Genomic DNA, 57,671 nt, shown 5'->3' with positions numbered 1-57,671 from the left:
CCAGGTCCGGCAGGGTACGGAGCCGGAGTTGGCAGCGGAAATGGCTCTGACCGTATTAAAAAATCCGACGCCCGATGAGATAACCGTCGAAGTTCGAGGTGCTGGCGGGAAACCGCTTTCCCTTCAGTTAACCAATCTGCAGGGTCAGTTGATCGAGTCAAGAACAATTCCGGAGCCTCTGACCACCGAACGCCAGCGGTTTGATGTCCGGCAATTGCCACCCGGTTTGCTGTTGCTTCGGGCGATTAGTGCCGATCAGACACAAACCGTCCGCATTGGTAAATCGGAGTGAAATCGTCTATGCATCGGGTAGAAAGCATCTTCGTGATCCTGTTCCGACGCTTATGCCGAACAGCCATTCAGGTTACCACGGCTTTTTATCATTGAATTTTAACCCAGATTAATAAAAACCGCTTCGGATGCGGGTTGCCTTAATGTCGTCTTAATCGGGTTTTAACCGGGTTCAGACAGCTTTGTGCATCCTTCCCAGCATTCCGAATGAAGCTCAAATTTACCCTCCTGCTACCTTCCGGCGATCTCGCCAGCTATGACCCCTTCGTAAAAGAATTGGGCATTGCCTTTGACCTGGTTGCTATGCTGCTGCGTTCGGGTGCCGAACTGCTGATCATTTATCTGGAGGAAGAAGATGGGCAAAAAACATACCTGCCCCCGAACGCCTTCGATGAAGAACCGATGCACGAAAGGCTGGCTGCGCTGGAAGATCAGTATCGCGCCATTCTGCTGCCAGCGTCTTCCGGGGGGCGTTAGGGAAGACCATCGCTTAACAAACACTGGTGTTCAGAAAATAGACTCGCTACCCTCCCGAATCGGAAGAATTTACTCGGCATTAATCCGGAAAACCGGGGTTTCGCCGGAGCGCGAAGCCACAATCAGTTCGGTGCTGTTCAAATGCGGCAGGAATAAATCCCGGACCAGAAACGGATTGTTGTTGTCTTTCGACAAATGCGACAACAGCAGATGACTCATGAAAGCCGGTTTATGCGTCCGGAACAGGGCGAGGGCCTGCTGGTTGGATAAATGCCCTTTGCCACCCCGGATGCGCTGCTTTAGAAAATACGGATACCGGCCGTGTTCCAGCAGATCTTCATCGTAGTTGGTTTCCAGAAAAGCCGCATGGCACTGACTGAAGTGATGAACCACGTCCGGACAGGCCGTTCCGATGTCGGTAAAGACGCCCACTTTCGTGTCCTGATGGGCAATCAGAAAGCTGTGCGGATCGGCGGCATCGTGGTGTTTCGGGAAGGCCGTGATGCGCAGGTTGCCAACGTCGATCGACTCGTTGCTGCCAAAGGCCTGAATCGGGAACGTATGCAGGGGGAGCCGTGAATTCTTCAACGTTTGGGCTGTAATAAAAACCGGAATCTGGTACTTCCCGGCCAGTTGCGACAAACCGCTGATGTGGTCAGTATGTTCGTGGGAAATAAAAATGGCCTTGACCGTCCGGATCGAAAGCCCCAGGCGCTGGAGCCGCGTCTCGGCCTGGCGGCAGGAAATGCCGACATCGACCAGAATCGCTTCCTGTTCATTGCCGACGTAATAACAGTTTCCGTTACTGCCCGAATTGAGGGAAGAGATAAACAGGGACATAGGCTGGTAAAGGTACAAAATTAATCCCGCACGGAAAGGGAACGCGGGAAAGAATGCTCCGTAAAAAGCCCGGAAAAACAAGTCCCGGCCAAGCTGGCCGGGATGTTCCACTTACCAATCTCTATTAAATGAAAGAAGACACGGGCGCGCCTTCTCTCTGTTTAAGATGGAAAGATAGCACATTTATCACCTTTATTTTCAAAATAATTTTTTGGATGAAAGTTAACTTGTTGATTTTTAGTGCTTAAGAATATGTAAAAAAGACATATTAGGTAGCCGATAATCGAATTAAATAGTAAAACTTCGGGTTCAGACCTAATCGAGTCCGGGGAATTTGGCCAATCGGTCGGTGATAAAATGTTAGTATTCGATCGGATTTCGTCTTAATTTGGAAAAGCTTTTTTCGGTATTCGAAAAATAGCATTTCTTAGTAAAATACAAAGCCCGCCTGCAAGTGCAACCGGGCTTTGTGATGTTATCTATCGTACTATGAAATTGAACTCAAGTCGAATAATACCGGAAAATTAAGAAAAGGACTACTCAATTTGGGCGCTGAATTCCCTTTTTTTTTGAATTGTGATTAAAAGGCTTGGAAACGACTCTAAAAATTTTGCTAAACAAAAGAAAGTTCAACGGATTAAGAGGGCATGCGTTATAATCTCTCCGAATTGATTGCGCAGGGGGAAGGAACCCGGCTTGAATTTAAGTCGACCATTCACACGGCTTACCGCATTGCCCGTACCCTGACGGCTTTGTCGAACACCTCCGGTGGTTTGTTGCTCATTGGGGTGTCGGACGATGGCCGTATTGCCGGAGTAGACTCGGAACTGCACGAGATGCAGAAGATTGAGAAGGCCACCGATTTTCTGATCGATCCGGCCATTTCGGTCAGCTATGAGGTGGTCGAGGAGAACGGGCGGCCGGTGATTGTGGTGGAGATTCCGGAAAGTGATGAAAAACCGCACTACGCCATCGACGAAAAGGGAAACCGGACGATCTATGTGCGGGCGAAAGACAAATCGATTCCGACCAACAAACTAATGTTGACCCATGCCGGATTGCCCGACAGCCAGTTGCTGCAATCGACCAACGTCCGAAATCTGATTCAGGTGCTGCGGAAAAATGACTTCATTACGGCCAAACAATACGCTCAACTGGTGAACATTTCTGAATACCGGGCCAGTAAACTGCTCCACCAACTCACCGAGCATGGCCTGTTACTGATGATCGACCGTCCCCGGCCCGTACGGTTTTCGCTGCGGGTGACGGAATAATCGTACCCACGGACTAAAGTCCGTGTGAGCTTCCATGATCGATTGGCTGTTACTACCTCAAAAAGTATACAAACTCACACGGACCAGCGGTCCGTGGTACTATTATTCCGTGAGTTTTCACCTGATTAGTTGAGTTCTCCGCATAAAAACACGGACTAAAGTCCGTGGGTACGTTATCTTTGCGGACCAAAACCGCCCTGATTCCGAATGGCTACCGACAGAGAAGAAATCACCCACTTTTTTACCGACTTACAGGACCGCATTTGCCAGGCGCTCGAAGACGCCGACGGATTGGGTCGTTTTCACGAAGACCACTGGGAGCGGGCCGAGGGCGGAGGAGGCCGCACGCGGATCATCCAGCACGGCGCGGTGATCGAAAAGGGGGGCGTTTTGTTTTCGGCCGTTCACGGACCGGCTTCAGAAGCGGTGTTGAACCAGATGAACACCCGCGAACCGGCCGATTTTTACGCCACCGGCGTTTCGATTGTGTTGCATCCGCTGAATCCGATGGTGCCGATCATTCACATGAATGTCCGGTATTTTGAACTCAGCACGGGCGTTTGCTGGTTCGGGGGCGGCATTGATCTGACTCCGCATTATGTCGATGCCGACGACGCCCGCTGGTTCCATCAGCAACTGAAAACCGCCTGCGACCGGCATGATCCGGCCTACTATCCGAAGTTTAAAACCTGGGCCGACGACTACTTTTTTATCCGTCACCGGGCCGAAACCCGCGGCATTGGTGGTATTTTCTTCGATTACCTCCGTCCGGAAAACGACGAACACAAAGCGGCCTTGTTTGCCTTTGTACAGGAAGTCGGCAATACGTTTGCGCCCACCTACACCCACTTCATGCGCAAAAACCGGTCGTTGCCGTTCGGCGAAGCCGAAAAAAACTGGCAGATGCTGCGCCGGGGCCGCTACGTGGAGTTCAACCTCGTCTGGGACCGGGGCACCAAGTTTGGCCTGGAAACCAACGGCCGGACCGAATCCATCCTGATGAGCATGCCGCCCCAGGCCAACTGGCTGTACGATCACCGGCCCGCACCCGGCAGCCGGGAAGAACAAACCCTGAACGCGCTGCGGAAAGGCCTTGACTGGGTGTAAAACCGTAACCGTCCGACGCCATGGATCCGGCTTATTCCGACCAGCTTTACCGCTACCTGACCCAAACCTTTGGGCCAAAACCGGATTTGTGGAAACCGTTCGTTCAGGCGTTTGACTACGCCGAATACCCCAAAAAGAGCTTTTTGATTCAGAACGGCGAACTGGAAAACTACCTCTATTTTATCGTAGAGGGCGGTACGTCCTCGTTCTTCGTCCATGATGGACGCGAAAAGTGTCTGGACCTCTGGTTCGCCGATCATTTTGTTTCTTCCTACGTTTCCTTTCTGACCCGCCAACCGTCTCAGATTTTCATTCAGGCGCTTTTTCCGACCAAAACGCTGCGCATTCATTACGATGTATTGCAGGAATTTTACCAGAACAGCGACGAAAGCAATAAAGTAGGGCGGTTGTTTGCCGAAGGCTTGTACATTGCCCGGACGCAACGCGAAATCCGGTTTTTAAGCCAAACCGCCGAGGAACGCTACCGGGACTTGCTCCAGCACCAATCGGAGCTGGTTCGGCAACTTCCGGTAAAAACCATTGCTTCGTACCTGGGCATTCATCCCGAAAGCCTGAGCCGCATCCGGAGGCAGGTCACGCTCTGATTTCCTAACCCAGATCATTTTTCGCCGGAAAAACCGCCCTTAGTTTTGCTGCAAATCATTTAGATACGACATGGCTTTCTTTGCATTGTTGGTCACCTTGTGGGCGGTTTTGTGGATCATTTCCCGGTTTGTGTTCCGGCAAGAACTGGCTTCACATGCCAAAAAAGGCCGGGTAGCCGCAGCCCTGGCTTTTACGTTTATTGGTCTTTCGCACCTGATGACACCTGGGAAAATGGAGTACATGATTGCGGGCTGGCTGCCTTACGCCCGCGAACTGGTGATAATCAGCGGGGTTGCCGAAATCGCCGGGGGGATTGGCCTGCTGATTCCCCGCGTTCAACGGATGGCAGCTCTGGGACTGATTGGGTTGCTGGTGGTAATGTTTCCGGCCAATATCAACGTGGCTATTAATCAATTACCACCACCGGGCGGTTTGCCGGCTGAGCCCTGGTATGTCTGGTCTAGACTGTTATTTCAGCCGTTGTATATGGCCTGGATTTGGTGGAGTAGTTTGCGGAAATAAAACCGGCAAATGCCTCGCCAGAGCTAAGGAAACTCGATCCGGTTTTGCACCCTGGTTTCAATTTTGACGCCCCGCCGAACTTCCGGCACCTCAAGTTTCCAGTTTTTGGAAGGGTCGGTTTTCAGAAAACCGTTGTCGATCACCAATGGACTTTCGAAGTTATTGTGGTAAAGCTGGCCCGTGCCGAGGCCCTGCGGCAGCGGGTTTTTAAACTGCGCGGTATATTGCGCAATGGCGTTCAGGCCGACGTTCGATTCCAGGGCCGACGTCATCCACCAGCCGATGCCGAGCACATTGGCCAGTTCAATCCACTGATCACAGTGCGCAAAACCGCCTAAAAGCGTGGGTTTCAGGATAATGTATTGGGGTTGAATGGCTTTCAGGAGCTTTCGTTTTTCGACGTATTCCATGCAACCGATCAATTCTTCGTCGAGCGCAATCGGGACCGGCGATTCCCGGCACAGTTGGTGCAGCAGGTCCGGCTGTCCTGGCCGGATGGGTTGTTCGATCGAATGCAGATCGTAAGTAGCCAGTTGCCGGAGTTTGGGCAGGGCGTCGTCCGGGGAAAAAGCACCATTGGCGTCGACGCGTATTGTGATCTGGTTGGCGTCAAACCGGGATCGAATGGAGTCGAGCAGATCGCATTCCTGCTGAAAATCAATGGCTCCGATTTTGAGTTTGATCGTGCTGTAACCGGCTTCCAGTTTTTCCTCGATTTGTCGTCGCATGAAATCCGGGTTTCCCATCCAGACCAGACCGTTGATCGGTATAGCACGATCCCCGGTCGCAAAATCATTGGAAAAAACCGTCCGTTTCCCGCCGTTGATGTAGTCGCGCATGGCGGTTTCGAAACCAAACAGGATGGAGGGCAGCCGGTCGCTAACGAGCTGTAAGAAAATTGGAATGTTCCAGTGAAAAAGCTGAAGATCGAGTTGGTTGAAGAGGTCGCAGGTCTGTCGAAGCTGGTCGGCAAAATCGGATCGATCGTCGATACTCAGCCCCCTAAGTGGAGCGCATTCGCCCCAGCCTACCACCGTCGGATCGTCTTCGTCGCAGATTCGAACAAAATAACTATCTTTTTCGGTTAATACCCCCCGTGACGTTCCGGCCTCGAACGTAAAATAAAGCGTGTATTTCAGGAAATCGGCCTTGAGACTCATCGGAACGGTGTAAGGGGACGGGCATTCACCATTAAAAGTAGTAATTTTGGGAGTTACTGAAGTGACTTGTTAATAAATTATTACGTAAAACTTAGTGTTCGAGCCCTTCCTAAAACCACTAAATTGGCTATACGGAGAAATTACCGATGTTCGTAATCTTCTGTATGACAGCCATATTATGGAAACGTTACGCCCGGCGACCTATACCATTGGTGTAGGAAACCTGACCGTGGGTGGAACCGGCAAAACACCGCACGTCGATTACCTGGTCAGGCTCCTGAAAGATCAGGGGCCAATGGCGACGCTTAGCCGGGGCTATGGTCGCCGGACGCGTGGATTTCGGATCGCGACGGCGTCTGACACGGCCGACACGATCGGCGATGAACCGCTGTTGCTGTACCGAAAACACGCGATCAGGTCCGGCCCAAGGCAAGCGGGTGTGCTGGTTAGCGTGGGGGAAAAACGGGCCGAAGCCATTCCGAAATTACTGGTCGCTGAACCCGATTTACAGACAATCATTCTGGATGATGCCTTTCAGCATCGCCCGGTACAGCCGCACCTGAATCTGTTGCTAACCGACTTTCATCGCCTTTTTTACCACGACGAACCGTTTCCGGGCGGGCGGCTGCGCGAACGGCGGCACGGTGCCCGCCGGGCCGATGCGGTTTTGGTGACCAAATGCCCCGACGACCTTGGTGAAGCGGAGCAGCAGGTTATCGAACAGCGCATCCGGGTCTACAGCAAACCCGACGCCCCGGTTTTTTTCACGGGTTTACAATACGGAAAACCGCTGCCGTTTGGGGAAGAGCAGCCACTTGCTGGCCTGGGAGGAATAGGCAAACCGGTGGTGTTGGTGTCCGGTATTGCCCGGCCCGAGCCGCTGGAGCAATATGCCCGGGCGCATTACACGCTGGTAGAACACCTGCGTTTCGCCGATCATTACCGGTATACCTCCACCGACCTGGCCCGACTCCGTCGGGTGGTGCCGCCCGATGGAGTCGTGTTGACAACCGAGAAAGACTTTGTCAAACTGGCTCCGTTGCTGGCTGAAACCGGCAGGACGGAAGCCGCGTTCTATTATCTCCCGATTGAAATCAGGTTTCTCAACCGGGAAACCGAGTTTCTGGCGATGGTCAGAGCCGGACTGGCAGCGTTGCGGGAGTCAAAGTCCATTGTTAAAAAATCCTAATTCAAAAAAAGAAACCGCTGCAAATCAATAAATTGGCGGTTTCGAGAGTTCAGACTGTATGAATCGTCTTTATTTGTTGAGTGTAAGTATGCTACTGTTCGGGTGGATTCAAACCGCCAAAGCTCAGTTTCCGAGCCGCCTGCCGAATTTTCCGCAGGGGGGCAACCGGGGCGGAGGAGCAACGGGTGGGCAGGGTGGCAGCGCGGGCGGGGCTATTCTCGACGATTCAACGAAACTTGTGTACGGCCCGACCACGACTCGGTATTTTCTGGAAAGCGATGTGCTGAACAACCGGAAAAAGCTGTTTCCCATTGACACGACGCTGGAAGGGGTGCAGCGGACCAATTACCTCAGTCGCTACGACTATTTATACACGGATCTGGGCAACCTGGGAACGGCCCTGCGGCCTTTGTACTATGAAACACCCGCCATCGGCTCGCAGACCGGCCTGAATGTGTACGGCCTCTACGGTTACCAGACACAGAATGTTCGGTATTTCGACACGCGGTCGCCCTATACGAACATGTACCTGGTGTTGGGCGGGCGCGGCCAGAACATCCTGAATTTCGATTTTTCGCGCAACATCAACCCGCGTTTCAACCTGGGCTTCAACCTCCAGCGAATGACTTCCGATGATCAATATTCGGGAACCAGCACAACCACCAGCACCTCCACTCAACGTTTGATTGAAAACTGGAACTTTGTCGCCCACGGAAACTATCGTTCCAAATCCAACAAATACACCTTACTGGCGCACTACAACAACCTGAATCACCGCTCGAAGGATCAGGGGGGCGTTGTCGAACCCGCCACTTTTACGACGGATGTCATCGAGTTGGCTCCGGTTTTATCCAGCGCCAATTCGCACGAAAAACGGAACGATCTGCATGTTTATCAGCAGTTTGTGCTCGATACAGCCTTTCAGGTTTACCACACGCTTGATTTTCGGGCGCAGAGTTACCGGTATACCGATACCAACATGGGCGAGGGGCTTCAGACGGATACTACGACTCCCGCGTTGCAACGCCCTTTTTATCCCAGTGTTTACTTTGACAGTACGGAAATCCGCCAGACAACGCTGTTCCGGGCGCTGGATAACCAGCTTGGTTTAAAAGGGCAGTTTGCGTTCCAGCAGTCGGCGTTCAACTACCGGGCCTGGCTGCGAAACCGACTGTACCGGCAAACGACCCTCTTCAATGTCGAGCGGCTGCGGCCCGATTCCAGTTACGTCAACAGCCGGTTTGAAACCTACCTGGGCGGCTGGCTGGGCTACTATTTCCCGGACAGCCTGACGCGGGTCACGGCCGAGGCCGAATATTTGTTAGGGCGCGATTTCCGGTTTCAGGGCCGACTCGAAAGCCGCTTTCTGACGGCGGGTTATGAAAGCATTTTTGCTTCGCCCACACTAATTCAAAACCGCTTTATCAGCAATGTGTACCAATGGGATCACATTGGTCGCCAGTCGACGGAGTTTGACCTGCGCGGTACCCAGCACATTTACGGGCAGTTGAACCTGCGGCTGGGCAAACTCACGATCAGTCCCGGTATAGATTACTACCTGCTCACCAACTATATTTATTTCGACACCGCGGGCGTACCCCGGCAGCTTTCGAGTGCGTTCAGCATTCTTCGCACGGGGCTTGGGCTGCAACTTCGCCTGGGTAAATTCCGGGCATTGGGGCAGGGCTATTCCACGCTGGTTTCCAATGACGATGTGCTGCGAATTCCGACGCTGATGGCCAATGCGCAGCTGGAGTATAATTTTCTGTTATTCAAAAAGTTGTATGTGTTGGCCGGGCTTCAGTTTCACTACAAATCCGCTTACTTCGCCGACCGGTACATGCCGCTCACCCAGCAATACCACCTGCAAAACGACACAAAGCTGGGCGACTACCTGCTGGCCGAACCATTCGTCAATTTTCGGATCAACCGCGTGCGGTTGTTCGTGAAACTGGCCCATGCGAATCAGGAACTGTTAGGACAGATCTACTACAGCGCCCCGTATTTTCGGACCATCAGCCGGTCGGTATCTTTTGGGGTGCATTGGCTTTTATTTGATTAACTTCGTAGTATGAAAACCCTGCACGTTCTCAACGGTGATTCCACCGCCTATAGTTTTGCGGACTCCAATCTGGCGGGAAACACCGATACGACCGAGGTGGTCGTCTGGCGGGAAGCACTCTCGGAAGGCCCCGTTCGTGCCGATGTTCCGCTGACTGACCTGTGGGACATCCGCCGGACCTGGCTGGATGTTTACGCGGATGATCCGTCAATGGATTACGGTCAACGCGTGGTTCAGGAGTTCGGAAAACTGATTCAGCCCGACGCGTACGACGAAATTATCCTCTGGTTCGAACATGACCTGTTCTGCCAGATCAACCTGGTTTTTCTGTTGGCGCAACTCGGCCAGCAACCTCGGAGCACCACCAAAATCAAACAGGTTTCGGTGGATACTTTTCCGGATATGCCGTTTTTCAAAGGCCTGGGCGAACTGAGCGGGGCGCAACTGGCGACGCTTCATTTACAGGCCGAAGAACTAACTTCCCACGAACTGGAAGTAGCCGGGCGGGTCTGGACGGCCTACGCAAGCATGGAGCCGCTGGCAATTCAGGCGTTGCTGGATGCAGATTTCGGCCGGTTGCGGTTTTTGAAAACCGCCTTGTTGCACCATTTGCAGCGGTTTCCGTTTACCGAAAACAACCTGAACCTGATTGAGCATTTACTGACCGCCATTTTGATGGAAGGTCCATTGCCCGAAGATCAGTTGGTTACCCGGTTTTTGAAGCAGGACCGGGTGTATGGGGTCGGGGACTTGAGTGTGCTGGAATACATCCGCCAACTGAACGGCAAACTCTGGGCCTACACCAACGAGGGCTTGAGCCTGACCGAAGCCGGGGCCGACGTGATTGCCGGACGCCGGGCGCTGAACCCGCCGGAACGCTGGCTGGGCGGTTTTTACCAGACGGGTGATTCGCCCTACCGCTGGAGTATCGAACAGGAGGAATTGATCGAATTGCCATGACGACCCTGGGGTTAGAACTTCCTTCCGATCCGCGCTGGGTCGATGTAGCCAAAATGAACCTGAGCGATATTCTGATCGACCATGCGTTTTGTGAACAGAAAGCCGCGTCGTCCTGCATCTCGCTGATCGTGCAATATCCCGAGCGGGAAAAACTGGTCGAGGTCCTGACGCCGGTGGTGGCTGAAGAATGGGGTCATTTTCAGCGGGTGTTGAAAGAACTCCGCAAGCGAAACATTCCGCTCGGTAAACCGCGTAAAGATGAGTATGTCAATCAGTTGCAGGCGGTTTTGCGCAAACCGAGCGACCGCAACGAGCAGTTGATGGAGAGACTGCTGCTCAACGCGCTCATCGAAGCCCGGAGCGCCGAACGCTTCAAACTGCTGTCGGAAAACCTGACGGATGAGCACCTGCAAAAGTTTTACCGGGAACTGATGATTTCGGAAGCCGGGCATTACCGCAACTTTATCGAACTGGCCGAAGAATACGTGCCGAAAGAGAAAGTATGGAAGCGCTGGAAGGACTTGCTGGAAAGCGAAGCGGAGATCATGAGAACCCTCGAAGTGCGCGCCGACCGGTTTCACTGAAGATGCGGGATGGATAGGGCGGATGCTGGATACTGGATTTAGCATCCAACCGTCGAACCGTCTTGCTTCAAGGGTCTCAAATACCTTTTTAATTTACCTGAATGTCGTTTTTAAGCCGGGTTGCCGATCATATTTTTGAACGCCATCAGACGCGGATGGAGAACGTATGGGTGGTGGTACCGACGCGCCGGGCGGTTTCTGTTTTCCAGCAACACCTGAGTCAGCATGCCGACCGGCCGTTTCTGTCTCCCCACGTGCTGGCCGTCGATGACTTCATCACCCAGAGTGCGAACGTGCTGCTGATCGACCCGGTGAGTCTGCTGTTTGAACTGTACGAAGTCTTTCGCGAAATCGACCCCGCACTGGAATTTGGGCGGTTTCTGAACTGGGCGAGCGTGCTGCTGACCGACTTCGACCGAATCGACCAGTACCTGATTTCGCCCTCGGAACTGTTCAGCTACATGACGGCCGCCAAGGCCCTCGAGCGGTGGCGGCTCGAATTGCCCGACGGCCACGTTCCCAAACTCGAAACCACTGGCACGCAGCGGTATTTTAAACTTTTCGAAAACCTGGAAACCGCCTACCACGCCCTGCATGAGCGGCTGCTGGCGAAAGGCTGGGCGTACCGGGGCATGGCGTATCGGTTGCTGGCGGAGCAGATTGAAGAAAGGATACGCGACAATCCGGCGTTTGAAAAACTGTATTTCGTTGGCTTCAATGCCCTGAGCAAGTCGGAAGAGCGCATTGTCAGGACGCTCGTGAAAGCGCAGAAAGCCGAGATGCTGTGGGACACCGACACGTACTACCTACAGTCGAAGCGGCAGGAAGCCGGGAAAATGCTGCGGACGTACAAAGACGAGGGCTGGAGCGGTTTCTGGACCTGGGAAGATAAACACCTGACCGATACGCCCAGGCATATTCAGATTATCGGCGTACCGAATGCCAGTATGCAGGCAAAGGTTGCCAGCGCGATTTACCAGCAGCAGGCCGGAAACGAAGCTGATCCGGGAAGCACGGCGCTGGTCTTGGGCGACGAAACGCTGCTGTTGCCGGTTCTGTACTCACTGGGCGGCACGGTTAAGGACCTGAACGTAACGATGGGGCTTTCGTTGCAGAACTCGCACCTGTATACGTTGATCGACGCCCTGTTTGAGATGCAGCGGACGGTGGCTTCGTTCCGGAAGAAGGACGGCAGCGGTACGGTTTTGATTCCGAAATACAACCACCGGAATGTCATTAAAGTCCTGAATCATCCGTTCGTGCGGCAGTATGAACAGATGGTTTTCAAAGCCTCCGATGGGCTGGCTCCGCGACAGGTTCAGAACGCCATCATGGCCATTACAACCGATAACCTGGTGTATCTGGATGAAAAGCAGTTGCTGACGATGGGCCAGGGAAGCCCGCTGTTTGAAGCCCTGTTCACCCGGTGGCCCGACGACAAACCGCTTCTCATCATCCGGCAGTTTTACGCCCTGATCGACTTGCTGAAGGAAGTATACGCCGAGAAACAGGACGCCATTGAAACTGAATACCTGTATCTGTTCGAAAATCTGCTTCGTCAGCTTGAAACCACCCTGGAACGTGAGGAACGAAACGAACTGGTGACGATCAAAAGCCTGAGACAGTTTTTGTACGAACTGATCCGGCAAACCAGCATTCCGTTCGAAAGCGAAGGCAGTAGCGCGCTCCAGGTCATGGGTATGCTCGAAACCCGGGCGCTGGACTTCGATCACCTGATCATTCTGTCGGTCAACGAAGGCGTGTTGCCACAGTCGCGCAAGCTGAACTCGCTGATCCCGTTCGATGCCTGCGTGGCGGTGGGCCTGCCGACGTACCAGGACCAGGAGTCGGTGATGTCGTACCACTTTTACCGGTTGCTGCAACGGGCCAAAACCGTCTCGTTGCTGTACGTCACCTCGGCCGATGCCTATGGTACGAGCAAGGGGGAAAAAAGCCGGTTTATCCGACAACTGGAACACGAACTGGTTCCGGCTTCGAACGGCCTGACGACGATCAGTTACCCAATTATCCGGTTTGGGCAGGCGGCTGAGAAAAAACCGTTGGCTTTGTCAGATGAGACGCTTGAAATTCCGAAGAGCGAAGCCATTCTGTCCCAGTTAAAAAAAGAACTGGCCGGACAGTTTAATCCGTACAAAAACCGGACCTACGGCGGGATGTATCCGACCGTCCTGAACAACTTCCTGAGCTGTTCGCTGAAGTACTATTTCAGCCGCGTGATCAGCATGCAGGAAGAGGAGGAAGTGAACGACGAGATGGATGCGGCCGAGTTCGGCGAGTGGATTCACAACACGCTCGAAGCACTCGATCAGGACCACCGGATGCGCGGGGAGGAGGTAACGGCCGAAACCGTGGTCGATAAACTGAAACGGAAGTACGAAGAACAATTTAATAACCGCGTCACCGAATCGGGGATGAATCGGTTGCTTTACCGGATCGGCGAAGACCTGATGGTGCGGTTCAACACCCTGCAAATTGAACGCTACGGGAATCGGCTGGAGGTGCTGCAAACCGAAGTCGAATGGGAAACGGATCTATCCATCGAAACCGCCATCGGCTCCGTCAGCGTCCGGATTGCCGGAAAGATCGACCGGGTAGAGCGGCTTCGGCAGCCCGACGGTTCGAGCCTGATCCGGGTGGCCGATTACAAAACCGGGAAAGTCGATGTGCGGGATGCCGACGTCAAAACCATCGAGTTACTGCTGAGCGATCCGAAAAAGGACAAAGCCCGGCAGTTGTGGCTGTATCAGTACCTGGTTTATAAAAAGATGTTGACCGACAACGGTTTACAGTTTGGTAGCGAGTGGATCGACGGAGCCAGCACGCGGGTCGTGGCCGGTTTTTACTCGTTCCGGAATCTGGACGCCGGTTTTATCGAAAACAACCTCCATTTGGGCCAACCGGACGAGTTTGTTGCCCAAACGGAGAGTCACCTTCGGCCGCTTCTGGCCGGTCTGTTCGATCCGGCTGAGCCTTTCCGGCGAACCAGCGATAAAAAGATTTGTGAGTGGTGCGAGTATCGAAAACTCTGCGGTCGGTAGGGGGGGCTGAATGGGCTGGATACTGGATGCTGGATATCCAGCCCATCCAGCATCACACCTGCTTCTTCGGAAAAGCACCCGGTTTTTCCTTCGACGTTTCGTTGAGTAAAATTGCTTCCTGCAACAATTGCCGAATCTGTTCTTCGTTAACCGAATCAGCCCGAACCACCAGCGAACGGACGGTCCGGCGCCCCCGGTTTTCGAGGATGTTTTGCTCGTCGGCCAACTCATACCCCCGCAGGAAGCACAGATCGACAGCGGCTTCCGCCGAGCGAAGCGGATTCAAGTAGCACAGGTGTCCTTTATGAAAATAAAACGGCACCCCCCAGGTAATTTTTTCCTGAATGCGGGGAGCTGACTCCAGGATTAATCGGCGTATTTGTGTCAATAGGCGATGGATTTCGGGTTTTTGTCGATTAATGTATTCGTCAACTGTCATGGTATGTTGTAATGGAGTAATTTCGATGCTAAGTTAGCTGAAAAATCAGATTTCGGGAGCAAACTGTCTTCCGGAACTAACTTTCTCTACGGGCGCAATGCCGCGTTCGCTTCAACGACTATTTCTGTGAAAAGGTGGATTGCAATTGGTTTGGTGTTGCTGGTTTTGGGCGGCATCATTTATTACAACAAATTCTATAAACAACAGCCGGGCGGACCGGGTGGCCGGGGCGGTGCTCAGGCGGGGGGTGGCACTGGCGGACGCGGCCCGGGTGGCCCGACGCCGGTAAACGTGTTTGTAGTCGCTTCCCAGAATTTGAAGGATGAAGTGGTGGCAACGGGTTCGCTGATTGCGGCCGAGCAGGTGGATATTTACCCCGAAGTTTCGGGCCGGATCGTGCAGTTAAACATTCAGGAGGGCCGGTCGGTTAGTCAGGGGACGTTGCTGGTGAAGCTATACGACGGGGATTTACAGGCCCAATTGCTGAAATTAAAAGCTGTCGAAGAAAACAACCGTCGAACCGAAGAGCGAAACAAACAGTTGCTGCAACGTGGGGGAATCAGTCAGCAGGAATACGACATTATTGCCACGAATCTGAAAAGCACGCTGGCCGATATTGAAATAACGAAGGCGTCGATTCGGCGGACCGAAATTCGGGCGCCGTTTTCGGGCACCATCGGGTTGCGGAACGTGAGCCTGGGGGCCGTTGTAACGCCCAACACACTGATTGCCCGGTTACAACAGACCAGCTCGATGAAGCTGGATTTTTCAGTGCCGGAGAAATACGGCCAGTCCGTCAAAATTGGCAGTACGGTTTCGTTCCAGATCGATGGTTCGGATAAAACCTTCAACGGTTCGGTGTTCGCCATTGAACCCGGTGTGGAAGAAGCCACCCGGAATCTGCGAATCCGGGCGCGGGTTGCCAATAGTTCGGCGAATTTACGGCCGGGTACATTTGCCAAAGTGAATCTGACCATCAACACGACCAATGCGCTGGTGGTCCCGACGCAGTCGGTTATCCCGCAAACCCGGGGAAGCCAGGTCGTGGTGATTGAAAATGGCAAGGCGGTTTTTAAGGATGTGAAAATCGGTCTGCGCAACGCCAGTGTTGTCGAAGTGACGCAGGGCCTGCAGCGGGGTGATTCGGTGGCAACCACCGGTTTGATTTTTCTGCGGCCCGACTCGCCCGTTAAAGTTGCGAAAGTGGAGAAGCTAACGGGCAACAACGCGGCTGCGGCCGGGTCCGGAGCAGGAAATAGTGCCAGCATGAGATAACGAACCAAATCAATGAGTCTACCTTCATTAAGCCTGCGACGACCGGTTTTCGCCATGGTCATGTCGATTGTGATCATCCTGTTCGGGGTGATCGGCTTTACTTTTTTGGGCGTACGCGAATACCCGGCCATCGACCCCCCGATCATCTCGGTGCGGACCAGCTACGTCGGGGCCAACCCGGATATTATTGAATCGCAGATCACCGAGCCGATTGAAAAATCACTGAACAGTATTGAAGGGATTCGGACCATTTCGTCCAACAGTGCGCTTGGGAGCAGCAATATCACAATTGAATTTGAACTCGGAGCCGATCTGGAGCGTGCCGCCAACGACGTGCGTGATAAAGTGTCGCAGGCTCAGCGCCAGCTTCCGCAGGACATCGATGCTCCGCCGGTGGTGAGCAAGGCCGATGCCAACTCCGATCCGATCATCTTTATGCCCATTCAAAGTTCTACCCGCAACCCGATCCAGTTGTCGGATTACGCCGAGAACGTGTTGCAGGAACGCTTACAAACCATCCCGGGTGTGAGTCAGGTGATGATTTATGGGTTGAAACGACCGGCCATGCGGCTCTGGATCGATCCGGCCAAGCTTTCGGCTTACCGACTCACGGCGCAGGATATTCAGGAGGCCCTGACGCGGCAGAATGTGGAGTTGCCGGGCGGGAAGATCTACGGAAACAACACCGAACTGACCGTAAAAGCCGCCGGACGGCTGACCACCGAGGAGGATTTTAACAACCTGATTCTGCGCCAAACCACCAACCAGATCATTCGCTTTAAGGATGTGGGCTATGCCGTTTTGGGACCGGAAAACGAAGAATCGGCCGCTAAACAGAATGGGGCATCCGGAGCCATTCTGGTCATGATTCCGCAGCCGGGGGCCAACTATGTGGCCATTGCCGATGAGTTTTACAAGCGGCTCGAGGATATCAAACGTGAGTTGCCGCCCGACATCCGGATCCTGAACGGGATCGACCGGACCACCTTTATCCGGAAGTCGATTGAAGAAGTGGCCGAAACCATCATTCTGGCCTTTGTGCTGGTGGTCATCGTGATTTACCTCTTCTTCCGCGACTGGCTCATTTCCATCCGCCCGCTGATCGATATTCCGGTTTCGCTGATTGGGACCTTCTTTGTGATGTACATTTCCGGCTTCAGTATCAACGTGTTGACCCTGCTCGGCATCGTGCTGGCCACCGGTCTGGTGGTGGATGACGGGATTGTGGTGACGGAAAACATCTTCAAAAAGATCGAAGGCGGCATGGACCTGAAACGGGCGGCCAAGGAAGGGTCGGAGGAAATATTTTTCGCCGTCATTTCGACCTCGGCTACGCTGGCCATAGTGTTCCTGCCCGTGATCTTCCTGCAAGGGTTTACCGGACGGCTTTTCCGGGAATTCGGGGTCGTGGTGGCAAGTTCCGTCTTGATCTCGGCCTTTGTTTCGCTGACGCTGACGCCAGTGTTGAGTGTGAAACTCGTGAGCAAGGATCACGGCAAAGGCTCGTGGTTTTATCGGAAAACCGAGCCCTTCTACCAGTGGCTGGACAATTCGTACCGCTCGGCCCTGACGGATTTTATGAAACGCCGTCGCTGGGCGTTTGCGCTGATTGCGGTGTGTATTGCTCTGATTTTCGGACTAGGTTCCCAACTGAAGTCGGAACTCGCTCCGCTGGAAGACCGCAGCCGCGTCCGGATTCCGATTACAGCTCCGGAGGGAACGAGCTATGAGGCCATGAGCCGGATTACGGACCGGGTGAACCAGTTTGTGCTCGATTCGGTGCCGGAAATCAACTTCACGTTTAGCGTAATTGCACCTGGTAATTCGGGCGCCGGTGCCGTGAACTCCGGTTTTGTGGCCCTCAACCTGGTGGATCCCGGCGAACGCAACCGCTCGCAGCAGGAAATAACCGATTACCTCAGCCGCAAGCTAAAAGGCTTTACCGAAGCCCGGATGAATGCCACCCAGGAACAGACCATTCAGGTCGGCCGGGGGGGCGGTGGCCTTCCCGTGCAGTTTGTGATTCAAAGTCTGAATTTCGAAAAGCTGCAAAAAGTCTTACCGAATTTCATGGACGAAGTACAGAAAGATCCGACCTTCCAGGGTTTTGATGTGGATTTGAAATTTAACAAACCCGAACTGAACATCACCATTGACCGCGAAAAGGCGACGAGCCTGGGAGTTTCGGTGCAGGATGTGGCGCAAACACTCCAACTGGCGCTCAGTAACCGGCGCCTGGCGTACTTCCTGATGAACGGGAAACAGTATCAGGTCATCGGCCAGGTGTCGCGCGACGACCGCGATGAACCGGTCGATCTGGCGTCGTTTTACGTCCGGAACAACGTGGGTGAATTGGTCCAACTCGACAACCTGGTGAAGTTTGCCGAGGTATCCAGCCCTCCGCAGGTGTATCACTACAACCGGTTTAAGTCGGCGACGGTCTCGGCGGGTCTGGCGCCGGGCAAAACCATCGGTGATGGGGTAGAAGCCATGCAGGCCATTGCGGCCCGTACGCTTGACGATACGTTCCAGACGGCATTGTCGGGTTCTTCCCGCGATTACGCCGAGAGTTCGTCGAATACCCTGTTTGCTTTTGTCCTCGCGCTGGTCTTGATCTACCTCATTCTGGCGGCTCAGTTCGAAAGCTTTACCGATCCGTTCATCATCATGCTGACGGTGCCGCTGGCCATTGCCGGGGCAGTGTTGTCACTCTGGGTATTCAACCAGACGCTGAATATTTTCTCCCAGATTGGAATCATCATGCTCGTCGGTCTGGTGACGAAAAACGGTATTCTGATCGTGGAGTTTGCCAACGAAAAACGCAAGGAAGGCCTGAGCAAACTCGAAGCCGCCATCGAAGCATCGGCCCTGCGGCTCCGCCCGATTCTGATGACCAGTCTGGTAACGGCCTTCGGTGCCTTGCCGATTGCGATGGGTCTGGGGGCGGCTGCCAAGAGCCGGATTCCGCTCGGGATTGTGATTGTCGGCGGGATCATGTTCTCGCTCGTCCTGACGCTGTTCGTCATTCCGGCCATGTACTCGTTCATGTCACGCTACAAAGACGTCGACAATTCGGCCTACGAAGATCAGCCGCTCCAGCCGCTGCCGCAACCGGAACAACCCCGCAAGCGTAAAAGCGAGGAGTTGTACGAAGAAGAAGTATAACAACGAAAAAACCGGCGACGAGCCGGTTTTTTTATTGTCAGGAAATGCTTGTAATCAATCTTGGATCAACGGGAGCAACCACGGGCGGCCCAGATTAAAAAAATCCCCGGACCCATCGGATTGACCCAATAAGTCCGGGAAAATAAAAGTACGGTGCGTTCAGTTACCAGCCCGGATTTTGTTGCAGGGCCGGATTCAGGGCCAGCTCGTTGACCGGGAACGGCCAGAGATAATCCTTGGCCGGATCGAACTTGCGGAAGGTGGCATCCTGCACCAGAATATAGTTGTTGGGCGTCAGATTAACCGTTGATGAGGTGTATTCCGACTTAAAGTAATAATTCCCCAAAACCGGTTTTGGCAGTTCAACTTCGGCGGTTTTCCAGCGAATTAGATCCCAGTACCGGAAGCCTTCCTGCGCCAGTTCCACGCGCCGTTCCCGACGGATTTCTTCGCGCATATCCAGGCCATTTGCCTTTACAAAGGCGTTGGTCAGTTTGGCTATTCCGCCCCGGGTCCGCAGCCGGTTGATGGTCAGGTCCAGGTCGGCGTCGCTGATGCTGCCTTCGAGTTCGTACTTGGCTTCGGCGTAGGTAACCAACACTTCAGCGTAACGCAGCAAGACCCGGTCAATGGTCGATGCCTGCGTGTTCCAGTCGTCGATGTTGGCGTATTTCCGGAACGTAAACCCGGTTTTGTTAAAGACCAGGTTGGCAATGTCAAAAACCGGCTTGGTCGTCATGTACGGATCGCCCGCTTTCAGGAAGGTGGCGCTCATCCGGGTATCGCGGTTAGCGAACACATCCACGGATTTTACCGGAGCCTTGTACAGCGGTGATTGAGTAATCGGCAAACCGTCTTTCATCAGATACGAGTTGGCCAGGCTGCCGGTCGGGTTCATGTTGCCGGTTTCCAGGCTGCTCCGGTAATAACTATGAGTCGAAACCCGCTCGGTGTTCGAGACGCCGTATTGCCGGACAATGATGTTCTCCCGGTTTTGCCGCCCTTCGCCCGCCAGTTGGAACAGGTTGAAATAATCGGCAAACAGGTCATGTTCCTTGCTGTCGATTACCGCCTTTGCGGCCTCGACGGCCTGCGTCAGGTGCGTGGCCGGGGTGCCGTATTTGTGAAACTTGGCCCGCGTTCCTTCAAACAGCGCTACCCGCGCCTTGAACGCCATAGCTGCCGTGTTCGAAATTCGACCATAGTCGGCCGTACCCAGCGCCGTAGGCGTCGGCAGTTTCTGAATGGCAAAATTCAGGTCTTCGTAAATTTGCTGGATGACCTCATCGCGCGAAGCGGCCGGAGCCGTTAGTTCGGGTGAATCTTCGGTCAGCGTTTTCAGGATCAGGGGAACCCCGCCGTATTTCTGAAAGAGCGAAAAGTAACCCCAGGCCCGGAAAAACCGGGCTTCGGCCAGATACCGATCCAGCACGGCAGGGCTGACAGCCGCACGGGGGGCTTTTTCCAGGACATTATTAGCCGCCCGAATCAGGTTGTACTGGTTGTTGTAATCACCGGTTGCCGTAGCCGGAGCCAGTCGTGAGCCATCGCTGATGTTATTGGCCGCCAGCCCAAAGGCATCGTCCGACCAGTTGTCCTCCGTATTGAACCCCGGCAGAAACGTATACAGGTAATTATTGGCGGTTTTTATGTCCGACTCCGATTGCCAGAAGGTATCATCGCTGATGTTGGTTTCGGGTAATCGTTCGACTTCACAGGCCGCCAGACTGGTCAGCAAGGCCAGCGTGACGAAGGTATGTTTGAGGAGCACTTTCATGAAAAAATCAGTTTAAATCAAAAGCAGTTGGACGCGATTAGAACGAGACATTCAGACCCAGCGACGCCGTTGCGAAGAACGGATAGTCGTTTTCAACCCCGTCGCGGGTTTCGGGATCAAAGTAACCCTGGAACGGCCCCAGCCCCGATATCGTCAGGATATCCTGGCCGGAGAAGAAAAACCGGGCGCGCGAAATGTTGAGCTTCTGGGTCAGCGTTGCGGGTAGTGTGTACCCGATTTGCAGGTTCTTTAGGCGCGCATAGCTCGCGTTGAGCGTCCATTTATCCGAAGCTACGTAGTTATGATCGCTGCCGGTATAGGGCCGGGGGAACAAGGCATCCGGGTTTTCGGGCGTCCAGTAGTCACGGTGGATGGCCAGCGGCTGTTTCCAGGTGACCAGCAACGGAGCAATCGATTGGGCCTGTGAGCGATAACTGCGTTTGCCAACACCCTGGATGAAGGCCGTAAAGTCGAAGCCTTTCCACTGCGCGCCCAGCGTCACTCCGAACAGGTAGCGCGGGTTGGTGGTGCCGAGCAGCACCAGGTCGCCGTGGTCGGCCACGGTTCCTTTGCCCACACTCAACCGCTTGTCGCCGTTCTGGTCGACGTACTTCACGTCACCCGCTCCGGCGCGGTTGTCCTGAAAAGCCCAGTTTTTCACCTCGTCGGCAGTGGCAAAATACCCGGCGGTTTCGTAACCCCAGATTGTATTCAGCGGATAACCTTCGATCAGGCCATTGGTTCCGGCGGATACCACGTTGCGGTTGGAGAAGCTGATTAGCCGGTTATTGTTGTCCGACAGGTTGACGGCCAGCGAGTACGTAAAGTCTTTGCCGATGCGGTCGCGGTAACGCAGTTCGGTTTCCCAACCCCAGGATTTCAGTTCGCCGGTATTTTTGCGGGGCGTCCCGATGCCAATCGTGCCCGGCAGTTGCTGGGCCGTTAGCATGTTGCGGTTAAACTTCACGTAATAGTCGCCACTGAATTGCAGGCGGTTCTGGAAGAAACCGAGATCCAGACCGCCGTTGGTCGTCTCGATGGTTTCCCAGGACAGGTTAGCCGACGGAATCGAACCCTGGTAAATGTACGAGGTTCGCGAATCGCCCAGCACGAGGTTGTTGCCCCGGCTGAGTTGGCTGAGGTAATCGTAGTAGCCGATGGCGCTTCCCAACGCACCGCCCAGGCGTCCCCACGACCCGCGCACTTTCAGCTCGGATACGAAGGGTACAGCATCGCCAAACCACGATTCGCGGTGAACATTCCAGCCGACTGAAGCCGCCGGAAAGAATTTCTGCCGCAGACCCGGAGCCAGTTTTGAACTTTCGTCCAGCCGGAAGGTCGCTTCAAACAGGTATTTATCGGCGTAGTTGTAATTAAAACGGCCGAAAACCGACTGGAATGCGTAGGTGTAGATCGTTTGCCCGTTGCTTTTGGTTTTGTCGTCACCCAGGTTGAGCGTCGGCAGGTCGTTGCTGACCAAGTTGGTGGCACGTGACCAAAGGTTATCTTCCCGGTAATTCTCCCACTGGTAGCCGGCAAAAAGACCGAAGTTGTGGTTAGAGCCTACTTTGAAATCGTAGTTCGCCAGGAACTGCAGGTTCGTATTCTTGGTCAACTCGTTCTGAATCTCATACGAATTGATCTGGTTGACGTAACCGGCCACTTTTGATTTAGCCCAAAGCGGAACGGTGCGGTTAAAGATGTTTCGGTCGCCCAGGCGGTATTGCGTTCCGGCCACGGCCCGCAGTTGTAGTCCCTTTACAAAGTTGGCTGCCGTCAATGTAAAGACGCCATCGAAGAAGTTGCGGTTGTAGTTGTTGTAACCGCCTTCGGCCAGACTCGCGTAGGTGCCGTTGGCGGAGTTATACCGGCCTTCTGGCGTAAACATCGGGTTTCGGGTGCGAAACCGGTACACCTGGTACATCAAACCGCTGTTGTTGGCATCGGCTGACGGGCTTTTGGTCCGCTCGTTCGAGTACGAAAGCCGGGTGTCGAGCGAAAGGTGCTGGGTCAGTTGTGAACCCAGGTTGATCCGCAGGTTGTACCGTTTGTAATTGTCCGGTCCCACTTTGAAAACACCCTGCTTGTTGTAATAGCCGCCCGAAATCAGGAAGTTCAGTTTTTCCGTTCCTCCCCGAGCCGTCAGGTTGTGGGTCGACATGGACGTGTATTTCCGCAGCACACTGTTGGCAATCGGTTCCTGGTTGTAATACAGGTAGTTGCTGGTGTCGGCTGGGTTGATGCTGTAGGGTACGCCGTTGCGGATGTTCTCCATCTCAAAGTCGGTATACTCCGGGGCACTCCCCGAATTCCGGCGGGCCAGGTTGGAAAATTCGGCTTCTTCCAGCAACGACATCCGCCCCGGAATGTTGATGCCCCAGTCGACGCCCTGTTGGGCCAGGTAGTCGAACGTCACTTTCCCGGCTTTTCCTTTCTTGGTCGTAATCAGGATAACGCCCCCGGCTGCCTGCGCTCCGTAGATGGCCGCAGCGGCAGCGTCTTTCAGCACGCTGATGCTTTCGACATCGTTGGGGTTCATGGTTTGCATGGTGCTGATGGGTACGCTCACCCCATCAAGCAACACCAGTGGGTTGACGTTCCCGTTGGCCGAAGTGGCACCCCGGATTTGGATCGCAATGTTTTCGCGGCCTGGCTGTCCGTTCTGACGCGTGATGATCAAGCCCGGCGTCACGCCCTGAAGACCGGTTGCCAGGTTACTGGAAGGGCGGTTTTCAAGGGCTTTCGACTCCACCATCGACACCGCACCGGTCAGGTTAACCTTCTTCTGAACACCATAACCGACAACTACCACTTCCTCCAGACTTTTGTTATCGACCGCCAATTGAACATCAATGGTCGACCGGTTATTGACCGGAATCTCCTGGCTCGTATACCCCACAAAACTGACCACCAGCACGGCCTTGCCGTCGGGCACCATCAGTCTGAACTGGCCGTTCTGATCGGTGGTGGTGCCGCGCGTGGTGCCTTTAATCAAGATGCTCACGCCCGGCAGCGTCTCACCTTTTTCGTCGGTTATTTTTCCCGAAACCGGTTCTTCCAGAAAAGCCGGTGCGGTAACGCTTCGTGACGGTTTGCCCGGTGTCTTGAAATCAGCCAGTACCGGGGTACTCAAGGCTAAAAACAGGCACGAAATTTTCAGACCGGTTGATCGCCAACCGGCATATTCAAGGTTATTTTTCATACAATAAGGGTGAAATAGGTATGCACTCAACAGGCCCGAATCAGTCCTAATCCGGGATAACAGGTTTGAAAAGGATTAAAAAACGGAAAAGTACACCCGGCCGCGACCACATGCGTAGTCCGGTACGCGGGTCGCAGCAGTCAGGCTACGCTCAGCGCCGTGCAATCAGAAACTTGGCGGCTTGATCTGATTCTAAGGAAGTTTAATCGTACTCGACTGGTATTCGAAGTTGTCGTTTCATGAATGGTTCTCAGGTTTTAGGGCTTGTCATCCCGGTCAGTCGTCAGCACAGTACACACCGAAACTCAGACTGGGTTTATTATATACTGCTAAAAGCTGTATGCAGGGGTATTTCTACTATAAATTTTTATATGATTATGCTGATATATTTTATAACGGTTTTAGGAAATTTTTATTGAGAAGCATGAGGACTTCTGCTGAGTCGTTTTGTCGTTCCCTGTTGTGTACGGGAACGGACTAGTCCGGAACTGTTACCCATAAAAAAGCCGTTGCCGGAGCGAATGCCCCAGCAACGGCTTCCTGGAATGGTTGCTCAGGCTTGCGGAGCCCGCACCAGTCCCGCGCCGATATCCGCCGGGTCAAAACCGGGTTTCAAGCTGGTTTCCGTTCCCGAGCCAATCAGCCGGGCGGTGAGCGTGAGGGGCGTAAGCAAACCGGTTTTCGAAATTTTTTCGGCCCACAAAGCCGCCACGCCCGCTACGTGGGGTGTCGCCATGCTGGTACCGCTCATCTGGACAAAACCGCCCCCCGGCCGTGCCGACAGGATTTTAACGCCCGGCCCGGAAACGTTGGCACCGGTATTCGAGAAGGGGGCCACCGTCAGGCCCTGAGCGCTTTCGCCTAGGGCGGCCACCGAAATGATGCCTTCCGAAACGGCGGGCGGACTGACCGAAATTTCGAAATCCGGGTCGACGTTGCGCTGGCTTTCATTCCCGGCGGCTGCGATGATGACGGTAGCCTGCGAAAACGAACCCTGAATCCTGACGAGGGCCGCGAGCCGCTCGAAGAGCTGCACATTGGCCCGGTAGCCTTCCAGGGCATATGACGTGGCCAGTTCCGCCGGAAAACCCTGGTCGATCAGTTGTTTCACAAATCCGGGGAAGTCCATGCCCAGCGACATTGAAATGATGTTTGCGCCGTTTTGACCGGCCCATTGAATGGCACTGACAATCTGGTCGCTGGAGCCGCCCCCGTTTTCACCCAATACCTTCCCGATCAGGGCTTTTTGCACACCGGGAGCCACGCCGATCCGGGTGTTGTTGCTGATTCGGCCGAAAATAGTTCCGGCGCAGTGCGTTCCGTGGCCGTTCTGGTCCCCGTTGCCCTCGCCCGTAAAATCCTGCTCGATCAACTGAACGCCCGCGAAAGCCGGGTGTGCGGCATCGATGCCGGTATCCAAAACCGCCACCACCACGCCTTCGCCAGTGAACGGGGAGGTATCTGCTCCGACGGCGGTGATGCCCCAGGCTACGGTGGCCGCCGAAGGTTTGGCGACATTCTTCCGGCTGACGGGTTCGACCAACCGCATCGGAATGGCCGGAGCCACCGCCAGAATACCGGCATCGCGTGTCAGGGTCGGAATCCGGCGACGGTCGATTTCATCAATTTCAACGGTCAGCCCGGCGGCCACAGCTTCGGTCGGCCGGGCCTGGGCGAGGGCACCCAGAAACGGGTCACGGGTGGCAGTTTGCGTCGTGCGTAAAATGATGTGTTTTTGTTTCATGGGAAAGGGATTTAGCAGGAAAACGATATGTACTACTACGCTGTTTGCAGGAGTTGATTCCCTCGCAGAAAATTCACAGGCGGCTGGGTGTCGACCAGCGGGGTCGATCGGCGGGTCGCTGGTGCCTTGTCAAAGGTAAGGCTGTAACAGCTTAAAAAACAGCGTAGTAGTACTTGATTTCGGCACTGCGTAGTTTATGCAAAATTGGCATAGGGCATAGGGCACGGGGTAGAGGGCAGGGGGTAGAGGGCATAGGGCAGAGAGTAAAAAGCCGTGAGCCAATCCTTTACCCCTCTACCCTATGCCCCCTGCATTCATTCGGAACGCAAAGCCTTGACTGGATTCATCAAAGCCGCTTTAACGGACCGGAAACCGACCGTCACCAGCGCCACCAGCAGGGTTCCCGCGACTGCCGGGAAGAAAACACCAGGTCCGATTCCAACCCGAAAGGTGAAGTTCTGCAGCCAGGTGGTCATGAGGAAATACCCAATGGGTGCCGCCACGATGAACGCCAACAGAATCAGGCGCGCGAACTCTTTGCCGAAGATCCAAAGAATCTGCCCGGTGCTGCTCCCCAGCACTTTCCGGATGCCGATTTCCCGGGTTTTCTGGGCGGCCATGAACGATACCAACCCATAGAGACCGAGGCAGCCGATGAAGATGGCGATGGCGGCAAAGGACCGGATCAGCTTGAGCATCAGCTCTTCGGATTGGTAAAAATTGGCAATGTGTTCATCCAGAAACTGGTATTCGAAAAGCTGGTCGGTATGCCGTTCGCTCCAGGTTGTTTCGAGAGCCGCCAGGGTGGGGGTAACGGTTTTTAAATCAATCTTGACCGCGTAATTGTTGTACCGGTCACTGGCTGACATCAGGCATACCGCATTGATCGACTCATGAAACGAGCGGTCGTGGAAATCGGCCACTAGGCCGACAATGGGGCCGGTGTTTCGCCCTTTGTTCAGACTCAGGGTTTTCCCCAATACATCCAGTGGCGATTTCAGACCAAGTTTTCGGGCGAAGGTTTCGTTGACGATAAACTCCCGGGCCGTGTCGGACGGATACAGATTGCGGCCAGCCACCAGTTTCAGCTCAAACAGCGGGAGGTACTGCTCGTCGGCCGCTTTGACACTGACGCTAAACGGTTCTTCTTCCGTTCGGTTGTCGTAGCGGGGGGAGGTGTTCCAGACGTTGTAGTTCGAGGCCGGGGCCGCCTGACAGACGGATACGGTTTTGACGCCCGGAATGGCCGCCAACTGACGTTGAACGGTTTTCATTTTCATAGGACTGGATTCCGACGCGACCGGCAGCATCACCACGGCTTCTTTGGCGAAGCCCAGGTCGGCCCGGGTCGCATACCGCATCTGATCGGTAATCACGATCATGCCAATAATCAGCACCTGGGAAAGGGCAAATTGTCCGACGATCAACGTCCGCCGGGTATTGAAACCGCCGATGGTTTGGGCCGACAGCTTTCCTTTCAGGGCGACCACCGGCTGGAAACCCGCCAGAATCAGCCCCGGATAAGAACCGGCCAGGAAAGTAACCACCAAAGCGAGCAGAGGAAGAAACAACGCCAGTTTCCAGTCGGCTAGCGGATTAAGGACAAGCTGAACCTTGAACCAGTCGTTGGCAAACGGTAGCAGCAGCCAGGCCGAGACTCCGGCCAGCCCCACGGCCAGGCTGGTGATCAAGCCGGTTTCGGTGATGAACTGCCAGAAAAGCGGCCCCCGATGACTGCCCAGCACTTTCCGCACGCCCACTTCTTTCGATCGGTTCAGGGCCTGGGCCGTTGCCAGGTTGATGAAGTTGATGCAGGCCGTCCCGATCAGAAACAGACCGATGAAGCCCAGCACCCACAGATTCGTTTGGCTGACCGCTCCACCATAGCGCGGGTTGAAATGGAAATCGGCCAGCGGCTGGAGCTTATAGTGATGTACGTTTTTGCTGGTCGGACGGTATTTTTTGACGTAAGCCGGTAAAACTGCTTCAACCTGTGCGGGTGAGATGCCCGGTTTCAATCGCACGAAACACTGCATGGCGCTGTTCATGCCACCCCAGGCATCGTCGCTCGCCATCCACTCGTCGTATTGTTTCAGGGTGTTGTACGACACGAAAATCTCGGTTTTCTGGTCGGTGTTGACCGGAAGGTCTTTCAGAATGCCGGTAATTCGGAAATCGACCTTGTTATCCAGCCGAACGGTTTGGTTGATCGGGCGGGCGTTGCCGAATAGTTTACGGGCCATGCGTTCCGTCAGAATCGCCGTATTGGGTTCCTGTAAGGCAGTTTGGGCGTTGCCAGCGATCATCGGATACCTGAAAATATCGAAATAGTCGGTTTCGGTAAAAGCAACGCCTTCGTCTTCCCTGAACTTCCGAATCTCCCGGCCGTCCTGAACGGTCAACAGTACCCCGTCGAACGTCGCAATCCGGGCGACTTTTTCGCCAAAGGTGTAATCGTCCCGAAATACCTTGCCGAACGGACTCGGCACGCTGGCAACATAGCTGACGGTTTCGCGGTGCTGTTCGGTGACGAAGCGGTAAACCCGGTCGGCATTCGGATGAAAGGTGTCGAAACTCAGGTGGTAATTGATCAGCGTGAAAATCAGAATTCCGCAGGTCATCCCGAGCGTCAGCCCCGAACTGTTCAGGAACGTATAGGCTTTGTTACGGGCCAGGTTCCGCCAGGCAATCTTGAAATAATTACGGATCATAACAGTATTTGTTGGTTTTGGGAATTCTTCGGTTTTTCGCTTGAAAAAGAATGGATTGAGGTAATTCAAAACCGCCCAGACAAACTGCCGCCGGGCTTTCGCCAGGCCGAGTTCATCCACCTGCCTGTAAAAGACCTCATGCAGATCCCCTGCACATCTTCAAGCAGGTGCGGAGCCAAGAACCATTCCAGCAAACGATCCGCCCAGCGGGGTGGACAATCCGACGTTTCGGCGGTTTTCATAAGATTGAAATAACGAATGGTGAATATCGAATAGCGAATAATGAAGTAGCTTCGCCTGCTTTGATCGATATTCGTTATTCAGTGTTCGATATTCGATGTTCATTTTTCATTATTTCACTCACCGATCAACTGATATTTTCCCGGCGGAATGGCTTGCCAGAGTCGGCTACGGACTTCCTGAATGTCGTGCAGTGCCCGGACTCCGGCGGTGGTCAGGGCAAAAAACCGCTTGCGTCGGCCCCCGCGTTCGGCGGTGGCTCCGCCCATTTGCGACGACAGGAAGCCTTTTTCTTCCAGCCGGTACAGGGTGGCATGCACGGCGCTCATCGTGATGCTCCGGCCGGTTTGCTGCTGCACGTCTTCCCAGATCGTGACGCCATAGGCTTCGTTGGCGCAGGCCGCTACCACCAGTAAAACGATTTCTTCAAACTCTCCAAGAAAGGCTCGGCGCATAGGGCTGTCGGCTGGAATCAATTAGTTGTAATTTTGCAAAACAAATAAAGTGCCAAAGCCCGAAAAAGGCTTTTGCCGGCTATTTTGAAGGATTACTGGGAAAACCGCCTGTCCGAAATCGTACAGATTCTGTCCGGCGCTGGACACGCCTGCTGTACCCACGGACTTTAGTCCGTGTGATCTTCTATGATCCAGTAGTTAGTACCAACTCAACGGGTATGCTGGCTCACAATGACTAAAGTCCGTGGGTACGTTACAGATTGCGGATCAGGGCAGCCATCTTCTCGCGCAGGGTGGCATCCGGCTGTCGACCGTGACCGGCTAGCATGTTGTCGGCGGCATGGCGCGGATTGCTGGTGCCCGGAATGACGCAGGTGACGGCCGGGTGAGCGATGAGGAACTTCAGGAAGAATTGCGCCCAACTGTTGATGTCGTTTTCTTTCGCCCAGGCCGGTAGTTCCTTGCCTTTAACGAGTGAAAATAACCGACCTTCGGCAAACGGCTGGTTGATGATCGTGGCAACACCCTTGTCCTGGGCCACAGGCAGCAGCCTTTTTTCGGCATTGCGCGACAGAATCGAATAGTTGAACTGCACAAAGTCGATGGGAACTTTGGTGATGATCTCAACCAGGTCGTCGTGCATGGAATCAGTATAGTGCGTGATGCCGATGTACCGGATTTTTCCGGCGGTTTTCCAGGCTTTCAGCGTTTCGAGCTGCGTTTTCCAGTCGACCAGGTTATGAATTTGCATGAGGTCCATCGTCGATCGTTTCATTTTTCGCATCGACTCCTCCATCTGCCGAACCCCGGCTTCGCGGCCCCGCGTCCAGACTTTCGTCGCGTAAAAAAACGCGTTCTGAATGCCGGATGCGGCCGTGAGCGTGCCGACCACTTCCTCCGACCGTCCGTACATCGGTGACGAATCGATCAGCTTGCCACCGGCCTGATGAACCGCTTTCAGGGCTTGCCGGAGAGGTTCCTGCTCAGCGGTAGTTGCTACATCGAAGGTTTGCCAGGTGCCGATGCCGACAACCGGCAGTTTTTCGCGGCTGGACGGAATGGCTCGGTTGAGCATAGTCGTCTGCGTTAATGCCGGAAAACCGGGTGCGGGGCCCGTTGCCAGTGTTGCGGCCGAAGCGCTCAAAAATCGCAGCGCTTCCCGGCGCGTTAGGTTTACTGATTTCATCGGCAAAATAATGCGGTTTTAAATGATTAAAGAAGTGCCATCAGGAAGCTACGTCGGCCGGTTTGCGTTCAAAAAACTCCAGTCGGTTTCCAAACGGGTCGATCATGTTCACTGTCCAGGCGCCCCAGAAGGCTTCTTCCAGTCCGGGGCGCATGTATTTGTACTGTTTGGCCGTCAATTCTTCATGAAACTTCTTCAAATTGGGGTATTCGATCAGCACCTTGCTGCCGGGTGTTGCGTCGCCGTGGTGTTCCGACAGATGCAGCCGTAAATCACCTTTTGTTATTTCCAGATAAACGGGGGCGTTTTCCTCAAATCGGTGTTCCCAGGCGATGCTGAAGCCAAGCCAGTCGACGTAAAACGTAACGGCTTTTTCGTAGTCAAAAATGCGGAAGATCGGAATAATAGCCTGGGACATCAGAAAGGGGCACGGGGTGTTGCCGTGCCCCGTGAAGTTAACGGTTTGCGCTGACCCGCCAAAGCCGGTTTCCGGCATCGTCGGCCACCAGCAACGCACCGTCGGGCAACACCGTCACACCCACCGGCCTACCGTGTACATCCTTGTCATCGATGATGAAGCCCGTCAGGAAATCTTCCGGTTTGCCGCTCGGCTTTCCGTTTTGGAACGGTACAAAAACTACTTTGTACCCGGAAAAAGCCGAACGATTCCAGGAACCGCGCTGACCGATGAATGCACCGTTGCGGTATTTTTCCGGGAAAGCCTCTTTGTCGTAAAAGGTCAGCCCGAGCGAAGCGGTATGAGCGCCCAATGCTACATCGGGAGCAATCGTTTTGGTTACCAGGCTCATATCGGGTTGCTTGCCTTTCCAGCGCGGATCTTCGGTCGGACCGAAATACGCGTACGGCCAGCCGTAAAAACCGTCTTCTTTGACGCCCGTGATGTAATCCGGGACCAGGTCATCGCCCAGTTCGTCGCGTTCGTTGACGGCCGTCCAGAGCGTGTTGGTGCCGGGTGCCCAGTCCATGCCGACCGGGTTACGAAGGCCGCTGGCGTAGATGCGCTCGCCCGAACCATCGGGGTTCATTTCCAGAATACAGGCCCGGCGAACTTCGTGCTCCATGCCGTTTTCGCCGACGTTGCTGCCCGATCCCACCGAAATGTAGATCTTTGAGCCGTCGGCGTTGGCAATCAGGTTGCGAGTCCAGTGGTTGTTGTAACCACCCGCCGGTAAGGGCCGGATGGCTTTGCCGGCGGCCGTAATTTTCGTCTGACCGGTTTGGTACGGAAACGTCAGCACGCCATCGGTATTGGCCACGTAAAACGTGTTGCCCACCAGCACCATTCCGAATGGTTGATTCAGGTTTTCCAGAAACACTTCGCGCAGTTCGGGCTTGCCGTCGTTGTTGGCGTCGCGCAAGAGCGTGATGCGGTTGGCGCTTTTGCCGGTATTTTCAGATTTGGCCCGGCCGCTGACCGCCGATTCTACTTTTTTGACCACACCTTTGCGCTCAGTCTGCGATTCGACAACCAGCACATCGCCGTTGGGCAACACATAAGCCTGGCGCGGATTTTCCAGATCGCGGGCGTATTCCGTCACCACAAAACCGGCGGGGGCTTTGGGCGTTTCACCGTCTTTCCAGCCAACCACGTTGCTAAAATGCGTGGACGATTCGGAAGGGGGCGGCAAATCCGGCGCTGCGGGAGCTTCGGCCTGTTCAGTAGTGGCGGTTTCGGCTGATTCGGAGGTTTCGGATTTATTCGATTGACCGCAGGCCGACAGCAGCGCCGTCAACAGCAGGGAGTAGGCGAAAAGAACAAACGGTTTTTTCATCGTTGAGTGGATTAGTGAACGTCCAATGTCAACCGATTGAGTAAGCCGTTTGTTTGTGGATTGGCAACCAGTTAGGGTAGAGCCTGGGCAGTGGGCTGTTGGGGTGCGGGTCTGGGGCTGGCTTGCAGAAAATCGCTTATGGCAGCCTGCCATTTGGTGTTTTCGTTGGTACAATACGGTTGGTGTCCCGAGTTTTCGTAGATGACCAGTTGTTTGCGCGAGGTTCCCAGGTTGGCGAAGATGGCATCGGTTTCGGGGCGCAGCACCCGAGGGTCTTTCGCTCCCCAGTTCAGCAGAACCGGCATCGTCAGCTTTTTGGCATAATCCGACGGCCGGTAGCTGTAGCCACTCATGCTGCGTTCCATACCGCCCCAGAGCAGCAGCAGTTCGGAAGCCGGGTGCGCCGGAATGTGCAGCGACCGCAGACGCCCCTGCACGGCGTCGTACAGCGAGGCAAACGGGCATTCCAGAATGACCTGACTGGGTTTCAGATCGTGTTCAGGAATGGCTTTCAGAATCGTCGCGGCTCCCATCGATACGCCCCAGAGGATGATGTTTTTCTCGTTGCCCCGGCTGACAAAGTCGTAGGCGGCTTTCAGATCGTTGGTTTCGCGGTAGCCGATGGTGCAGATGTTGCCCTGGCTGTTGCCGTGCGCCCGGAAATCAAACAGCAGGGTATTGTAGCCCAGTTGGTGAAAAAAATCATTTTCACAAAGCACCTTTGATTTGTTCGATGCATGGCCGTGGCAGAGGATCACGGTTCCTTTCGGATTGTCGGCTCGAACGTACCAGCCTTCCAGCCGTTGGCCGAGTTCGTTGGTTAGTCGCACGGTTTCGTACGGCATTTTCGGCGCATCGTTGACGACCGATTTCTTCAGTTTCATGCCGAAAAAAGCCGCTTCCAGCTTCTCGCCGGTCGAGTAGCTTTCGGGTTTGCGGGAGGGCATTTTGTCCGGATTGTCATAAAAATACGTAAACCGGGCGGCATGAAATGCCAGCACAATGTTCAGCAGCACAAACAAGCCGAGCAACACCAGCCCGACGCGACGCAGAATGCGCATAACGGTAATGAGTTAGTAAAACAAGCCGAAGGTGGTACGAAAAGCGGTTTTTCCGGTGCCATCAATGGGCTTAAAGGTACGTACAAACCCGCGATTTTTTGCGTTCCGTGACCCGAAGCGGTTTTTAACGTCCAAGCAGAAAGCGCTAAGGGGTGGCATGGGGAAACAGGCAAATCAGTACTACATCATGCTGGCCCGAAAGTATCAGTTACCAGTTCAGCAGTATGTTTTCTTTCTGGGAACCGGGATGCCGCGCATGGCCGTGCAGTACCAAAGCGACTGGATGCAATACCGGTTTCGGCTGGTCGCGTTTCATACGTTGGATTACCGGATTTTCCTGAACTCGGACCGGCCCGAAGAAGTGTTGCTCAGCGTGCTGGGTGATTTCAAAGAAGAGAAGCTCGAAACCGTTCTGGAGGAGATCGTCGAGCGAGTCAAGCAAACGACTGAGGGAGATTTTCAATTAAAACGTTACTATAATCAATTGCGCGTTCTGGCGCAGTTGCGTAACTTGGAGAAAAAACTAAAAGAATTCACAATGGACGATCTAAGCAACTTTGTGAGTGTGGAAAGGGACGCTCTCTACATGATAGGCGAGGAAATAGCACAGGTCAAATTTATTACCAACCTGTTGAAGCTGAACCAATTTACTGTGGAAGAAATTGCTGCGCTGGGGGATGTATCCGTTGAGTTGGTCGAGAAAGTAAAAGCCAAACTGGCGGCCGGAACTTCACCGGCGGGCGGTGAGTAGATCGTCCAGAAAACGTGCTTCCCGGCATAGGTCAACGCTGCATCACTATGCCTCCTCAACTTCCACGACGTGATTTGTTAAAGGGCCTGCTCGCTACCGGTTTGATGGGATCGGTAGCCGAAACGAAGGCCAATCGGCAGCCTGCTGCCGACGCTGCGCCGTTCAGTGTACATATTTTCTCCAAACACCTGCATTTCCTGAATTACAACGAGTTGGCCGCAACGGCTGCCGACCTCGGTTTCGACGGCGTCGATCTGACGGTTCGGCCCGACGGCCATGTGGAACCGGCACGGGTTCGGGAAGACCTGCCGAGTGCGGTTGAAGCGCTGAAGAAAAAAAAACTCGGTGCGGTTATGATGACCACGGCCGTCACGAAAGCCGATGATCCGGTGAGTCGGTCGGTGCTGGAAACTGCCAGTCGGCAGGGCATCCGGTATTACCGCACCGGCTGGCTACCGTATCCGGCCAATCAACCCATTCCGGCGACGCTTAAACAATACCGACAACAACTGCATGAGCTGGCGACGCTAAATCAGCAACTGAACCTGGCGGGAGGGTACCAGAACCACGCGGGAACCAACTTCGGCTCGGCGGTCTGGGACCTGGCATCGGTTTTGGCTGACCTGAACAATCCGGCCCTGGGCGCTCAGTACGACATCCGGCACGGAACCGTCGAGGGCGGCACGTCCTGGTCGACGGGCCTGCGGATGATCGCTCCCCACATCCGGTTTCTTGCCATCAAGGATGTAATTTGGGAAAAAGTGAATGGCAAATGGAAAGCTGTCAGCGTGCCGCTTGGACAGGGTATGGTCGATTTCCCGGCCTATTTTGCTCTGCTAAAACAATTGAATGTTCGCGTACCGATTTCGCTGCACCTGGAATACCCGCTCGGGGGCGCTGATCAGGGCAAACGAGAACTGACCATTCCCCGCGAGAAAGTATACCAGGCCATACAAACCGACTTGCAAACCCTGCGCGGGATGCTGAAAACCGCCGGATTGGTCGGTTAATTAATTAGCTGCGCCGGGCATCCTGCCGGGCATCCTGGCTGTCGCGGGTGTTTTTCTGAACGGCTACGGCCCCGAACAGCCCCAGCAGGAAGGCAAAGGCGTAAAAGCCTTTTTCACTCGGCAGCAGCGTCGCATTCCAAAGCCCGATCGTGAGCAGGGTTATCGCCAGAAGGGTTGAAAACCAGGCCAGTCCGTAGTAAAGATCCGTCACCGGTAAGCCTTCCAGCCGGTCGCGGACGCTCTTCTGAAGCGATACGACCGAAAAAAGACCGAACATCAAAACGGTAAAATAAAAGCCTTTTTCATTCAATTGCATGGTGGCACGCCAAAGGCCGATGATGTAGCCAAACATACCGGCACCGAGGGCCAGCCAGGAAGCACCGATAAAAGCGGCTGAGGGTTTCTGATTCATGGTTATTTGCTGTTGTTAAGTAATGTGAAGTTGGAAACAAAGGTAAGTCCGTGCAAAGCGGGCCGCCAGCCATAACTTTTACCGGGCGGTTTTGGAGCCACAGTTAGTAGTTTTGGGGAAGCAACAGGTGAGATTAGGCGCAGAATACCGTGACCAAAACTGGTCAGGAATGAACAGAGACAGGATTAGAATACCCTTAGAATTAGCCACGCCTAGAACCGGCTGCGGTATTTGCGACGTTATTACCGTAACCGTTGAAAACGTATGAAAAGTATCCTGATCGTGGAAGATGACCGCCGGATTGCCCAGAACATCAGCCGGGGCCTGACCGAGGAAGGTTACCGGACCGAAGTGGCTTACGAAGGCTACAACGGCCGGGACCTGGCTCTGCGCGAATCGTTCGACCTACTGATTCTGGACATCAACCTGCCCGGCCTGAACGGCTACGAAATCTGCCGGAATGTTCGGGCTGAAAAACCGCATCTGCCCATCATCATGTTGACGGCGCTGGGCGAAATCGAGGATAAAGTGGAAGGACTGCAACGCGGAGCTGATGATTACCTGGTGAAGCCATTCGATTTCAGGGAGTTGAACGCCCGGATTGCAGCCTGTTTCCGGCGGCTGGAACTGCTGGGCAACCAAGCAACTGACGAAGTGTTGCGGATTGCCAATCTGGAAATCAATATCTCGACCAAACAGGTCAGGCGGGATAACATCCCCATTGATCTGACGGCCCGGGAGTTCGCCCTGCTGGAGTATCTGGCCAGAAACCGGGGGCGCGTCGTGTCCAAAATGGACCTGGCCGAGAAGGTCTGGAGCCTGAATTTCGATCCGGGAACGAACGTGGTCGAGGTGTATATCAATTACTTACGGAAGAAAGTCGACCGGGATTTTGACCCCAAGCTGATACATACCCGGGCCGGGATGGGTTACATCTTAAAAGTGGACTAGTCGATGAAAATCAGAAACCGGATCGCGCTCCAGTTTTCGCTGATTGTGGCTTCGATTCTGCTCACGTTTTCGCTTATTATTTATTTTACTACGGCGACGTTTAGTCGGGAAGATTTTTACGAACGGCTGAAGAAGAAAGCCCGCACGACCGCCCGGTTTTTGATCCAGGTCAATGAAGTCGATCAGAATCTGCTGAAAATCATCGACCGCAACACGCTCACGGCGCTTTATGACGAAAAAGTGCTGGTGTTTGACGAGCAAAACCGCCTGATTTACGCCAGTGTCGACGACCAGATCATTCATTATCAGCGCAGTTTGCTCGACGAAGTTCGGCAGCAGAAGGAAGTGGAAACCTGGAGTGACGAAAACCAACTGGTGGGAATTGCTTATGAAGAAGGCGGGCGCAACTTGGTCATTTTGGCGTCGGCCTACGACCGGGTAGGACGGAATAAACAGAAAAACCTGCGGTTTACGCTGATCTGGGGGCTGGCCGGCGGCATTGGCCTGACCATTGGACTTGGGATTTTCTTCGCCGGTCAGTCGCTGCGCCCTATCGATGAAATCAATACGCAGATCTCGACCATCACCGCCCGGAACCTCCGCCAACGACTGGATGAGGGCGACCGCCGGGATGAAATCGATCAACTGGCGGTGAACTTCAATGCGGTGCTGGGGCGGCTCGAACAGGCCTTTGAGCAGCAGCGGAGTTTTGTTTCCCACGCTTCGCACGAACTCCGGACGCCCTTGGCTTCACTCAAATCCGAACTTCAACTGGGGCTGCGTCGGCGGCTGGATGCGGCTGAATACGAGGATATTCTGAGTAATCTGCTGTCGGATACTGACCGGTTGATTGGCCTTACCAACAGTTTACTGTTTCTGGCGCGGACGCTGGAAAACATCAGCCAGATGCCCCTGGCCCCCGTTCAGATGGAAGAAGTCGTGTTGCTGGCCCGCGACGAATTACTGAGTGCCAAACCCCAGTACCGCGTCGAATTCGACTATGACAACCTGCCCCAATCCGAAACAGAAACGACGGTTTCGGGGAATGAAGAACTGCTGAAACGGGTGATCCTGAACCTGATGGACAATGCCTGTAAGTATTCGGCGGATCACACGGCGCACGTCCGGATTGGCACCGACGACCGCTCATGCTGGGTGAGCGTCCGTGACCAGGGAATTGGCCTGGCCCCGGAAGAAACCGAGTTGATCTTTGAACCCTTTCATCGTGCGGCTAATGCCGTTGGGTATGAAGGGTTTGGCATTGGTTTATCGATCTGCCAACGAATCATCGAACTGCACCAGGGGCGGATTTCGGTGGAGAGCCGGTTGGGCGAAGGCAGTCAATTTGTGGTTCATCTTAATCACTTGTAGGGACTTTTTCCCTGACAGGGGACCTGCTTCTAATTTTTTTCTAACGCGTGTGTAACGTATTTCTAATTCGCTTTTAAGGCACCTCTAACGTGCGTTTCCGAATCTTGCCATCGAAAAAAGTAGGTCTGATTTCGATGCGTTTGTTTGCGGTTTTTTGGTTACTTCCTTTGCTAAGTTTTGCGCAGGATTCGCTGCGATTAAGTCGGCGGCAGGCCGACAGTCTTTTTGTTCAAAACAACCTGCTATTGCTGGCGGGGCGGTTCCGGATCGAAGCCGGGCAGGCCGAAATCATCCAAGCCAGCCTGTACGAGAATCCGTCGGTTTCGCTGGAAGTGAGCGCCTACAATCCCGAACGGGCGCGGGTGCTGGATGTAGGGCGTCAGGGGCAGAAAATCATCGCGGTCGATCAATTGCTGTACACCGCAGGCAAGCGCAACAAACGCATTGCACTCGCCCAGGAGTCGGCCCGGCTGACGCAGTACGAATTTGCCGATCTGCTGCGTTCGCTGCGGTTCGAACTGCGAACCCGGTTTTTTGAACTTTACTTTCAGCAACAAACGCTCAGCCGGTATGACCGGCAAATTACCACCCTGCAGGGAACCGTCACGGCGTTTGAGCAACAGTACGATAAAAACAATGTCTCCCTGCGCGAATTGCTGCGGCTGAAAGCCCTTCTTTTTCAACTCAATAACGACCGGCTGGAAATTCAGCTCCGGCAGACCGAGAATCAGCAGGTTCTGCGAACGCTGCTCTCCCTGGAACAACCCATTCAGCCGCTGGTCGACGATGGTCAGTTGCGGTCGTACCGTTTACCGGCCGAGTCGGTCGATTCACTGCGGGAGCGGGCCTTGCGTCAGCGGGCCGATGTGCAGGTCAGTCAATCATTGACCCGGCAGGCCGAACTAAACTACAATCTTCAGAAGGCGCTGGCCGTACCGGACTTGCGCGTGGGCGGTGTTTACGACCAGGCGGGAAGCTATGTTCAAAACTACCTCGGGGTTTCGGTGGCGATGGAACTGCCGTTTCTGAACCGCAACCAGGGCGCAATCAAAGCGGCCCGCAGCCAGATCGGGTATCAGAAGCAGCTTCAAACCCAGAAAACCGTACAGGTGAATCAGGAAGTAACGGCGGCTGTCCAAAAAATACGGGAGGTAGAGCGGACCGTGCAATCGGTCGAGTCGCGGTTTTCGGAGCAGTTCGAGCAACTCAATCAGGGGCTGTTTGCCAATTTTCAGAAACGAAACATCTCGCTGCTGGAGTTCATCGACCTCATTGAAACTTACAATGAAAGCACCAAGGAACTGAACCGGCTCCGGGCCGACCGAATCAGCGCGTACGAAGAACTGAATTACGTGGTGGGAGAAGAATTATTCAACTAAAAGTCAGGATGAAAGCAGTCGCGAGTTGTTTGGTAATCAGTGTGTTGGGAATGGTAACGGCCTGCCAGCAGAAGCCGAAACCGGAGGAAGCCCAGGCTTTTATGATGTCGGATACGATGATGAACCGCATCCGGCTCGACACGGCGGGCTACGTGCCGGTCCGGAGTGAGCTAACGCTGGTCGGGAAGGTAACGGCTGATGAAAACAAAGTCATCAAGGTCTTTCCGCTGGTGGGTGGTGTCGTGGAAGAGGTCGATGTCGAACTGGGTGATTATGTCCGCAAAGGCCAGCAACTGGCCGTCATCCGGTCGGGCGAAGTGGCTGATTTTGAGCGGCAAATGATTCAGGCTCAATCCGATCTGCTGGTGGCGCAAAAAAACCTGAGCGTCGCCGAAGACCTGTTCGAAAGCAAGCTCAATTCGCAGCGGGAAGTCGTTACGGCGAAAAAGGAGTTGGAAGCCGCCCACGCTGAATTAAACCGAATCAAGGAAATTTTCCGGATCTACGGTTTAGGCAAGACCTCGACCTACATCGTTCGGGCACCGATCGACGGGTTCGTGATTGAGAAAAATGTGAACCGGGAGATGCAACTCCGCTCCGACAACGCCGACAACCTGTTTACGGTCGGGCAAATCAGCGAAGTCTGGGTGCTGGCGAATGTGAACGAAAGCGACATTGGTCGGGTAAAAGCCGGGATGACGGCCCAGGTTCAGACGCTAAGTTACCCCGACCAGCAGTTCAACGGCCGGGTCGATAAAATTTTTAGTGTGCTGAATCCGGAAACGAAGGCCATGACGATTCGCATCCGGCTCCGGAATGAGGGCATGAAACTCAAGCCCGAAATGCACGCGACGGTTTTGCTCCATTTTGATGAGGGACAGAAAATGACCACCGTGCCCTCAAACGCCGTGATATTCGACAATTCAAAATACTACGTCATGGTGTTCCGCAGCCGCTCGGAGATTGAAACCCGCGAGGTGCAGGTCCATAAGTTTCTGCGGGATGTGGCCTATGTCAGCGCCGGAATCAAGCCCGGCGAAGCGGTAATTTCCAAAAACCAACTGCTGGTCTACGACGCGTTGAACGACTAATTGGGCATGGGGCAGAGGGTGCTCCGCAATAGAAAGAGCGTGTCAACAACCCTCTGCCCTTCGCCCCATGCCCTCTGCCAATTCTCATGAATAAATTCATTCGAAACATCGTCGGCTTTTCGCTGAAAAACCGGTTTTTTATCTTTTTTCTGACCATCGGACTGTCCATTGCCGGGGTGGTTAGTTACCTGAACACCCCGCTGGAAGCGTTTCCGGATGTGACGAACACGCAGATTATTGTCGTAACGGAATGGAATGGCCGAAGCGCCGAGGAGGTCGAACGGTTTGTGACGGTGCCTATTGAGGTGGCCATGAATTCCGTGCAACGGAAGACCAACGTTCGCTCGACGACCATGTTTGGCCTGTCGGTGATCAAGATTATTTTTGAAGATGAGGTTGAAGACTTCTTTGCCCGGCAACAGGTGAACAATCAGCTCCGGACGGTTTCGCTGCCGGAAGGCGTCGATCCGGACGTGCAGCCACCCTACGGCCCGACGGGCGAGATATTCCGGTATACGCTGCAAAGTTCTCGGTTGGATAGCCGGGAATTGCTGACGTTGCAGAACTGGGTTATCGATCGGCAATTACGCAGTGTACCGGGTGTGGCCGACGTGGTGGCCTTTGGCGGTCAGGAGAAAATCTACGAGGTGCGCGTGAATCCTACGCAACTGGCCAAGTACGACCTGACGCCGTTGGAAGTTTACCAGGCCGTGGCTCGTAGTAACATCAACGTGGGGGGCGATGTCATCGAGCGAAACGGGCAGGCTTATGTGGTGCGGGGAGTCGGGTTGCTGACCTCCATTGCCGATATCGAGAACATCATCATTGAGGAGCTGAAGGGCAATCCGGTTTTGGTGCGGAACGTAGCCGAGGTCGCCGAATCCAGCCTGCCCCGGGTGGGCCAGGTCGGGCTCAATGACAACGACGATGTGGTGGAAGGCATCGTGGTCATGCGCAAAGGCGAAAACCCGAGCGATGTGCTGGAACGGGTGAAGGCAAAAATCGAAGAGTTGAACACCCGGGTTTTACCCGCCAACGTGCGAATGGTTACCTTTTACGACCGGGATAACCTGATTGCCTTCTGTACCCGGACCGTCATGCACAACCTGACGGAAGGCATCATTCTGGTGACGGTGATCGTCTTTCTGTTCATGGCCGACTGGCGGACAACGGTCATTGTCTCGATCATCATTCCGCTGGCCCTGCTGTTTGCGTTTATATGCCTCCGTTTGCGGGGTATGTCGGCCAATTTGCTCTCGATGGGAGCGATTGATTTCGGAATCATCATCGACGGGGCCGTCGTCATGGTGGAAGGAATTTTTGTGTCGCTCGATCATTTGGCGCACAAGAAGGGAATGGCGCGCTTCAGCCAAATGAGCAAGCTCGGGCTCATCAAGAAAACCGGGGGCGAACTGGGCAAGGCGGTTTTCTTTTCCAAACTGATCATCATTACGGCCCTGCTGCCGATCTTTTCATTTCAGAAAGTGGAGGGGAAAATGTTTTCTCCGCTGGCCTGGACCTTGGGTTTTGCTTTGCTCGGGGCCTTGCTGTTTACGCTGACGCTCGTGCCGGTGTTGTGTTCGATTCTGCTGAAAAAGAATGTGCGGGAGAAAAATAACTTCATCGTTCGGTTTTTCGAACGCTCGATTACGGCCGCCTTCAACTGGTGTTACGCCCGCAAACGGCTGAGTTTTCTGATGGCATCGGTTTTTCTGGGGCTGACCTTTTTCTCGGCCACCCTGCTCGGGACGGAGTTTTTGCCGCAACTGAACGAGGGTGCGTTGTGGGTCGAAGCCAAATTGCCGATGAGCTCGTCACTCCGGGAGACGACCGGGATGGTGCGCGTCTTGCGGAAAAAACTGATGGAGTTCCCGGAAGTAAACGGCGTGTTGTCGCAAACCGGCCGTTCCAACGACGGGACCGACCCCTCGGGGTTTTACTACGTCCAGATGCAGGTGAACCTCAAACCGAAAGAGGAATGGAAGCGGAAAATCTCCACCGACGAGTTGATTGAGGAAATGGATCAGAAACTGAAACAGTTTCAGGGCATTAACTACAATTACTCGCAGCCAATCATCGACAATGTGGCCGAGGCTGTGGCCGGAATGAACGCATCCAACGCGGTTAAGATCTTTGGGGAAGACCTGAATACGCTCAACGGACTGGCCGATGACGTTATTGAGGCCATCAAGGACGTGCCGGGCATTAAGGATGTGGGCATTCTGCGCAACATCGGGCAACCCGAGATCAGCGTGTTGTTTCATGATCATAAAATGGCGCTCTACGGCGTTTCGACGGCCGATGCGCAGGCCGTCATTGAAATGGCAATCGGTGGAAAAACCGCTTCTATTTTGTACGAAGGCGAACGGCGTTTCGACATCCGCCTGCGGTACGCCGAGGAATACCGGAAAACCGAAGACGACATCATGCGGTTGATGGTGCCGACGCTGCACGGCAGCAAAATCCCGCTGAGCGAAATTGCCACCCTGCGCAAAACGACCGGTCCGGCCTTTATCTACCGGGATCTGAACAAGCGGTTTATTGGGGTCAAGTTTTCCGTACGGGAGCGGGATTTGGGCAGCACCATTGCCGAAGCCCAGCAGAAGGTGGCGCAAAAACTGAAGAAAATGCCGCAAGGCTACACCGTTACCTGGACCGGCGAGTTCGAAAACCAGGTGCGGGCGACGGAACGGCTGGGCCAGGTGGTTCCGCTGAGTCTGGCGGCCATCTTCATCATTCTGTTTATCACTTTCGGGAACGTGAAAGATGCGGGGCTGGTGTTGCTCAATGTGCCGTTTGCGCTGATTGGCGGGATTCTGGCGCTGCATGCAACGGGGATGAATTTCGGAATTTCGGCCGGTGTCGGCTTTATTGCCCTGTTTGGGATTTGCGTACAAAACGGAGTGATTCTGGTGTCGGTTTTCAACCAGAACCGGGCCGACCGCTTGCCGCTCGATGAGGCAATCCGGCGGGGTCTCCAAACCCGGATCCGCCCGGTTGTCATGACGGCCCTGATGGCGGCCATCGGGTTGCTGCCTGCCGCCGTTTCGACCGGTATTGGCTCCGAAACCCAGAAACCGCTGGCGATTGTTGTCATCGGCGGACTCATCACGGCCACGATCCTGACGCTGTTAATTTTCCCGATCCTGTACCGGTATTTTTACAATAGGTCCGAAGGTCGCGTAAAAGTCTGGCGTTCAGCGCTACAACCGGTTGATGACCAGAATTAACTTTTTTCTAAGATGACTCTAAGCCTTTTCTAATCCAGCCGTGCCTCCTTTGTACTGGCGAGCAGTCGGTACGTTGACTACGTGCCGGTTTTCCAGGTGCGACTGATTTGACTCAGATAGCGGCAAAAAGATTCACTGGATGACGTTAGTAGTAACAAGGCAGTGACGTTTTTTTTTGCCGCTGATCTCCTCCAGGTTTATTAGAAGGTTTTAGCGACAAATTTGCTAATTTCAGGTGATTCCGATAGCCGGTTCTTTTTTAGGAACCGGCTATTTTTTGTTTTTCCACTGAAAAATTTAATTTTTTTCTAATCGGGCTCTAACGGGAATCTAAACGAAGACTCTCATCTTTGTACCATAAACATAACCCCCTGTATGGCTATGTCGTGGTTTGAATACAGTCAGTGCGTACTGAATAAAGTGGACTTCGACCGGCGCCTGTTTCGCAAGGAGTTGCGTAAATTGATGGGGTGGCTTTCTCCGCCCGAACGGTTGCAACTCCTGCGGTGGTGTCGGCAGCAGATAAATCGAAAAAGGACGATACCGGAAACCCGTACCCACGGGTTTTAGCCCGGAAGATGCCCGGCGAACCAGTTGCCAAATCAACGGACTATGCTGAATCCTCCGGGCGTGTACCAACGGATCAGCAGGCAATTTTTTCACGCTCTGCTGGTCTTTTTCTCCGAAAAAAGAGTACTTTATTAGCGTTTTAGGTAGAAGGAGTAGCCGGTCCTGTCAGCAGGACCGGCTATCTTGTTACCTGCCTAGGTTACTTAACCCGAACCTTTTATGTTGCCTTTCAAACACAAATTGATTTTTCTCGTCGACGACGATGAAGATGAACGCTTTATGCTTTGGCGGGCGTTTCAGAAAAATCATCCGGCCTGTTTGCTTTTCACGTTTTCGAATGGGCAGGAACTCCTTGATCACCTGACTGCCGGGTACGATATTCCGGACCTGATTGTGCTGGATTTAAACATGCCGGTGCTGGATGGCGTGATGACCTGGAAACAGTTGAAGCTCAACAGCCGGTTTCGTTCTATTCCGACGGTGGTGCTCGAACCGCCATTTGAAACCAGCCCGGGTTTGCAACGGGAAAACGTCCGGCCGGACCCCTTGTTGGCCAAACCAACGACCTACCGGGATCTGGTGCAGTTGACCCATCGGTTGTGCGCCGGATAAGCTTCGCGCCTACATGAACTCGGCTTCCAAAGCTTTTCGAACAGCCTCGGCCCGGGTCCGGCAGTTGAGTCGGTCGAACAGGTGGCGAACGTGCATGTCAATGGTTCGCGTACTCAGGTTCAGTTTTACCGAAATTTCCTTGTTGGATAACCCATCGACCAGCGCCCTCAGAATTTCGGTCTGGCGCTCGGTCAGACCGGTTGGCACGGTGGGTTTGCCGGGGGCGGTATTTCCTGAAGCCTGATTGAGGCATTCCGTTATCGATGCCGCCAACGGGCGGATGGCCAGGTGTTTTGCCAGTTGCAGGGCCGATCTGAGCAAGTCCGTAGCGCCGGATCGATCCCCGGCCCTGAGCCGCGATTGCCCCTGTTTGTACAGCGTCAGAGCCTGTTCCAGCGGAAGTGATAGATCGGCAAATCCTTTTACGGCCTGCGTATAGTGTTCATCGGCTTCCCGGTAGTTGGTTTGCCGCGAAGCCGTCTCGCCCAGAGCGAACGAGAGGGTTGCCACCGCTTCGGCATTGCCGGTATGGTTGGCAATGGTCGACAATACCTGCATCGTCCGATGACTCTCTTCCTCAAAACCGTAGGTTTGGAAAAAGGCGATAGCACTGCACAAACAGGGCAGAATATCGTGTACTTCACGGGTTTGCTTCCAGTTATCGAGGATGCGGGTGTACCGATGCCGGGCCTGATCGGATTGCTCGGTTTGCTCGTGGGTTACGGCCAGGCCCCAAAGTAACATGGGTTCAATCAAATAAAAATTCGATTGAATCAGTAGCGGATAGGCTTCATCCAAACAATGCCGGGCGGTTCTGCTCTCACCCCGAAAGGCCCGAATGAGCCCAATGATTAGATGACCGAGTGCCCGGGATGTCTCATTGCTGTCGGGGCTTTCAGTATACTCCCGGCAAAGCTCCAGACAGCGCTTCCACTCGCCCAGCCGGAACAGCACCCAGCACATGCAGTTGACGCAGAATTGTGCCTGAATATCCAGTTTTTCGCTCCGACAGAAATTCAGGGCGGTAGTATAGGCCTGAATGGATCCTTTGAAATCCGACGCATATTCCAGCGTTCCGGCCAGTTTACGGTACGCATACGCATAGGCTTCCACCTGATTTTCGGCCAGGGCCATGGCCATGGCATCCCGGGCAATCTGTTCGCCTTCCTGATGGTTACCCAGCATGGCCAGAATGTACCCTTTCAGACTCAGGGTTTTGGCTTGCAGATCGACGGTTTGCGACTGAAAGGCGCATTGAACGGACCGATTGACCACATCGAGGGCGGTTTTCAGGCTCAGGTCGTCGATGTGGCGATTGGCCAGATCGTGCCAGTCTTTGGCGGCTTCGGCCCACGAGCCGGCCTGTTCGTAACATTCGGCGGCCGATTGACGGCATTGCTTGTAGTGTTGCCACACTCCCTGCAAGGCATACGAAATGGCCAGTGCACGGTAGGTTTCCCCCTGCTTTATCGCATCGTCCTGAACCAGCGGACTTTCCAGTATTTCACGCAGGGCCAGGATGGAATGGTGGGTTTGACCACCCATACGAGCGCACTGGGCGAGTTGTTGCAACAACGCCAGTCGATGACCTTCTTCGTGCCCTTTGGGCCACAGTTCCAGGGCTTTGTGGGCGGTACGGGCGGCATCGGCGTGGGCGTACAGGCGACAGTACTGGCGGGCGGCATCGGCAAACGACTGACGGGAGCGCCCTTTTTCACCCGCTTCCAGCCAGAACTGCCCCACCACCTCCGAGGCCGTTTCCCGTTGTTCGAGGGCCAAAGCAATGGACCGGTTCAGGTGTTTCCGGCGCGACCACAAAATGTCCTGACGAATCACTTCCCGAACCAGCGCGTGGCTGAAAGCGCCGGTTTGCTGGTCTTTAAAAATCAGAATCGACTGGGCTACCAACTGATCGATGGCCTGATCGTCGCCCGACAATTCGCTGATGAGATCCAGGCTGAACTCCTGACCAACGAGGGCGGCCAGTTCGAGCGTCTCCCGGTTTTTCTCCGGAATGCCATCGAGCTGGAGCGCGACCATATCCCGGATGGTTTCCGGAATGGGGATCTGCTGGTGATTTTCCAGAACCAGCCCTTCCGCTGTCTGAACGAGCAATTTCTTCTGCCGAAGGGCTAGCGCCAGTTCGCGGACAAAAAAAGGCAGTCCCTGCGTCTGCGTAAAAATCAGGTCGGAGAGGCCCGGACTCGGCGGTTCACCGAGAACTTCCTCAATGAGCTGCCGGGTTTCGTCCGGCCGGAAGGGCAACAAACTGATTTCAGTTAGCCTGAGTTGACGCCGGAGCTGGGTGCGAAGCCGAATCAGTGGATGGTCGCGCAGAACGGCATCGTCGCGGTAGGTGATCAAAACCGTAATCGGAGCATTGCTTAGCCTTCCCAGCAGCGACGGCAGGATTTCAAGCGTGGCTTCGTCGGCCCAGTGGCAATCTTCGACGACCAGCACCAGCGGTTTTTGGCGGGCTACTGCCAGAAGTACCTCCCCAATGGCGTCGGTGAGTTGGCCTTTGTGCGTGTCGACCGGGGCGGTTTTGAGTTCGGGCAGCAGCAGACCCAGATGCGGATACAGCGTCAGATCAGCGGGAGTCAGGGGAAAACCGGCGTGAATTTCCCGGAGCGCCTGGACAAAAGGGGCATACGGGTAAGCCGTCCGTTCAAAATAGTGGTAAGAAAGTACGAAAAACGGACCATTCCGTACGCTGGCCTGGATCAGGGTTGATTTACCCATGCCCGCCGGACCCGCTACAAAAAGAACCTGTAACTGACCCGCCCGGCTTTTTTCAAGGGAATCCTGCACCTGACGCAGCCTATCGGAACGGCCAATCATACGGTAAGCTGTTTATTTTCAAGATGATTTGCAAAGATAGATCTTCCTGTGCATTCCGTTGTGACCGTTAACGAAACCGTCAGGTGTTCCACCACTTTTTACGGTTGGCGTGGGTGTAGAGGTAGCTGTCTTCCTGAAAAAAGTGATCGTAGAAGTCCAGATCGAGCTGGTGGGCCTGTAAGTACGTCAGGCAGAAAACCGCCGGAACGCTGCCGGGAAATTTCCCGAACGTATCGAAAATATACTGCGCCATCGTGGCGACACACTCCTGAAACTCCGGACTGTGGAACTGGGCGCTCGATCGGATGCGGGAACTCTCTTTCCACGGTCCGGGCGTATTTTTGTGGAACGGGCCGCCCGTACCGAATTTCCGCTCGACCAGCGCCCTGGTGGCCTCCCGCATGTCTTTGTAATTCGGCGGACAAAACGCTTCGAAGACGCCGGGTAAACCGGTGATGTCGGGGAGGGGCGAGTTGTTGACCGTCCGGTATTGGAAACCGAGTCCCGGCACGGCGGGGTTGCCACTGGCTCCGAGCAAACTAAACCGGTCGATTCCGTCGAACATCCAGCCGCCCAGCCCCGTTGCCTGGAGCATGAGCATGCCGGCGTAACAGGACGTGGTAAGCTCGGCTGTCGCTTCGGTCAGGCAAAGTTGTTCCATAAAACTGAGCGGATACGGATTTTCGATATCGACGAGGTGCTTGAATTTCTCCAACTCCTCAATCTTCCGGTTGTTGGTGTCGTCGTAGATGCAATAGCCGTTCTGGACCAGAAAACACAGTCCCGCGAGGAGGTGCTGGGCTACGTCGGCCACCGGAATCAGCAGCGTGCTGCCCGGAACGTTGACGCACCAGGTATTGTGTCCGTCCATGTACGGTTCGGCAGCCGGAATGTTCAGCCGACCGTTTTGCAGCTTGACAATTCGTTTTTTGTGTTCACTCAGCCAGTGATTGAGGTCAAACTCGCCGTTCGCTTTCCGAACCAGGGAGGGCGCATCCCGCGTCGGCAGAAAATAGACGCCGGTATCGTCCGTAAAAAAGAACTCCGTTGTATGAAAACCGGCCGACGAGGGAAACGTCCGCCCCCCGGCCGCCATCGAATAATTAGCCAGGTGAGGAGCATACTTGGCGTTGCGAGTGATTAGGTGGTGCCAGCCGGTGTTGCCGGTAGCCGCCGTCAACACCAGCAGTTGCTGCAAGTCCGTGAGCGGTTCGGGAATGTGCTTCGATTTGTACTTCAGGGGGCCATCCGGTATTTCGGCTCCTTTCGAAAACCGGCGGGCCCGGCGTCCGTACAAGGCTTCGATCAACGGAAATTTCACGGCTTCAGCCAGCCCTTTCGGTACGTTCGCCAGCCCGTCGATGCGGGTCCGGCCCCGTTCTTTCAGGATAGTTCCGGGTTGCGTAAAACCAAGTTCGGAGAGGGCCGCACCCGAAGCGAGGAGCAGCGAGCCCATCATTTCCCGGCGATTGACGTTCGATTTGTTGTTACTGTTCATAAAAGTAAAAGAGTGAAAGGGTAAAAATGGGCGATTAAAAGAAGCGGTCTTTCGGATCAATCGGCGAACCGTTTGAGGTAATTCGGACGGAGATAAGCCAGTTCAAAACCGTGTTTCCGAAGGTTTTGGTACGATTGACAGGGCGTATCCGGTTTATCCTCAGCCGTTTCGACGGAAAGGTACCGGCAGCCCAGCACGCGCGCCAGCCGAATGCGGTGTTGAATCAGGGCGTTTTGTGCCCCCCGGTTTCGGTAGTCGGGCAAGGTGGCTGCGATGGCCAGAACGCCGATTTCGCCCGTAACGTACAGCGCTCCGACAGCTACGGTTTTCGCGCCATCCATTGCCAGGTAAGGGTACCAGCCCCGCCGTCCGAGGATAGCCGCAAAGAAGTATCCCAGCGGTGCTGGCCAATCAAAAGCCGTGCTGATGATGTGGGCGTAAACCGCCCGATCACTGACCGATGCCGGACGGAGCCGAAGCGCGGACGAACGGCCGTCGGGCAGCGGCTGATCGGCGTGCCGGAACAGTTTTGCCCAGCGGTTGTACGGGAGAATTCCGGCGCGCTCTAGACTGGAAGGGATGCCTGGGGTGTCTGAACCGGGAAAAACCGGGACAAAAAACCGGGGAATACCGGCCTGTTCATAAAAGGCGCTCACCTCCGCGACCTGTGCCGGATTCGGGTCTGCGGACAGACCCAAACCCAGGCAGCGGTTAAAAGCCAGGATGTCGTGGTTCCGGAATAAACCGGCTACGACGCCCTCGCCAAACAATCGGAAGTCGACATACGGGGCCGTTTCCGGAAACCCACGGGCGGCCAGGAAGTAGTCCTGCCAGTAAGCAACATCCGCCTGCTCCAGCGTCAGATGCAGGTCATTGGTTGTTAATGTGTTCACGTTCTTTGTTGTTTCCGATAGGATGTTGCAAAACTACGGGGTCTGCCAGGGCCGTACAACGCGTAAATTACCGTAGTGAGCCGAAATATTACCGTAGTGGTAGTTTAATGGATCACTCGCTTGAGTAAGTATCTTACATCTCCATTCAGATGCACGAAACCGTTGCCCGGAAATCCGGGTTGTCGGGTACCGGTACGGACTTCCGGCGGTAGTAGGGGTAGATTATGCCACCTGGCTGATTCAGGACGGCCAGCGCATCCGGGTCAACGGGACGGTTGGGTACGTGGAAATTTTGGAAAAAAGCTAAGGCGGTTTTGGGCCGGATTGGATAGTTACTGGAATAATGCCCATTTTTGTTTTACTTCGGCGATCCATTCCCGGAAAGAGTTGTAAGTAGACCCTTAAACGTTAATGCCAATTCGGAACATACCATGACAAAACGAATTCTTGTAGTGATGGCGGGCGCAGCACTTGCCTTGGCGTCCTGTGACAAAAAAACAGAAACGACTGAACAAACCGGCGCGACCAGCGGAGACAGTACGATCGCACCGGTCGAGACCAAAGAGCCTAACTCAGCCTACAAACCGGCCTTTGCGGGGCAGACCCGGATTGGAGGCATAAAATCAAGCACGGCGTACGAAGGAAAAGTGCTCAGCAGCAACCTGAAAAGCCCCTGGGGCATCACCAGCCTGCCCGATGGCCGGTTTCTCGTGACGGAGAAAGGAGGAACGTTGCGAATCGTTACGCCCGACGGCAAACTGAGCGAACCGATTGCCGGTATACCGGCTGTTGACTCCGATGGGCAGGGCGGTTTGCTCGGCATTCGTCCCGATCCGGCTTTTGACCAGAATCGGATGGTCTACTGGGTGTTTTCCGAACCCCGGCCGGACGGCAACCTGACCGCCGTTGCCAAAGGCAAGTTGTCGGCCGACGAAAAGCGAATGGAGGGCGTTACGGTGATTTACCGGGCAACACCGGCCTACAAAGGAAACTTGCATTACGGCGGTCGGATTGTTTTTGATAAAGATGGGAACCTGCTGGTCAGCACCGGGGAGCGTTCCGACAAGGTGACCCGCCCGCAGGCGCAGGACCTGAACTCCGGCCTGGGGAAAGTAGTTCGAATCACGACCGATGGAAAACCGGTGTCCGGCAATCCGTTTGAAGGCAAAGCCGGTGCCCGGCCGGAAATCTATTCGTACGGGCATCGCAACGTGCAGGGGCTGGCCTTTCATCCGGAGACGGGAGACCTCTGGGAGAACGAGTTTGGACCGCGCGGGGGCGATGAGCTAAACCGGATCGAGGCCGGAAAGAACTACGGCTGGCCGACCATCACGTACGGCATTGAATACAGCGGGGACAAAATCGGGCAGGCCATTCAGCAAAAAGAAGGACTCGAACAGCCGGTTTATTATTGGGATCCGGTGGTGTCGCCCAGCGGCATGACTTTTTACACCGGCGACCTCATTCCGGAATGGAAAAACAACCTGTTCATTGGCTCGCTCAGCGGCATGCACATCGTGCGGCTGGTGATCGAAAACAACAAAGTCGTTGGCGAGGAGCGGTTGCTGGCAGACGAACAACAGCGTTTCCGGGATGTGACGCAGGGGAAAGACGGGGCGCTGTACGCCGTGACCGATCAGGGACGGCTCTACCGTATTTCTAAAAAGTAACCGACTCGTAAGTAGGTCACTCTATCCGTTTCAGTGCCAGCGGCACGTCATGTTTATAGAAAATCACGGTCATCTTGCCTATTCGCGTGCCATAGGTACGCCATTGCCCCTGGTTGCGTACCTACGGCACGTGTGTAATGCCTGGAATGCCGGATTTTCTATAAACATTCGACCCCGATGGGGTCAAAAAAACGCCTGGTTTCCGCTCAACCAGAAACCATTTGCTCAAACGTCAGAACGGCAGCTTCCCCAGATCGACATTTCCGCCCGTCAGGATGATGCCGACTTTCTGTCCGGCAAACTGCTCTTTGTGCTTGAGCAATGCCGCCAGGGGCACAGCGCACGAGGGTTCGATGATGATTTTCATCCGTTCCCAGACGAGCCGCATGGCCGCCGTGATTTCGTCGTCCGACACCGTCAGAATGTCGGAAACGTGTTCGCGAATGTAGCCCAGTGTTCGTTCACTCAAGTTGGTCATCAGGCCGTCGGCGATGGTCTTGATGTAGGGCGCTTTTTCAACCTTGCCACTTTGGAACGATAAAATCGCATCGGCGGCCCCTTCCGGTTCCCCGGCAATGACCCGGGTTTGCGGGCTCAGGTAGTGTGTCACCAGTGCCGTGCCACTCAGCAAACCACCCCCACCGACCGGCGCCAGGATCACGTCGAAGGACGATTCCGAACCGGCGTCTTCGATTAATTCCTTAGCGGCTGTGGCTTGTCCGGCAATTACCCGATCGTCGTCGAACGGATGAATCAAAACCGCCCCGGTGCGCTCGATGACTTCCAGGACCCCGGCTTCGCGGGCTTCAAGGGTGGGTTCGCATTCGATGACTTCGGCTCCGTAGCCTTTCACGGCGTCTTTCTTGACTTGCGGAGCCGTTCGGGGCATGACAATGTAAGCCTTAGTTCCCACCTGCCGGGCCGCAAACGCTACCGCCTGGGCGTGGTTACCCGACGAATGCGTCGTGACCGGTCCCAGCGTGCGGCCGTGGTAGCGTTCCTGCTCCGAAAGCTGCAGAATGGCGTTCAACCCACCCCGGGCTTTGAAAGCGCCAATTTTCTGAAAATTTTCCGGTTTGAAATAAAGGTCGGCCCCACTGAGCGTATTGATGGTTTGGTTGGTCAATACGGGCGTGCGGTGGATGAAAGACCGGATACGGTCGTGGGCGGTCTGAATGGTTTCGAGCAAAATCATGAATGATGCAGGATTCAGGATGCAAAGGTAAGAATCCCGCAGAAAGGTAGACGAAAAAACTCCGCCCGGCTGCGTTATCAGGCGGTTTATTCAATTGGCCGATGCGGATTCAATAGGAGGAGACGTATACCCGGCTTTTTGAAGAATCAGGCTTTTGACCATGCCCGCGTGCGAATTGGTAATCAGGTGCCCGGCTTCGGGCAGAAAGATAAACTCCGCCGGTTTGCCCGCCAGCTTTTGTCTGGCAAAGTCCAGGTTGGCCGGGTCGACGAGCCAGTCTTTCCCGCCCTGCATCAGCGTGACGGGCACGTCCAGCTTCGACCACATCGGCTCCAACTGGCGCAATTCCCGAACGTGGGTGTACTTTTCGGCAGTGGCCAGGTTGAGATGGCGGTGCAGAAACAACTGGATGGGCGGCATTTTTCCCCATTTGGAAAACCAGAAAAACTTTTCTTTTTCGGGATCAAGCGGAGAGGCAATCAGGAAAAGGTGTTTAACTCGACTCGGATACAACATGGCTAGCCGTGCGGCTACCGGTGAGCCGAACGAGCGACCCAGCACGATGGCCGGTTTGCCGGAATGATTCAGGTTCAGGGCGTGGGCAATCCACTGGGCCTGTTGCGTGATGGAGGTAATGGCTTTGCGTCCTTTTCGCGATTTCCCGTAGCCCGGCCGGTCGACCGACAAAATGTGAAACCGGCTGTAGAGCAGGCTGTCGTCGAACATGCGCAGGTAACCGTACCACGAGCCCGGTGCTCCGTGAATCAGCAGCAGGGGCGGCAATGTGTCGGACCCGATGCTGGCCACGAATAATTTCAGGCTGTCGTTTTCAACCGTAAAAAAAGTCGGCTTGGCCGGGCGGCTGGCAAAGTGTTCCCGGATTTGCCGGTCGTTCATCCGCCAGCGCCGAAAACAACCGCTGAGGCTTACAAGGAGCAGTAAAAGCAGAAAACTGTTGATGACTTTCACGAAAACTAAAGACGGGTTGATGATTTACGGCATGCGGTTTTCCGGTTTCCAGCGTTCCGCACCTATCCTTATTTGCTTTTTTAGGGAACGCCGTGGCCACAGAAAACCGTATACCGAAAACCGTAAACTTAAAACAGGCTTAACTGCCCATTCGCAATCTGTTCGTGCTCAAGCAGCCACTTTTTGCGGCCCAGACCACCCGCGTAGCCCGTCAAATCGCCGTTGGAACCGATGATGCGGTGGCAGGGAATGATGATCCAGATCGGGTTTTTGCCATTGGCAGCCGCTACGGCCCGGATCGCTTTTTCGTCGCCCAGCCGCCGGGTGAGTTCCATGTACGACATGGTTTTTCCGTAGGGAACCTCGGCCAGCATCTGCCAGACGGCCCGCTGAAACGGGGTGCCGTGCGGGTGTAAGGGGAGATTGAACGACCGTCGGCGGTTTTCAAAGTATTCTTCCAGTTGTCGCGCACAGCGGTGCAGGATGGTCGGAACAAAAGGCGATTCCGGCACGGGGTCGTCGCTGCACCGGACACTCGTGATTCCATCTTCATTTCCGCTGATGACAGCGAAACCAACCGGCGTATGAATCGATGTCGTGTACATGGCAGATCCGCTTGACATTCCTTGCACCAATCTACAGAAAATAAAATCAAAAAAGACAGACTCCATCCGGAATCTGTCTGTGATCAAAACCCTGTTCTCAAAAGTGATTATCTGGCTGCAAACCGTTTGATGGTTCCGGTCGTGTGATCGAGCAGATACACTTCCCGGTTGGCATCTTCGCCAAAAGCCGACACCGGACCACCGTCGCGGGCCAGCATCTGGTTGCCGGTTTTTTGTTCGCCGTTAACGCTCAGGGCCCAAACCCGGCCCGAGCCAAAATCAGCGTACAGGTATTTTCCTTTCAGTTCGGGCAGGGCGCTGCCCCGGTACACGACGCCACCCGTCACCGAAATGCCTTCGTCGCGCGGGTACTGGTGAATGGGGTCGATGAGTTGCCCCCGGTTGCAATCATTTCTCGGGTTGTAGCACTCCTGGCCTTCTTTCAGCCGCCAGCCGTAGTTGCCTCCTTTTTTGATAATGTCAATTTCTTCCAGCGAATTCTGCCCCACGTCACCCGCCCAGAGCAAACCGGTTTCGGCATCGAAGCTAAACCGCCAGGGGTTCCGCAGGCCGTAGGCATAAATTTCGGGCATTGCATCGGCGTTGCTGGCAAACGGGTTGTCGGCCGGAATGCCGTAATTCCCCTTGTCAGTTTTGTTGACGTCGATGCGCAGCATTTTTCCCAGGTAACTTTTCAGGTTCTGGCTGTTGTTCTGCGGATCGCCCCCGCTGCCGCCGTCGCCAGTGGCAATGTACAGGAAGCCATCGGGGCCGAACGCGATTTTTCCGCCGTTGTGATTGGCGTAAGGCTGTTCAAATTTCAGCAACACGGTTTCCGTAGCCGGGTCGACGCGGTTGGCCGTCGGATCGGCTTTGAACCGGGCAATCACGGTTTCACGCGGGTTGTTTTTGGTGTAGTTGACGAAAAAATAACCGTTCTGTTTAAAATCGGGGTGGAATGCCAGCCCCAGCAAGCCCATTTCGCCACCTGATGCTACTTTATTGGCAATGTCGAGATAGGTCTCGGCGGTTTTAGTCGACGCATTATTTTCGAAAACGCGAATCCGGCCTTCCTGTTCGATTACAAACAGGCGGTTGGTACCGTCGCCCGCGTGCGTAAGCTCAACGGGTTGTTTGAAGGTCAGACTGGGAAAGGCATTTTGCAGGGAAATAGCTGCGGGTGCGGTCGTACCCGGATTGATGGCTTGGGTCGACTCGTCCTCGGCGTCGGAGCCCGACTGGCAGGCCATCGACACCAAAAAGGCAAAGCCGACCGTTGCAGCCAGGGAGCCCGCCAGGGTAGCAGCCGTTTTTTTGAGGTAAGTCATCGTAGTGTGGATGAAGTTCGTTATTTTCGTCATGTGCAAGCGTTTTGCCAAAAGGGAGTGGCGAACTTTTTGGCCCTGTTTTTGTTTCTTTTTCAGTGAATTAACGGGATATTTGGTGCTAATGTTACATTTGAAGCAAATAAGCGGCTGTTGTTGTCTTTCCTCGAATTGGGGAGGGTGATCTACGGTCGTTTTCGATGCTCATGTCTCCTTCGCAAGAAGGATTTTTTTTGCCAAAAACTGGTAGTATCCGATCGACTTGATTTTATCCGTAGACTTTACGAGAGCCACTCCATGACTCCTTCCGAACAGCAACATTTCTTTGAACGCATGGCTACCCAGAACGCCGGTTTTCGGTATCGGTTGCCTTCCAAACCCGATGTCGGCCGGTTTATCGACAACCTGATTCGGTTTCTGTTTCCGATTACCCAGGATTGTCGCGTGTTTGTCAACAGTACGGCCGATACCTACCGGGAGCTAAACCGTCAATTGAGCTGTTTGCTGAAACCGCTGGAAGAGCACCTGCCCGCCGACAACGAAACGACGGCGGAGCGGTTTTTCGACCGCTTGCCGGGTACCTACGATGAATTGTGGCTTGATGCTCAAGCCATTGCCGCTTTTGATCCGGCGGCTGCGGGGGTCGAAGAAGTCATCGCGATTTACCCCGGTTTTTACGCCATTGCGGTGTACCGGATTGCCCACGTTTTGACCGACCTGCAAGTGCCGCTCCTGCCCCGGATGATGACCGAGTACGCCCACGGGTACACCGGTATCGACATTCACCCCAACGCCCAGATTGGGTCCTCGTTCTTTGTCGACCACGGCACGGGTGTGGTGATCGGGGAAACCGCCGTGATCGGTTCCAATGTCAAGATCTACCAGGGCGTGACGCTGGGCGCGACGAACGTCGCCAAGTCGATGGCGTCGAAAAAGCGGCACCCGACCATCGAGGACAACGTCATTATCTACGCCAACGCAACGATCCTGGGTGGCCGAACCGTAGTGGGCCACGATTCGATCATCGGCGGGAACGTCTGGCTGACCCAGAGCGTCGAACCGTATTCGCTGGTGTACCACACGAGCCAGATCGAAGTCCGCTCGCTGGCGGCTGAATCGTGAAAAAAGTTTACGGTTTACGGTTTTTAGTTTATAGTTGTTGAGACAAATTTTTGGCAATGAGGTGTTTAGGTTAAGTCTCCTGAGTAAACCGTAAGCTGTAAACTGAAAACCGTAATTTTTTTTCCGGAATTTGTGGGTGATTCTCTGCGTCTTCGTGGTATAAAGGGAAAAACGTTCGTACCATGAAGTGCGTATGTGATCACAGTTTGCTGGAAGCGTTACGGGCGGGGGATGCCTGGGCCTATGAATGGGTCTACCAACAGTACTATCCGTCGGTGGCCCGGTTTGTCCAGCGCAACCAGGGCAGCGAAGGCGATGCCGAAGATATTTTTCAGGAAGCGGTTATTTTGCTTCATCAAAAAATAACGTCGGCCGATTTCCGGTTGACAGCTACGCTCAAAACCTTTCTCTTTTCAATCGCAAAGAATCTTTGGCTGAAAAAGCTGCGGGATGAAAAGCTGGTGGTTGTGTCTGACGACCAACTGATTGCTTTGCAGGAAAGCCAGGAGGTTGTGTCCGCCGAATCGACACCCGCCGAAATTCAGGCCGAGCGACTAAGCGCCTGGATGGCCCGAATTACCGGCCATTGCCAGCAGGTGATCCAATCCATTTACTTCTCGCAGGAACCCATTGACCATCTGATGGTGACGATGGGCTGGAAAAACCGGCATACCGCCGTGAATCAGAAATACAAGTGCATTCAGCAACTCCGGCGGGCGTCGGAAATTGGCTAGAAAAAAACGGGAGTGCGGGTGTTTACAGTAGAGCGCTTTTGCACAAAATTCTGTTAATCCACGGCTGGATGACTAGAAGTTAACGCCGAAATGGAGCCCTGGTTCAGGCGTGTATTTTGGCCACTTGTCATCTTTTTGTTTAAAATGTACTCTTAACTTTCTTGTTTGACAATCTTACTTTTGATATTTGTTTGCTGAGTGCAAAACTGCTCGACGGTTTCAATGGGCCTGCGTCCCATGTTGCGGTAGCCTAAGTGGGGGCG

45 protein-coding genes and 1 pseudogene (1 of these 46 running past the window's edge) are annotated in these 57,671 nt (G+C 54.4%); 25 read left to right on the top strand and 21 right to left on the bottom strand.

The annotated features are described in order from the left end of the window. Together ACO2Q8_RS25400 and ACO2Q8_RS25395 are read left to right on the top strand one after the other, a co-directional pair. Positions 1-292 carry the 3' portion of an ELWxxDGT repeat protein gene (locus ACO2Q8_RS25400; protein WP_423347693.1) on the top strand. Its footprint begins 1,346 nt before the window's first position, so only the last 292 of its 1,638 coding nucleotides appear in the window; its start codon lies beyond the left edge, outside the window; the stop codon is at positions 290-292. A 206-nt stretch (positions 293-498) separates the two neighbouring features. Further along, on the top strand, positions 499-768 hold the full coding sequence (locus tag ACO2Q8_RS25395) for a hypothetical protein (protein ID WP_423347692.1): 270 nt from the start codon (positions 499-501) through the stop codon (positions 766-768). 69 nt (positions 769-837) lie between these two features. Here ACO2Q8_RS25395 and ACO2Q8_RS25390 read toward each other — a convergent pair whose 3' ends face one another. Further along, complete coding sequence (locus tag ACO2Q8_RS25390) at positions 838-1,608, bottom strand: MBL fold metallo-hydrolase (protein WP_423347691.1); 771 nt, start codon at positions 1,606-1,608, stop codon at positions 838-840. 647 nt (positions 1,609-2,255) lie between these two features. On the opposite strand from ACO2Q8_RS25390, the gene ACO2Q8_RS25385 reads away from it, so the two are divergent. From ACO2Q8_RS25385 to ACO2Q8_RS25370, 4 genes are all read left to right on the top strand, one after another. Then, positions 2,256-2,882 carry a helix-turn-helix domain-containing protein gene (locus tag ACO2Q8_RS25385; RefSeq protein ID WP_423347690.1) on the top strand — a complete coding sequence of 209 codons (627 nt, stop codon included), beginning with the start codon at positions 2,256-2,258 and terminating at the stop codon, positions 2,880-2,882. A 207-nt stretch (positions 2,883-3,089) separates the two neighbouring features. Then, positions 3,090-3,989 (top strand): oxygen-dependent coproporphyrinogen oxidase, encoded by a 900-nt coding sequence (gene hemF, locus ACO2Q8_RS25380; protein ID WP_423347689.1) that lies wholly within the window; start codon positions 3,090-3,092, stop codon positions 3,987-3,989. Between the two features lie 20 nt (positions 3,990-4,009). Beyond that, complete coding sequence (locus tag ACO2Q8_RS25375; RefSeq protein WP_423347688.1) at positions 4,010-4,594, top strand: Crp/Fnr family transcriptional regulator; 585 nt, start codon at positions 4,010-4,012, stop codon at positions 4,592-4,594. 70 nt (positions 4,595-4,664) lie between these two features. Continuing rightward, a complete protein-coding gene (locus ACO2Q8_RS25370) occupies positions 4,665-5,117 on the top strand; it encodes a DoxX family protein (RefSeq protein WP_423347687.1) in 453 nt (150 codons plus the stop codon). A 23-nt stretch (positions 5,118-5,140) separates the two neighbouring features. On the opposite strand, the gene ACO2Q8_RS25365 is transcribed toward ACO2Q8_RS25370, so the two are convergent. Continuing rightward, positions 5,141-6,277 carry an o-succinylbenzoate synthase gene (locus tag ACO2Q8_RS25365; protein WP_423347686.1) on the bottom strand — a complete coding sequence of 379 codons (1,137 nt, stop codon included), beginning with the start codon at positions 6,275-6,277 and terminating at the stop codon, positions 5,141-5,143. 94 nt (positions 6,278-6,371) lie between these two features. On the opposite strand from ACO2Q8_RS25365, the gene lpxK reads away from it, so the two are divergent. From lpxK to ACO2Q8_RS25340, 5 genes are all read left to right on the top strand, one after another. Continuing rightward, on the top strand, positions 6,372-7,466 hold the full coding sequence (gene lpxK / locus ACO2Q8_RS25360; protein WP_423347685.1) for a tetraacyldisaccharide 4'-kinase: 1,095 nt from the start codon (positions 6,372-6,374) through the stop codon (positions 7,464-7,466). A 58-nt stretch (positions 7,467-7,524) separates the two neighbouring features. Continuing rightward, a complete protein-coding gene (locus ACO2Q8_RS25355) occupies positions 7,525-9,528 on the top strand; it encodes a putative porin (protein ID WP_423347684.1) in 2,004 nt (667 codons plus the stop codon). Positions 9,529-9,537: 9 nt separating this feature from the next. After that, complete coding sequence (locus ACO2Q8_RS25350; protein WP_423347683.1) at positions 9,538-10,488, top strand: DUF1835 domain-containing protein; 951 nt, start codon at positions 9,538-9,540, stop codon at positions 10,486-10,488. Beyond that, the gene (locus ACO2Q8_RS25345; protein WP_423347682.1) at positions 10,485-11,072 is read left to right on the top strand and encodes a tRNA-(ms[2]io[6]A)-hydroxylase; all 588 of its coding nucleotides are present in this window, start codon (positions 10,485-10,487) and stop codon (positions 11,070-11,072) included. Before ACO2Q8_RS25350 ends, ACO2Q8_RS25345 begins: the two co-directional genes overlap by 4 nt. Positions 11,073-11,173: 101 nt before the next feature. Then, positions 11,174-14,131 carry a PD-(D/E)XK nuclease family protein gene (locus tag ACO2Q8_RS25340; RefSeq protein WP_423347681.1) on the top strand — a complete coding sequence of 986 codons (2,958 nt, stop codon included), beginning with the start codon at positions 11,174-11,176 and terminating at the stop codon, positions 14,129-14,131. A gap of 52 nt (positions 14,132-14,183) precedes the next feature. Here ACO2Q8_RS25340 and ACO2Q8_RS25335 read toward each other — a convergent pair whose 3' ends face one another. After that, positions 14,184-14,570, bottom strand: coding sequence for a DUF1801 domain-containing protein (locus ACO2Q8_RS25335; protein ID WP_423347680.1), 387 nt, complete (start codon positions 14,568-14,570; stop codon positions 14,184-14,186). Positions 14,571-14,696: 126 nt separating this feature from the next. On the opposite strand from ACO2Q8_RS25335, the gene ACO2Q8_RS25330 reads away from it, so the two are divergent. Both ACO2Q8_RS25330 and ACO2Q8_RS25325 read left to right on the top strand, forming a co-directional pair. Beyond that, positions 14,697-15,845 (top strand): efflux RND transporter periplasmic adaptor subunit, encoded by a 1,149-nt coding sequence (locus ACO2Q8_RS25330; RefSeq protein ID WP_423347679.1) that lies wholly within the window; start codon positions 14,697-14,699, stop codon positions 15,843-15,845. Positions 15,846-15,857: 12 nt separating this feature from the next. After that, positions 15,858-19,010 (top strand): efflux RND transporter permease subunit, encoded by a 3,153-nt coding sequence (locus ACO2Q8_RS25325; RefSeq protein WP_423347678.1) that lies wholly within the window; start codon positions 15,858-15,860, stop codon positions 19,008-19,010. A gap of 163 nt (positions 19,011-19,173) precedes the next feature. Here ACO2Q8_RS25325 and ACO2Q8_RS25320 read toward each other — a convergent pair whose 3' ends face one another. The 10 genes and pseudogenes from ACO2Q8_RS25320 to ACO2Q8_RS25275 form a co-directional block, all read right to left on the bottom strand. Next, positions 19,174-20,787 carry a RagB/SusD family nutrient uptake outer membrane protein gene (locus tag ACO2Q8_RS25320; RefSeq protein ID WP_423347677.1) on the bottom strand — a complete coding sequence of 538 codons (1,614 nt, stop codon included), beginning with the start codon at positions 20,785-20,787 and terminating at the stop codon, positions 19,174-19,176. Positions 20,788-20,824: 37 nt separating this feature from the next. Next, complete coding sequence (locus ACO2Q8_RS25315; protein ID WP_423347676.1) at positions 20,825-23,989, bottom strand: SusC/RagA family TonB-linked outer membrane protein; 3,165 nt, start codon at positions 23,987-23,989, stop codon at positions 20,825-20,827. Between the two features lie 553 nt (positions 23,990-24,542). After that, positions 24,543-25,733, bottom strand: coding sequence for a S8 family peptidase (locus tag ACO2Q8_RS25310; protein WP_423347675.1), 1,191 nt, complete (start codon positions 25,731-25,733; stop codon positions 24,543-24,545). A gap of 314 nt (positions 25,734-26,047) precedes the next feature. Then, entirely contained in the window at positions 26,048-26,431 is a 384-nt protein-coding gene (locus tag ACO2Q8_RS25305; protein ID WP_423347783.1) for an ABC transporter permease, read from the bottom strand. Between the two features lie 174 nt (positions 26,432-26,605). Beyond that, a pseudogene (locus ACO2Q8_RS25300) lies at positions 26,606-28,686 on the bottom strand (ABC transporter permease); the annotation flags it as partial. Positions 28,687-28,800: 114 nt separating this feature from the next. Continuing rightward, positions 28,801-29,139, bottom strand: coding sequence for a PadR family transcriptional regulator (locus ACO2Q8_RS25295; RefSeq protein ID WP_423347674.1), 339 nt, complete (start codon positions 29,137-29,139; stop codon positions 28,801-28,803). 253 nt (positions 29,140-29,392) lie between these two features. Further along, on the bottom strand, positions 29,393-30,325 hold the full coding sequence (locus tag ACO2Q8_RS25290; RefSeq protein ID WP_423347673.1) for an aldo/keto reductase: 933 nt from the start codon (positions 30,323-30,325) through the stop codon (positions 29,393-29,395). A 40-nt stretch (positions 30,326-30,365) separates the two neighbouring features. Further along, entirely contained in the window at positions 30,366-30,743 is a 378-nt protein-coding gene (locus ACO2Q8_RS25285; RefSeq protein WP_423347672.1) for a glyoxalase superfamily protein, read from the bottom strand. 37 nt (positions 30,744-30,780) lie between these two features. After that, positions 30,781-32,118, bottom strand: coding sequence for a PQQ-dependent sugar dehydrogenase (locus ACO2Q8_RS25280; protein WP_423347671.1), 1,338 nt, complete (start codon positions 32,116-32,118; stop codon positions 30,781-30,783). A 71-nt stretch (positions 32,119-32,189) separates the two neighbouring features. Further along, complete coding sequence (locus tag ACO2Q8_RS25275) at positions 32,190-33,179, bottom strand: alpha/beta hydrolase (RefSeq protein ID WP_423347670.1); 990 nt, start codon at positions 33,177-33,179, stop codon at positions 32,190-32,192. Positions 33,180-33,336: 157 nt separating this feature from the next. Between ACO2Q8_RS25275 and ACO2Q8_RS25270 the strand changes: the two genes are divergently transcribed. Then, positions 33,337-33,930, top strand: coding sequence for a hypothetical protein (locus ACO2Q8_RS25270; protein ID WP_423347669.1), 594 nt, complete (start codon positions 33,337-33,339; stop codon positions 33,928-33,930). A gap of 47 nt (positions 33,931-33,977) precedes the next feature. Continuing rightward, the gene (locus tag ACO2Q8_RS25265) at positions 33,978-34,940 is read left to right on the top strand and encodes a sugar phosphate isomerase/epimerase family protein (RefSeq protein ID WP_423347668.1); all 963 of its coding nucleotides are present in this window, start codon (positions 33,978-33,980) and stop codon (positions 34,938-34,940) included. A gap of 4 nt (positions 34,941-34,944) precedes the next feature. Here the strand turns inward: ACO2Q8_RS25265 and yiaA are convergent, their stop codons facing one another. Continuing rightward, positions 34,945-35,352, bottom strand: a complete 408-nt coding sequence (gene yiaA, locus ACO2Q8_RS25260) for an inner membrane protein YiaA (RefSeq protein ID WP_423347667.1) — start codon at positions 35,350-35,352, stop codon at positions 34,945-34,947. 264 nt (positions 35,353-35,616) lie between these two features. Between yiaA and ACO2Q8_RS25255 the strand changes: the two genes are divergently transcribed. The 6 genes from ACO2Q8_RS25255 to ACO2Q8_RS25230 all read left to right on the top strand — a co-directional run bounded on the left by ACO2Q8_RS25255 (position 35,617) and on the right by ACO2Q8_RS25230 (position 44,556). After that, complete coding sequence (locus ACO2Q8_RS25255; protein ID WP_423347666.1) at positions 35,617-36,303, top strand: response regulator transcription factor; 687 nt, start codon at positions 35,617-35,619, stop codon at positions 36,301-36,303. A 3-nt stretch (positions 36,304-36,306) separates the two neighbouring features. Beyond that, positions 36,307-37,674: a sensor histidine kinase gene (locus ACO2Q8_RS25250; RefSeq protein WP_423347665.1), complete on the top strand. Its 1,368-nt coding sequence runs from the start codon at positions 36,307-36,309 to the stop codon at positions 37,672-37,674. A gap of 134 nt (positions 37,675-37,808) precedes the next feature. Next, complete coding sequence (locus tag ACO2Q8_RS25245; protein ID WP_423347782.1) at positions 37,809-39,053, top strand: TolC family protein; 1,245 nt, start codon at positions 37,809-37,811, stop codon at positions 39,051-39,053. Positions 39,054-39,061: 8 nt separating this feature from the next. Next, positions 39,062-40,144, top strand: coding sequence for an efflux RND transporter periplasmic adaptor subunit (locus ACO2Q8_RS25240; RefSeq protein ID WP_423347664.1), 1,083 nt, complete (start codon positions 39,062-39,064; stop codon positions 40,142-40,144). 86 nt (positions 40,145-40,230) lie between these two features. After that, positions 40,231-43,374: an efflux RND transporter permease subunit gene (locus ACO2Q8_RS25235; protein ID WP_423347663.1), complete on the top strand. Its 3,144-nt coding sequence runs from the start codon at positions 40,231-40,233 to the stop codon at positions 43,372-43,374. 789 nt (positions 43,375-44,163) lie between these two features. Further along, positions 44,164-44,556 carry a response regulator gene (locus ACO2Q8_RS25230; RefSeq protein ID WP_423347662.1) on the top strand — a complete coding sequence of 131 codons (393 nt, stop codon included), beginning with the start codon at positions 44,164-44,166 and terminating at the stop codon, positions 44,554-44,556. Positions 44,557-44,565: 9 nt separating this feature from the next. Here ACO2Q8_RS25230 and ACO2Q8_RS25225 read toward each other — a convergent pair whose 3' ends face one another. From ACO2Q8_RS25225 to ACO2Q8_RS25215, 3 genes are all read right to left on the bottom strand, one after another. After that, the gene (locus ACO2Q8_RS25225) at positions 44,566-47,397 is read right to left on the bottom strand and encodes a helix-turn-helix transcriptional regulator (protein WP_423347661.1); all 2,832 of its coding nucleotides are present in this window, start codon (positions 47,395-47,397) and stop codon (positions 44,566-44,568) included. A gap of 79 nt (positions 47,398-47,476) precedes the next feature. After that, positions 47,477-48,895, bottom strand: a complete 1,419-nt coding sequence (locus ACO2Q8_RS25220; RefSeq protein WP_423347660.1) for a hypothetical protein — start codon at positions 48,893-48,895, stop codon at positions 47,477-47,479. Positions 48,896-48,951: 56 nt separating this feature from the next. Beyond that, positions 48,952-49,788, bottom strand: coding sequence for a GNAT family N-acetyltransferase (locus ACO2Q8_RS25215; protein WP_423347659.1), 837 nt, complete (start codon positions 49,786-49,788; stop codon positions 48,952-48,954). 130 nt (positions 49,789-49,918) lie between these two features. On the opposite strand from ACO2Q8_RS25215, the gene ACO2Q8_RS25210 reads away from it, so the two are divergent. Together ACO2Q8_RS25210 and ACO2Q8_RS25205 are read left to right on the top strand one after the other, a co-directional pair. Continuing rightward, positions 49,919-50,095, top strand: a complete 177-nt coding sequence (locus tag ACO2Q8_RS25210; RefSeq protein WP_423347781.1) for a PEP-utilizing enzyme — start codon at positions 49,919-49,921, stop codon at positions 50,093-50,095. A gap of 124 nt (positions 50,096-50,219) precedes the next feature. Further along, entirely contained in the window at positions 50,220-51,458 is a 1,239-nt protein-coding gene (locus tag ACO2Q8_RS25205; protein WP_423347658.1) for a PQQ-dependent sugar dehydrogenase, read from the top strand. 232 nt (positions 51,459-51,690) lie between these two features. Here ACO2Q8_RS25205 and ACO2Q8_RS25200 read toward each other — a convergent pair whose 3' ends face one another. The 4 genes from ACO2Q8_RS25200 to ACO2Q8_RS25185 form a co-directional block, all read right to left on the bottom strand. Beyond that, a complete protein-coding gene (locus ACO2Q8_RS25200; protein WP_423347657.1) occupies positions 51,691-52,653 on the bottom strand; it encodes a threonine ammonia-lyase in 963 nt (320 codons plus the stop codon). Positions 52,654-52,743: 90 nt separating this feature from the next. Further along, on the bottom strand, positions 52,744-53,622 hold the full coding sequence (locus tag ACO2Q8_RS25195; protein ID WP_423347656.1) for an alpha/beta fold hydrolase: 879 nt from the start codon (positions 53,620-53,622) through the stop codon (positions 52,744-52,746). A 128-nt stretch (positions 53,623-53,750) separates the two neighbouring features. Beyond that, complete coding sequence (locus ACO2Q8_RS25190) at positions 53,751-54,227, bottom strand: methylated-DNA--[protein]-cysteine S-methyltransferase (protein ID WP_423347655.1); 477 nt, start codon at positions 54,225-54,227, stop codon at positions 53,751-53,753. Positions 54,228-54,334: 107 nt separating this feature from the next. Continuing rightward, a complete protein-coding gene (locus tag ACO2Q8_RS25185; protein ID WP_423347654.1) occupies positions 54,335-55,555 on the bottom strand; it encodes a PQQ-dependent sugar dehydrogenase in 1,221 nt (406 codons plus the stop codon). Positions 55,556-55,849: 294 nt separating this feature from the next. Between ACO2Q8_RS25185 and ACO2Q8_RS25180 the strand changes: the two genes are divergently transcribed. Together ACO2Q8_RS25180 and ACO2Q8_RS25175 are read left to right on the top strand one after the other, a co-directional pair. After that, positions 55,850-56,674, top strand: a complete 825-nt coding sequence (locus ACO2Q8_RS25180) for a serine O-acetyltransferase (RefSeq protein ID WP_423347653.1) — start codon at positions 55,850-55,852, stop codon at positions 56,672-56,674. A gap of 182 nt (positions 56,675-56,856) precedes the next feature. Then, the gene (locus ACO2Q8_RS25175; RefSeq protein ID WP_423347652.1) at positions 56,857-57,408 is read left to right on the top strand and encodes an RNA polymerase sigma factor; all 552 of its coding nucleotides are present in this window, start codon (positions 56,857-56,859) and stop codon (positions 57,406-57,408) included. The last annotated feature ends 263 nt before the right edge of the window (positions 57,409-57,671 follow it).

It is taken from the genome of Larkinella sp. VNQ87, assembly GCF_049445795.1.
Classification (GTDB): Bacteria; Bacteroidota; Bacteroidia; order Cytophagales; family Spirosomataceae; genus Larkinella.
The sequence above is the reverse complement of the archived record's forward strand: the minus strand, read 5'-3'. Positions and strand labels throughout refer to the sequence as shown.

Excerpts from the sequence above, each read along its gene's own strand:
- ACO2Q8_RS25395 (WP_423347692.1), top strand. The coding sequence starts at position 499 with ATGAAGCTCAAATTTACCCTCCTGCTACCTTCCGGCGATCTCGCCAGC.
- ACO2Q8_RS25390 (WP_423347691.1), bottom strand. The coding sequence starts at position 1,608 with ATGTCCCTGTTTATCTCTTCCCTCAATTCGGGCAGTAACGGAAACTGT.
- ACO2Q8_RS25385 (WP_423347690.1), top strand. The coding sequence starts at position 2,256 with ATGCGTTATAATCTCTCCGAATTGATTGCGCAGGGGGAAGGAACCCGG.
- hemF (WP_423347689.1), top strand. The coding sequence starts at position 3,090 with ATGGCTACCGACAGAGAAGAAATCACCCACTTTTTTACCGACTTACAG.
- ACO2Q8_RS25375 (WP_423347688.1), top strand. The coding sequence starts at position 4,010 with ATGGATCCGGCTTATTCCGACCAGCTTTACCGCTACCTGACCCAAACC.
- ACO2Q8_RS25370 (WP_423347687.1), top strand. The coding sequence starts at position 4,665 with ATGGCTTTCTTTGCATTGTTGGTCACCTTGTGGGCGGTTTTGTGGATC.
- ACO2Q8_RS25365 (WP_423347686.1), bottom strand. The coding sequence starts at position 6,277 with ATGAGTCTCAAGGCCGATTTCCTGAAATACACGCTTTATTTTACGTTC.
- ACO2Q8_RS25355 (WP_423347684.1), top strand. The coding sequence starts at position 7,525 with ATGAATCGTCTTTATTTGTTGAGTGTAAGTATGCTACTGTTCGGGTGG.
- ACO2Q8_RS25350 (WP_423347683.1), top strand. The coding sequence starts at position 9,538 with ATGAAAACCCTGCACGTTCTCAACGGTGATTCCACCGCCTATAGTTTT.
- ACO2Q8_RS25345 (WP_423347682.1), top strand. The coding sequence starts at position 10,485 with ATGACGACCCTGGGGTTAGAACTTCCTTCCGATCCGCGCTGGGTCGAT.
- ACO2Q8_RS25340 (WP_423347681.1), top strand. The coding sequence starts at position 11,174 with ATGTCGTTTTTAAGCCGGGTTGCCGATCATATTTTTGAACGCCATCAG.
- ACO2Q8_RS25335 (WP_423347680.1), bottom strand. The coding sequence starts at position 14,570 with ATGACAGTTGACGAATACATTAATCGACAAAAACCCGAAATCCATCGC.
- ACO2Q8_RS25325 (WP_423347678.1), top strand. The coding sequence starts at position 15,858 with ATGAGTCTACCTTCATTAAGCCTGCGACGACCGGTTTTCGCCATGGTC.
- ACO2Q8_RS25320 (WP_423347677.1), bottom strand. The coding sequence starts at position 20,787 with ATGAAAGTGCTCCTCAAACATACCTTCGTCACGCTGGCCTTGCTGACC.
- ACO2Q8_RS25315 (WP_423347676.1), bottom strand. The coding sequence starts at position 23,989 with ATGAAAAATAACCTTGAATATGCCGGTTGGCGATCAACCGGTCTGAAA.
- ACO2Q8_RS25310 (WP_423347675.1), bottom strand. The coding sequence starts at position 25,733 with ATGAAACAAAAACACATCATTTTACGCACGACGCAAACTGCCACCCGT.
- ACO2Q8_RS25305 (WP_423347783.1), bottom strand. The coding sequence starts at position 26,431 with ATGCTCAAGCTGATCCGGTCCTTTGCCGCCATCGCCATCTTCATCGGC.
- ACO2Q8_RS25295 (WP_423347674.1), bottom strand. The coding sequence starts at position 29,139 with ATGCGCCGAGCCTTTCTTGGAGAGTTTGAAGAAATCGTTTTACTGGTG.
- ACO2Q8_RS25290 (WP_423347673.1), bottom strand. The coding sequence starts at position 30,325 with ATGAAATCAGTAAACCTAACGCGCCGGGAAGCGCTGCGATTTTTGAGC.
- ACO2Q8_RS25285 (WP_423347672.1), bottom strand. The coding sequence starts at position 30,743 with ATGTCCCAGGCTATTATTCCGATCTTCCGCATTTTTGACTACGAAAAA.
- ACO2Q8_RS25280 (WP_423347671.1), bottom strand. The coding sequence starts at position 32,118 with ATGAAAAAACCGTTTGTTCTTTTCGCCTACTCCCTGCTGTTGACGGCG.
- ACO2Q8_RS25275 (WP_423347670.1), bottom strand. The coding sequence starts at position 33,179 with ATGCGCATTCTGCGTCGCGTCGGGCTGGTGTTGCTCGGCTTGTTTGTG.
- ACO2Q8_RS25270 (WP_423347669.1), top strand. The coding sequence starts at position 33,337 with ATGGGGAAACAGGCAAATCAGTACTACATCATGCTGGCCCGAAAGTAT.
- ACO2Q8_RS25265 (WP_423347668.1), top strand. The coding sequence starts at position 33,978 with ATGCCTCCTCAACTTCCACGACGTGATTTGTTAAAGGGCCTGCTCGCT.
- yiaA (WP_423347667.1), bottom strand. The coding sequence starts at position 35,352 with ATGAATCAGAAACCCTCAGCCGCTTTTATCGGTGCTTCCTGGCTGGCC.
- ACO2Q8_RS25255 (WP_423347666.1), top strand. The coding sequence starts at position 35,617 with ATGAAAAGTATCCTGATCGTGGAAGATGACCGCCGGATTGCCCAGAAC.
- ACO2Q8_RS25250 (WP_423347665.1), top strand. The coding sequence starts at position 36,307 with ATGAAAATCAGAAACCGGATCGCGCTCCAGTTTTCGCTGATTGTGGCT.
- ACO2Q8_RS25245 (WP_423347782.1), top strand. The coding sequence starts at position 37,809 with ATGCGTTTGTTTGCGGTTTTTTGGTTACTTCCTTTGCTAAGTTTTGCG.
- ACO2Q8_RS25240 (WP_423347664.1), top strand. The coding sequence starts at position 39,062 with ATGAAAGCAGTCGCGAGTTGTTTGGTAATCAGTGTGTTGGGAATGGTA.
- ACO2Q8_RS25235 (WP_423347663.1), top strand. The coding sequence starts at position 40,231 with ATGAATAAATTCATTCGAAACATCGTCGGCTTTTCGCTGAAAAACCGG.
- ACO2Q8_RS25230 (WP_423347662.1), top strand. The coding sequence starts at position 44,164 with ATGTTGCCTTTCAAACACAAATTGATTTTTCTCGTCGACGACGATGAA.
- ACO2Q8_RS25225 (WP_423347661.1), bottom strand. The coding sequence starts at position 47,397 with ATGATTGGCCGTTCCGATAGGCTGCGTCAGGTGCAGGATTCCCTTGAA.
- ACO2Q8_RS25220 (WP_423347660.1), bottom strand. The coding sequence starts at position 48,895 with ATGAACAGTAACAACAAATCGAACGTCAATCGCCGGGAAATGATGGGC.
- ACO2Q8_RS25205 (WP_423347658.1), top strand. The coding sequence starts at position 50,220 with ATGACAAAACGAATTCTTGTAGTGATGGCGGGCGCAGCACTTGCCTTG.
- ACO2Q8_RS25200 (WP_423347657.1), bottom strand. The coding sequence starts at position 52,653 with ATGATTTTGCTCGAAACCATTCAGACCGCCCACGACCGTATCCGGTCT.
- ACO2Q8_RS25190 (WP_423347655.1), bottom strand. The coding sequence starts at position 54,227 with ATGTACACGACATCGATTCATACGCCGGTTGGTTTCGCTGTCATCAGC.
- ACO2Q8_RS25185 (WP_423347654.1), bottom strand. The coding sequence starts at position 55,555 with ATGACTTACCTCAAAAAAACGGCTGCTACCCTGGCGGGCTCCCTGGCT.
- ACO2Q8_RS25180 (WP_423347653.1), top strand. The coding sequence starts at position 55,850 with ATGACTCCTTCCGAACAGCAACATTTCTTTGAACGCATGGCTACCCAG.
- ACO2Q8_RS25175 (WP_423347652.1), top strand. The coding sequence starts at position 56,857 with ATGAAGTGCGTATGTGATCACAGTTTGCTGGAAGCGTTACGGGCGGGG.